Source organism: Stakelama saccharophila, from assembly GCF_032229225.1.
In the GTDB taxonomy this organism is placed as follows: Bacteria; Pseudomonadota; Alphaproteobacteria; order Sphingomonadales; family Sphingomonadaceae; genus Sphingomonas; species Sphingomonas saccharophila.
In genome coordinates this window covers 2,083,697-2,137,632 of record NZ_CP135076.1, presented here as the reverse complement: position 1 = coordinate 2,137,632, position 53,936 = coordinate 2,083,697, and the positions used below count along the sequence as shown (strand labels likewise).

Sequence of the window (53,936 nt, the reverse complement as noted above, 5' to 3'; positions counted from 1 at the left end):
CAACGGTGGCGCGCGGCCGCTTACGCGAACAGCTTCGCCCAGCGCCGCTTCTCGCGGTCCTTCCAATAGCCGCGGTGATAGGCGTCGGAGGCGAGCAGCGGCATGACCGAGCCGGCCTCGGCAAAGACCATCTGTTCCTCGGTCGTCTGCACCTTGCCCCAGCTCGCCGCCTCCTGCAGCGTCGAGGAGGAGCACGCCCCGTCGCGAGTGTCGGCGACGGTGATCTGCACGGCGTATTTGTGCATTTCGACATCGTCATGGCCCAGGATTTCCGCGCAGACGACGGTGTCCTGGATGAAGTTCTTGGGCACGCCGCCGCCGATCATGAGGAGGCCCGACGCGCCCGCCTTGATCTTGACGTCGGTCAGTTCGCGGAAATCCGCGACCGCGTCGATCGACAGATACGGCTTGCCCGCCTTCATCCGCTCGACCTGATGCTTCACCAGCCCGAAACCGGCGGACGAGTCGACGAATGCCGGGCAGAAGATCGGCACGTCATGCTCGTATGCGAGCTTGACGAGGCTGTTCTCCTTCTTGCCATGCTCGACCAGATACTTGCCCATCGCGCGAATGAACTCGCGGCTGGAATAGCCGCGCGGCTCCAGCCCGTCGGCGATGGCGCCGATCGTGTGGTCGCAGTCCTGGAGCTGTTCCTCGTCGATATAGGTGTCGTAGATGCGATCGATATAGAGCGAGCGCAGCGTGTTATCGTCGGGAATTTCAAGCGCTTGATAGTGTTTGTGGCCAAGCCCTTCAAAGAAGTCCATGTCGACGATGGTGGCGCCGGTGGCGACGACGCAGTCGACCATGTTGTTGCGCACCAGCTCGGCATAGAGGTCCATACAGCCGGCGGCCGAGGTCGATCCCGCCACCACCAGAAAGATGGTGCAGTCCTTGTCCTTCAGCATCTGGTTGTAGATGCCGGTCGCGCGCGAAAGGTCGCGGCTGGTGAAGCTCATCTTGCCCATCGAATCGATAATCGGGCGCGCGTCGAAGCTCTTGATGTCGATATGTTCGACCTGGCGAGAAAGGAGTTCCTTCTTGCGCGTGTCGTTGATCTGCGTGTCGGTCATAATGTCCTTCCTGACAAAGGATCGTCACCCCGGACTTGATCCGGGGTCCAGGGCCGCAAACGCGGCGCGTACGGCTCTGGATTCCGGCGTTCGCCGGAATGACGAGAGAGTAGAACGCTTTGTTACAGCGTTACGACGTTCGATGGAATGCGCCGATCCTCGCCGACGAGATACAGGCTCGCCATCGGCTCGTCGTCGACGATCACCGTCTCATCCGACCCGAAGCCGTTGAAGGCGGTGCGCATCGCCGCGCCATATGCGCCGAGCATGCCGATCTCGATATAATCGCCGGCCCGCACGTCGCCGGGCAGTTCGAACGGGCCGGTCATATGGTCGAGATCGTCGCAGGTCGGACCATAGAAGCTGAATTCCATGTCCCGCACCTCCGACCGCGTCTCGCGCAGCAGGCGGACGGGAAAGCGCCAGCCGATATGCGCTGCGTCGAACAATGCGCCATATGCGCCGTCGTTGATATAGAGCTCGTCGCCGCGGCGTTTTTCCACGCGCACGATCAGCGAGCTGTATTCGGCGCACAGCGCGCGGCCGGGCTCTGCCCACAATTCGGCCGAATAGGAAATCGGCAGGCTTTCGAACCCGCGATAGATGGCGTCGAAATACCGCTCCAGCTCGGGCGGCTCCATGCCCGGATAGCTGGAGGGAAAGCCGCCGCCGACATCGACCACGTCGACCGTGACGGATGCCTCCACGATCGCCTGGCGCACCAGCTCCATGGCGTTGGAATACGCATCCGGGCTCATGGCCTGGCTGCCGACGTGAAAGCAGATGCCGAGCGCGTCGGCCGCCTGGCGCGCCGCGAACAGAAGCTGTTTGCTTTCATGCGGATGCGCGCCGAACTTGGACGCGAGGCTGAGGCGCGACAGGTCCGACGATACGCGCAGGCGCACGCACAGCGTCAGGTCCTCGGCATGGTCCGTCGCGCGCAGGATCTTGTCCAGCTCCTCCATCGTGTCGAGCGAAAAGGTGCGCACGCCGTGCGTGTGATACGCCTCGGCGATCGCCTCTTCGGCCTTGACCGGATGCATGAAGCACAGCGTCGCGTCGGGCAGCGCGCGCGCGACCATGCGCACCTCGCCGATCGAGGCGACGTCGTAATGGGTGATGCCGGCGTCCCACAGGGTCTGGATCAGTTCGGGCGACGGATTCGCCTTCACCGCATACATCGACCGGCCGGGAAAATTCCGGACGAAATATCGGGCCGCCCGCTGTGCGGCGTGCGGACGGATAAGCGTGACCGGCTGAACCGGTGCGCTCTTTGCGATGTCCAAGCCACGGGTGACATGGAAGGGGGCGGTTGCTAGCCCCAGCGCGCTATGATGCTCGGCCAATTCAAGGGACCTCCACGGCGGTAGTTCGACACGAATTGCTGCCTTGCGGTTTGGAAGTCCCTTGGGGCAGCGGAAGCGCCACATAGGGACGACCTATCGTCATGTAAAGCGTTTCGGTATCACCGCGTTCCAGCGCAGGGAGGACATGTGACCATCGTACGACAGCCGACCCGGGCCGGAATACGCGATGCCGCCGGAAAATTGGCGGAAATCCTGCCCCGTTCGCCGCTCTACACCCATGACATGGACGGGGTGGCCGTCGCGTTCAAGGCGGAGTGCCTGCAGCCGATCGGTGCGTTCAAGCTGCGCGGCGCCTGGCACCGACTCACCGCGATCGACCCGAAAGAGCGGACTCGCGGCGTCGTCGCCTTTTCCTCCGGCAACCATGCGCAAGGGGTGGCCTGGGCGGCGAAGCGGCTGGGCATGCCCGCAGTCATCGTCATGCCGTCCGACGCGCCGAAGGCGAAGCGCGACGCCACCATGGCGCTGGGCGCGGAGGTCGTCAGCTATGACCGGGCGACCGAAAGCCGGGAAAAGATCGCGGCGCATCTCGCCCATGCGCGCGGCGCCGCGCTGGTGCCCAGCTTCGACGATCCCTGGGTGATCGAAGGGCAGGGGACGGTCGGGCTGGAGGTGATGAGCCAGATGGTCGAGCGCGACCTGCCCGACCCTGCGCATTTCGTCGTGCCGTGCGGCGGCGGAGGGCTGAGCGCCGGGATCGCGCTCGCGGTTCCCGAAGCCCGCGTCACCGTCGTCGAACCCGCCGGATGGGACGACATGCGCCGCAGCCTGGAGGCGGGCTGGATCGAACCCGTAGGCGACGATCCGCCGCCCACCGCCTGCGACGCGCTCCAGACGAAGCAGGTCAGCGAGCGCACCTTCAACGTGCTCGCCAAGCACGATGCCAGGGGCGTTGCCGTCACCGAATCGGAAATCCGCGCGGCGCAGCGCTGGGCCGCGGGCAGGCTGCGCCTGGTCGTGGAGCCGGGCGGAGCGGTCGCGCTCGCCGCACTGCTTTCCGGCCGGGTGGCGCCCGAACCGGGGCTGGTGGTCGTGCTGTCGGGCGGCAATGTCGATATCGACGCCTATGCCCGCGCGCTGGCGACCGAGTGACGATCCATATTCCCGCGCGGGCGAATCTTCTGCGAAGAGCGCGAAACAGAGGCCTTTTTCGTCATGCTGAACTTGTTTCAGCATCCACTTGGCCGTAATATCAAACGCTTAGGCTAAGCGGCTCGGTGGACCCCCGCCTTCGCCGGGGCGAGAATGGGTGTTTGGACGCCGGTTTCCCTCCCGCCGGTGGCGTATTATAGCGTCGCCGTGCCCGAGACCATGACCGGAATAGCCCGCGCCGCCCCCGCCATCGCGATGATCGCCGTCTTCGCGCTCGTCCTCGGCGGCGTGACGCTGCTCAGGCGCGGCGGACCCGATCGAAGCAAGGGCGTGCTCATGCTCGTCTGCGCCGGTGTCGTGTTCGCCAATGTGCTGATCTGGACGCTTTGACGCCGACATCGGACGGGCGCCCGGTCCGCGCCGGGTGGCTCGGGAAAATGCGACCGAAAATCGGGCAGGGATGAACCTCGCGCCGGGCTCGCCCGTTGGGGCCGTCCAGGCAATGATGACGAGAACGTAATGATGCGCATTCTGTCCCTTTCCGCTTCCGTGAGCGCGATCGCCCTCACGCTCGCCGCCTGTGGCGGCTCCCCGGCCGCGGGTGGCGGCAACACGCCCGCGACCGTGGATGCAGGCGGTGGTGCCGCGCCCGCCGCCACCGGCGATGGCGCCGCGATATCGGCGAACGCGGAAGCGACGCCCACGCCCGTGGATACCGCCGATCCCGCGACGGATGCGGACGCCGATCCCGGAACGGCGGAAGCGGCGGTCGCCGTCGTCCGACACTATTACGACGCCATCGACCGGGGCGATTTCCGTACCGCCTACGAACTGTGGGGCAATGACGGCGAAGCGAGCGGCCAGAGCTTCGTGCAGTTCCGCGACGGTTTCGCGAGCACGGCGCGCAGCGACGTGACCGTCGGCACCCCCGGCCGCGCGGAGGGTGCGGCAGGGTCGATCTATATCGAGATCCCGGTGACGGTCGATGCCGAACTGAAGGACGGCACGAACCAGCATTTCAGCGGCAGCTATACGCTGCGCCGCGTCAACGACGTTCCCGGCTCCACGGCGGAACAGCGCCGCTGGCACTTGTCCGACGCCGACCTGAAGAAGGAATAAAGCGGCAACCCGAACCGCTTCCCCCCTTCGTCATGCTGAACTTGATTCAGCATCCATTCCCGCTCCGCAAACAATTCCGGCGGCGCCGGGAATGGATCTTCGACGTTCGCCGGAATGGCGAAGTCGGCGGCACGGTAACGGGGCCGGTCGGGACGACCGGAGCGGCCGTCACTTGATCGGCGAATTCGGGTCCAGCCGCATGTCGAGATAGTCGTTCACGACCCTCATGAGCTGATCCATCTCGTTTTGGAAGAAGTGGTTGGCGCCGGGGATCGTCTCGTGATGGATGGTGATGTGCTTCTGCGTCCTCAGCTTGTCGACCAGCCGCTGCACGCCCGAGGGCGTCACCACTTCGTCCGCCTCGCCGTTGATGATGATGCCCGACGACGGGCAGGGCGCGAGGAAGCTGAAATCGTACAGGTTCGCCGGCGGCGCGACCGAAATGAAGCCGCGGATCTCGGGCCGCCGCATCAATAGCTGCATGCCGATCCACGCACCGAAGCTGGGTGCCGCCACCCAGGTCGTCGATGCTTCCGGGTGGAAGCTCTGCACCCAGTCGAGCGCGCTCGCCGCGTCGGACAGTTCGCCGATGCCGTTGTCGAACGTTCCCTGGCTGCGCCCGACGCCGCGGAAATTGAAGCGGAGCGTCGCAAACCCGCGCTGCTGGAACGTCTTATAGAGCGCCAGCGAGATGTGATTGTTCATCGTGCCGCCCGACGCCGGGTGCGGATGCAGGATCAGCGCGACCGGCGCGCGCGGCTTGGGAGCGGGGGAGAACCGGCCTTCGAGGCGACCTTCGGGACCGGGAAAAATGACTTCGGGCATCAGTACCTGCTGGCAAGGATAGGATAGGCGCGGTGGTACGCGAAAACACAGGCGCTATATAGGCCCGGTGACGATCCGCGCAATCATCGGAACCCATGGTGGCTGAGCGCACCCATCTCGACCATGCCGCCACCACGCCCGTCCGGCCCGAAGCGCAGGCGGCGGTGGCCGAAGGGCTGCGGGACTGGGCCAATCCGTCCTCGCCGCACGCCGCCGGCCGCGCCGCGCGCGCCGCGCTGGAGGATGCGCGGGCACGGATCCGGTCCGTCCTTGATTGGGACGGCGAACTGATCTTCACCAGCGGCGCGACCGAGTCCATCGCCATCGCGCTTGCACACGCCGATTGCACCGGCCGCGCCGTGAGCGCCATCGAACACGATTCGGTCCTGCGCGCGGCGGGCGACGCCACCCGCCTGCCGGTAAGGCCGAACGGCGCCCTCGACATGGATGTTCTCGCCGCCGTCGTCGGGCGCGGCGAACGGCCGCTGGTGGCGGTCCAGGCGGTCAATTCCGAACTCGGCACCGCGCAGGATCTGGCGGGCATCGCGGCGATCGTCCGCGACGCCGGCGGTCTGCTCTTCGCCGATTGCGCCCAGTCTGCCGGAAAGGTGCCGCTGCCCGATGCGGATCTCATGGCTGTTTCCGCGCATAAATTCGGCGGCCCGCCCGGCATCGGCGCGCTGCTGGTGCGCGACTTCGCCATGCTGCGGGCCACGGGCGGGCAGGAATTCGGCTATCGCGGCGGCACCGAGAACCTGCCCGGCGCGCTCGCCATGGCCGCGGCGCTGGAGGCGGCGGATCGCCTGGACGACGGCACGGCGGCATGGCTCGCCGAGCTGCAGCCGGCGCTGCTCGACCTCAGGATGAAGGTCGCCGACCAGGGCGGCACGGTGCTCGCCGATCCCGGCCGGCCGGCGGCTATTCTTTCCATCGCCATGCCCGGCATGAAGGCCGCGGCGCAGCTCATCCGGTTCGACCTCGCCGGCATCGCGGTCTCCGCCGGCAGCGCCTGTTCCTCGGGCTCGCTCAAGACCAGCCATGTGCTCGATGCGATCCGCGCGCCGGCCGATCTGGCCGACAGCGCGATCCGGGTGAGCGTCGGCTGGACCACCACGCCCGGCGACATCGCCCGTTTCGCCGAAGCGTGGACCGGGATCGCACAGGACGCGCGGAGCCGGGCGGCATGATCTATTGCGACTATCAGGCGACGACGCCGCTGGCACCGCGAGCGCTCGCCGCGATGCTGCCCTGGCTGGAGCGCCAGCACGCCAATCCGCATTCGGCCCACGCCGCCGGCCGCAGCGCGCGCGCGGCGATCGAGGTCGCGCGCGATCAGGTCGCGGCGCTGCTTCCGACCGGCGGCACGCTCGCCTTCACCAGCGGCGCGACCGAGGCGCTCAACTGGGCGCTGAAGGGGGCGGGGCAGGGGCGTATCGTCACCATCGCCAGCGAACATGCCGCGGTGCTCGACACGGTTGGGGCGTTGCGCGCTCAGGGCCGCGAGATCGTCATTCTGCCCGTCGACCGCGACGGTCTGGTCGATATGGACGCCGCGCGCGATGCGATCGTCCCCGGCACCGCACTGGTCGAGGCGATGCTGGTCAACAACGAGATCGGCACGATTCAGCCCGTCGCCGATCTCGCCGAACTGGCGCACGCGGCCGGCGCACGGATGCTGTGCGATGCGGTGCAGGGCTATGGCCGCGTCGATATTCCGCAAGGCTGCGACCTGATCGCGCTGTCGGCGCACAAGATCCACGGGCCGAAAGGCATCGGCGCGCTGTGGATCCGGGACGGCGTCACGCTCGCGCCGCTGCTCCACGGCGGCGGACAGGAGGCGGGCGGCCGCTCCGGCACGCTGTCGCCCGCGCTCTGTGCCGGCTTCGGCGCTGCCGCGGTACTGGCGGCGGAGCGCCGCGATGCCGATGCCGCCCATGTCGCCCGTCTGTTCGAGGCCGCCACGGCGCGGCTCGATCCGGCCTGGGTCATCAACGGTTCAGTCGATCGGCGCTACTGCGGCAACCTCAATATCCGCCGCGAGGGGCTCGACGTGAACCGGCTGATGAGCGAACTGCGCGACATCGCCTTTTCGGCCGGATCGGCCTGCGCCAGCGGATCGGGACGGTCGAGCCATGTGCTGCGCGCGATCGGCTTGACCGACGCCGAGGCGCGGTCGAGCATCCGCCTCGGCTTCGGCCGCTATACGGAAAGGGAAGACTTGGTGAACGCACTCGACCGGATCGAACGGGCCGCCGCAATGCAGGTGCAGAACGCATGATCCGCGTGCGCTTCATCGAACGCGACGGCGAGCAGGTGCGCGAGACGACGGCCGCGCCCGGCGACACGCTGCTCCGCGTGGCACAGGGCGAGGGGCAGCCGCTGGAGGGCACGTGCGAGGGGCAGATGGCCTGCTCCACCTGCCATGTGATCGTCGCGGCCGAGGATTTCGGAAAGCTGCCGCCCGCCAGCGAAGAGGAAGAGGATATGCTCGATCTCGCCGCCGGGGCCGCGCGCACCAGCCGGCTTGCCTGTCAGATCGAACTCACCGACCATCTCGACGGCCTCACCGTGCGCATCCCGGCCGAGGCCCACGACATGCAGGGACGATGACCATGATCAACCGCAGACACTGGATCGCCGGCGCCGGCGCGCTCGGCTTCACCGCCGCCACGCCCCTATTCGGCCAGGCCCGCAAGTCGATCTTCGACGTGCTGGAGCGCAGCTCGGGCGGCCGGCTCGGCATCGCCGCGATCGACACCGGCAACGGCCACCGCCTGCTGTGGAATGCGCAGGAACGCTTCGCGCTGTGCTCCACCTTCAAGATCCTGCTCGCCGCCGCGGTGCTGGTGAAGGCGCAGCGCGGCGACCTGCCGCTGGATCGCCAGGTGAAGTTCGGCCAGGCCGATCTTCTGGACTATGCGCCCGTGGTGAAGGCCAATCTCGCCCAGGGCGGCATGACAGTCGAACAGCTCGCCCAGGCCGCTGTCGAACTGAGCGACAACAGCGCCGCCAACCTCCTGTTGCCGCAGGTCGGCGGACCGGGCGGCCTGACCCGCTTCATCCGCGAACAGGGCGATCAGATCACCCGCCTCGACCGGCCGGAGCCCGACCTCAACGATGTGAAGCCCGACGACCCGCGCGACACCACGACGCCCGGCGCCATGGTCACGCTGATGCAGGACCTGCTGGTCGGCAATGTCCTGACGCCGCAATCGCGTGAAAAGCTGATCGGCTGGATGGTCGCGAGCAGGACCGGCGACCAGCGCCTGCGCGCCCGCCTTCCCGACGATTGGCGCGTGGGCGACAAGACGGGCACGGGGGCGCACAATTTCAACGATGTGGCGATCGCCTATCCGCCGGGCCGCAAGCCGATCCTGATCGCCTGCTATCTCGACGCGCCGGGGCTGGACGCGGAGGCCGCGAACAAGGCCCACCAGCGCGTCGGCTCGCTCGTCGGCCGCCTCTTCGCCCAGCGCTGAACGGCCTTCATCGCGTCTCCGCAGGGAAGGCGGAGTCGACGTGCCTGCCGCCATCCTCGTGCTCCTGCGCAGGCAGCAGCCCAGAGCTTCGGGCACAGCGCTTGCAGCTCTGGGTTCCCGCATCCGCAGGAACGCGGGCTCTGCTCGACACAGGGGCGACACAGCGTCATCCGCGCCGCCACGACAATCGCGCGCATGTGCACCCTTGCCCCTCCCACACCCCATCGGCCAAAAGCGACCCGATGACGATTCTTGTGGACATGGGCACCGACCGGACGGGCCAGTCGGTGCCGATCGACCTCGAGGAACTGCTGGCGACGCGGCTGCTGGTGCAGGGCAATTCCGGCTCCGGCAAGTCGCACCTGTTGCGCCGCCTGCTCGAAAAGAGCGCCGGCCAGGTGCAGCAGGTCGTCATCGACCCCGAGGGCGATTTCGTCACGCTTGCCGAACCCTATGGCCATGTCGTCATCGACGGGCTGGACCATAGCGAGCGCGAGGTCGCGGCCCTGGCCGAGCGCATCCGCGAACACCGAGCCTCCGTCATCCTCAACCTGGAGGGGCTGGAGGCGGAAGGACAGATGCGCTGCGCCGCCGCCTTCCTTTCCGGCATGTTCGAAGCGCCGCGCGAGCATTGGTATCCGGTGCTCGTCGTCGTGGACGAGGCGCAGCTTTTCGCGCCCACCGGCGGCGGCGAGGTGTCGGAAGAGGTGCGCCGCGCCTCGCTGGGCGCCATGACCAACCTGATGTGCCGTGGGCGCAAGCGCGGCCTCGCCGGCATCATCGCCACCCAGCGCCTCGCCAAGCTCGCCAAGAATGTCGCGGCCGAGGCGTCGAACTTCCTGATGGGGCGCACCTTCCTCGACATCGACATGGCCCGCGCCGCCGATCTGCTCGGCATGGAGCGGCGCCAGGCCGAGCAGATCCGCGATTTGCAGCGCGGCACCTTCCTCGCGCTCGGCCCGGCGGTGTCGCGCCGGGCCGTCTCGGTCACCATCGGCGCGGTGGAAACCTCCGCGCGCGGCGGCAGTCCCAAGCTCACGCCGCTGCCCGACGCGCCGCCCGAGGACATGAAGGAACTGCTCTTCTCTTTCGCCGAAGAGGCACCACCGCCACCGCCACCGCCGCCGGCGCCGCCGAAACAGCCGGCTTCCGAAGCGCTCATGGAAAGGCTCGCCGCCTCGCGCCCGGCGGCGCAGCCGTCGCTGCCCGACAAGGAACCGGAAGAGGTGGCGGCGATCACCGCGTCGGTGCTGCGCGCGATCGTCGCCGATGCCGATTCCGCCTATCGCGCGCCCGCCGTGCTGTTCCAGGATTTCCAGGTCCGTTGCCGGATGGAGGGGCTCAGCCCGCCGCCGCTCGACCTCGCCGGCTTCACCCGCCGGCTCGCCTGCGCCCGCGCCGGCATCTTCGATGCGCCGGGCGAGGATTGGGCGCCTGCGCTCGATCTGGCCGAAAGCCTGCCCGACGACATGCTCGGCGCGTTCCTCCTCGTCGCCCGCGCCGCGCGAGAGGGCGCGCCGTGTCCCAGCGACGCCGAGATCGCTGAAACCTACGGCACCAGCTCGCTCGGTCGCGTCCGCCGCCTGCTCGGCTATATCGAGAGCCGCGACCTGTTCGTCAGCCGGGTCGATCTCGCCGGCAAGCGCTCGATCAGCCTGCCGCATCTCGGCTGGACCACCCGGCCGGCCGAGGTCTGACGCGCCAGCCCGCCTGCGCCGGTGCGAAATGGTTGAACTCCCGCCGGGTCGTGACGTTGGTCGCGCATTGGCAAAGGAAAGGGCAGAGAGGATGCGCAAGCAGACCCGATGGACGTTGCTCGGCGCGGGGCTCACCGCCGCGGCGGGCCTTGCCGGCTATTTCAAGCTCAGGGGATGCGCAGTCGAGCGGCCGGACTACCGCGTGCGCGAAAAGGACGGCGCGGCCGAAGTCCGCGACTATCCCGAATTGCTGGTCGTCGAAACCACGGAGACCGGCGCGCGCGAACCGTCGCTGCGGACGGGCTTTCGCCGGCTGGCCGACTATATCTTCGCGAAGGACCGCGACGGGCGGAAGATCCCGATGACGGTGCCGGTGCTGTCGGACAATGCGATCGACAGCCGGCGCTGGCGCACCCGCTTCGTCATGCCCGCGCGCTTTCGCCGCGAAACCCTGCCCGATCCGACGCCGGAGGTGGAAATTGCGGTCGTCCCTGCGCGGCGGGTCGGCGTCATCCGGTTCAAGGGAAAGGCCACCGACGCCGTTCTGCGCGACAAGGAACGCGAACTGCGCGACTGGCTCGCCATGCACGGCCACGATCCGATGGGGACGGCGGAACATGCCTATTACGACCCGCCGATGAAGCCCGCGCGCCTGCGCCGTACCGAGGTGATCCTGCCGCTGAGGCGCTGAGCGCAGCCGGGACGCCCGCGATCCGGGCCTTGCGCCGGGGGAGCGGATCGACCATATGGCCGCGCGGGAGTCGGGCGGACGCAGTCGTCGCCAACCCGGTCAGGTCCGGAAGGAAGCAGCCGTAACGATTTCGCTGCGGGTCGTTCCGGCTCCCACCCCCCGCCGCCTTCTCCCCTCCCTTTCAAGGGAGGGGTCGGGGGCGGGTGCGAGCGCAGCGAGCTTCAACGCCAGCCAAAGCAAAGCAAAGCCGAGGCATCGAGCCTCGCCTTCGCTGAACCCATCCCTTGATCCCCTCCCTCGAAAGGAGGGCAGGTGGATGGCAGCACCCCAACCCGTCGTTCCTGCGAAGGCAGGAACCCATGTCTCTCGCCGCACCCACACCGCCCGAAGCACCACAGACCAGCCCCACCTGTGCAAGAGCGGCACCGCTGCGCCCGCTCGCCGTCCGGCAGGACCGGCGCCGACCGACCGCCTGCCTTCCGGAACCCGCCCGGCCGCAGAAACCATTTTCCTACACCCACCGGTCTGTGCCACCACCGGCACTGCTCTTTGATATCGGTTATACTCTCCCGCGCGCGCACCCGCGCACCCGCGCACCTGCACGCGCCCGCGTTGAGGTGCGACTCTGTGCGACCTTTGGCGGTTTGGTGCGGGCTGCGGCGATACCCTTCGACTTCGCGGGGCCGAGCGCCTAGATTGGCCGTGATGACCGATTCCGCCCTCGATCTCGGCGAGCCGCAGCAGCCGCAAAAGGCCGATGCCTATCAGGTGCTCGCCCGCAAATATCGCCCGAAGACCTTCTCGCAACTGATCGGCCAGGACGCGATGGTGACGACGCTCGCCAACGCGATCCGCCGCGATCGGCTGGCGCATGCCTTCCTTCTCACCGGCGTGCGCGGCGTCGGCAAGACGTCGACCGCGCGCCTGATCGCCAAGGCGCTCAATTGCGTCGGGCCGGATGGCGAGGGCGGGCCGACCATCGATCCGTGCGGCGTCTGCGAGCCTTGCCGCGCCATTTCCGAAGGCCGGCATATCGACGTGATCGAAATGGACGCGGCCAGCCATACCGGCATCGACGATGTGCGCGAGATCATCGAAGGGTCGCGCTATGCCGCCGTATCGGCGCGCTACAAGATCTACATCATCGACGAAGTCCACATGCTGTCGAAACAGGCGTTCAACGGCCTCTTGAAGACGCTGGAGGAGCCGCCGGCGCATGTGAAGTTCCTGTTCGCCACGACGGAGGTGAACAAGGTGCCGGTGACGGTGCTGTCGCGCTGTCAGCGTTTCGACCTGCGGCGCATTCCGGCCGATCGTCTGACCGAACATTTCGCCCATGTCGCGCAATCCGAAGGCGTGGAGGCGGAGCCGGAGGCGCTGGCGCTGGTGGCGCGCGCGGCCGAAGGGTCGGCGCGCGATGGGCTGTCGATCCTCGATCAGGCGATCGCCCATGCCGGGATGGAAGGCGGCGGCGTGCGTGCCGATGCGGTGCGGCAGATGCTCGGCCTGTCCGATCGCGGGGCCATCCGCGACCTGTTCGGCCTGCTGCTCGCCGGCGATGCCCCGGCGGTGCTGGACGCGCTGCGCCGGCAATATGAATATGGCGTCGATCCGCAGGCGGTGCTGAAGACCCTGCTCGAAACCGTGCATGGCGCGACGCTGGCGAAGGTGGGCAGCCGCCCCGATCCGGCGCTGTCGGGTGAGGAGCGCGAGGCGCTGGCCCATTGGGGCACGCGGCTTTCCTATCCGATGCTGCACCGGCTCTGGCAATTGCTGTTGAAGGGGCATGAAGAGGTGTCGAGCGCCGCGCTGCCGATCGAGGCGTGCGAGATGGCGCTCTTGCGCATCGTGCACGCCGCGACGCTGCCGGATCCGGGCGAACTCGCCCGCAAGCTGGCCGATGGGAGCGGGCAGACGGCGGCTCCGGCCGCACCGGCTGTCGCCCCGGCGGGGGCGCCGGCGGGGGCGTCCGCCGCCTCGGCCGCACCGCGCGGCGATATGGCGGCTTCCCCGGCTCCCGCGCTCGGCCTCGAACCGGTGGCGCTGCCGTCCGATCCGGACGCATTATGGGCGCTGCTGGGGGAACATGGCCGGCACGAGATGCAGGCCCAGGTGCGCAATCACCTGCGGCCCATCCGGTTCGCCCCGCCCGAACTCGAAATCAGCGCGGCTCGGCCCCTTCCAGCCGATTTCGCCCGTGATCTCGCGAACGAATTGCGCCAGATTACGGGCACGAGCTGGAAGATCGCGACCGCCAATGCGCCGGGCGGGGCGACGCTGCGCGAGCGCGAGCAGCAGGACGAGGAGGATTTCCGGGCGCAGGTACGCGCCGATCCGGTCGTCGCCGCTGCGCTGGAGGCCTTTCCGGACGCCCGGATCGACTGGGACAAGACCAAACGGAGTGCATGACGATGCAGAATCTCGAAGACATCATGGCAATGGCGCAAAACGTCCAGAACCAGCTTGAGGAAGCGCAGTCGAAGCTCGACGATATCGAGGTGGAGGGCGCGGCCGGCGGCGGCATGGTCAAGGTCCGCGCGTCCGCCAAGGGCCGCGTCATCGGCCTGGACATCGACGAATCGCTGCTGCAGCCGTCGGAAAAAGGCATGCTGGAGGATCTGGTCATCGCCGCCTTCAACGACGCCCGCGCCAAGGCCGATGCCGCTTCGCAGGAGGAGATGTCCAAGATGACCAGCGGCATGCAGCTTCCCCCTGGTTTCAAGCTCCCCTTCTAAAGTCTCTGCCGCTCTGCAGGCGCGGCAAGTGTCCGGAATGGCCGGAGCGCGTCGGGCCGGGTCGCCTCGCTGTGCTCTTGCGAAAGCAGGAACCAGGGCTTCGGGCGCGGCGCTTGCGGCCCTGGTTCCCGCCCTTGCGGGAATGCGCTCCTTCCGGGGCGACGGCGCAGCAGGACCGATCGCCTCTGCACGCATCGCCGCAGCGTCGCGTGACCATTCCGCTCCGGGAACAATATTCGCGCCCCCGCCGTTGACCGCGCACTTTGAACGGAGGGATGGCCATGAGTGACGAACGCGTAACCGAAACCGAAACCACGACGACGGGCGAGGGGCCGCACACCACCGTCGTCGAGCGTCGTAGTGGCGGCGGCGGGCTGCTGATCGGCATTGCGGTGCTGATCCTGGTGATCGTCGGCGCTTATTTCCTGCTCAACCAGAGCCGGAACGACGATGTCCAGACGCAGGCGATCGACGGCGCGGCACAAAGCGTCAGCGATGCCGCCGACAAGGTGGGCGATACCGCGCAACAGGCCGGCGACACGGTAGGCGATACGGCGCAGCAGGCCGGCGATGCCGTCGACGAGAATTGATGGCGGCGTGATTGCGACGGCTGCCTGCGCCGGCGATCGCGCTCAGCGCAGGCAGCTATCCAGTCCGCCGCGGCGGATGACGCCCATGCGGCGCTGGATCGTGTTGCCGTAACGCCGGGTGAAACCGGTCGGCGCCGTTCCCGCCCGCCGCTTTGGCAGCGGCAGGACCGCCGCGATCTGCGCGGCTTCACGCCTGCTGAGCGTGCCCGCGCCGTGGCCGAAATATCGCTGCGCCCCGGCTTCGACGCCATAGGTGCCGATCCCGGTTTCGGCGACGTTCAGATAAACCGTCATGATCCGCTGCTTGGTCCACAGCGTTTCGATCAGAAAGGTGAACCAGGCCTCCAGGCCTTTTCGGAAATAGCCGCCGCCTTGCCACAGAAAGGCGTTCTTCGCCGTCTGCTGGCTGATGGTCGAGCCGCCGCGAACGACGCGGCCGGCTTTCTCGTTGCGCTCGAACGCCTTGCGGATCGCTTCATAGTCGAAGCCGTCATGCTGGCAGAAGCGCGTATCCTCGCCGGCCATCGCCGCGCGCGGCATATCGGGATCGATATGCGACAGCGCCGTCCAGTCCTTCGTGACGCCGCGGCCCGAGATCATGTCGCCGACCATCGTTGCGGTAATCGGCGGCGGTACGAAGCGATAGACGCCGACCCAGACGACCGACACCAGGACGAAGGCCAGCACCAGCTTGGCGAGAAAAAACAGAGCGCGCCGAACCGGCCCGTGCCGGCGGCGCGCTTTCGATCGACGCTTTGCGCGATTGCCCATCAAGGGCGGCATAAGCGGATCAGGCGGCGCTGAGCAACCGCTTCTCGCCGGCAAGGCGCATCATCGCCTTTTGCAGCTTCTCGAACGCGCGCACCTCGATCTGGCGCACCCGTTCCCGGCTTACGCCGTAAACCTGGCTCAGTTCCTCCAGCGTCTGCGGATTGTCGGTCAGCCGCCTTTCGGTCAGGATATGGCGTTCGCGATCGTTCAGATCCTCCATCGCCTCGACCAGCATGTCGTGGCGGACATCGGCCTCTTGCGCATCGGCGACCCGTTCGTCCTGCAACGGTTCCTCGTCGGTCAGCCAGTCCTGCCACTGGCTTTCGCCCTCTTCGCGCATCGGTACGTTGAGCGAGGTGTCGCCGCCCATCGCCATGCGGCGATTCATGCTGGTGACTTCGTCGGTGGTGACGCCCAGATCGCTGGCGATCTTCTGCACGTCCTCGGGCTTCAGGTCGCCGTCCTCGAACGCGTCCAGCTTCGCCTTCATCCGCCGCAGGTTGAAGAACAATTTCTTCTGCGCGGCGGTCGTGCCCATCTTCACCAGGCTCCAGGAACGCAGGATGAACTCCTGGATCGAGGCGCGGATCCACCACATGGCATAGGTGGCGAGGCGGAAACCGCGGTCCGGCTCGAACTTCTTCACGCCCTGCATCAGGCCGATATTGCCTTCGGAAATCAACTCGGACACCGGCAGGCCGTATCCGCGATATCCCATCGCGATCTTGGCCACCAGTCGCAGGTGCGAGGTGACGAGCTGGGCGGCCGCCTCGGTATCGCCATGCTGCTGAAAGCGCTTGGCGAGCATATATTCCTGCTCTGGCGTCAGGATCGGGAATTTCTTGATCTCGGACAGATAGCGGTTGAGGCTCGCCTCTCCGCCGAGCGCGGGAATCGTCGCGGGGACGTTGCTGCCGCTGGCCATTGCCGTTTCTCCCTTTCGCCGCCCCGATGCCCGTCATCGGAAAGCCGCATTGACTATACGTGAAGTTGGTTGAACAGTTCCTGCATGTCCGCAGGCATTTCACTATCGAACGCCAAAGCGTTGCTATCGACGGGATGAATGAACCCAAGATGCGCCGCGTGCAAGGCCTGGCGCCGGAAACCCAGCGTTGCCAACAACGCCCGGTGCGCCGGTCTGCTCCGTCCATATACGGGATCGCCCAGCAGGGGATGACCGATCGACGCCATATGGACCCGAACCTGGTGCGTTCGGCCGGTTTCAAGCCGGCATTCGACCAGCGCCGCCTCCCGCAATGGTTCGACCAGGCGATAATGCGTCCGTGCATTCTTGCCGCCCGGCACGATCGCCATCTTCTTGCGGTTGGCGGGTGATCGTCCGAGCGGCGCCTCGATCGTTCCTTCGCCTGTCGCCAGCCGGCCGCCGACGATGGCGAGATAGCGGCGATCGATGGAATGCGCCTTGAACTGCCGGGCCAGCCCTTCATGCGCGCGGTCGTGCTTCGCAGCGACGATCAGGCCCGACGTATCCTTGTCGATACGGTGCACGATTCCCGGCCGTGCGACGCCGCCGATGCCGGAAAGCTGTCCCGCGCACTGGTGCAGCAAGGCATTCACCAGCGTTCCGTCGGCATTGCCCGCGGCGGGGTGGACGACCATGCCCGCCGGCTTGTCGATCACGATCAGGTGCTCGTCCTCATAGACGACGTTCAGGGCGATCGCCTGCGGCGTATTATGCGCCGGCTCCGGTTCGGGCAGGGTGACGCTGTAAATGGCGCCGGCGGAAGCCTTGGACGAAGGGTTGCGCTGCGGCACGCCCTTCGGATCGAACACCATGCCGCTGGCGATCAGCGTCTTCAGCCGCTCGCGGGACAGGGTGGGGATCGCCTCTGCCAGGGCGCGGTCGAGCCGCCAGCCGTGCGCCTGCTCCGCGATCTGCGCTTCGATTGTGGAAACCCCCCGGCCCATGCGCTAGCGAAGATGGGAATGGCGCCCCTGATTACAAGTGCGACCCTGCGAAATTTGCTGCTCGCGGCCCGTGCGCGTCCCGCCGAGGAGATCTGCGGCATTCTGCGCGGCACGAACGACGTCGTCCGGCATGCGATGGCCACCGCGAACGTCGCTTCGCGCCCGGCCGACAGCTTCGAGATCGACGCCGGCGCGTTGCTGCGCGTCCACCGCCTTTCGCGCGCGCCGGGCGGCTTCGACATTCTGGGCTGTTATCATTCCCATCCCGGCGGCCGTCCCGCGCCGTCGCCGCGCGATGCGGCGGCTGCGGCGGCGGACGGGCGCCTGTGGCTGATCCTCGGCGGGGATACGGCCCGACTCTGGCGCGCCGTGTCGCAAGGCGCCGTTCACGGCCGGTTCGATCCGGTTGCTTTCGATATCATGACTGGTAAGCGAGTCGTGCGATCGGTGAGCGCGGTCGCGTGGGACGATGACGAGCCTGGGAGCCTGGCGATTGAATATTTCCTCGACTGAATTCGCAAGCCTGCTGTGCTCTCGTCTCTGTCATGATCTGCTCAGCCCCGTCGGGGCGCTCAACAACGGTCTCGAGCTTCTGGCCGACGAACACGACCCGGAAATGCGCGCGCGCTGCCTGGAACTGCTCGCCGACAGTGCGAGGGCGTCGGCGAACAAGCTGAAATTCTTCCGCCTGGCATTCGGCGCCGCCGGCGGCTTCGGGGAAACGGTGGACACGCGGGAGGCGCAGACCGCCATCGAAGGGTTGTTCGGCGACAATCAGCGCGTGAAGATCGGCTGGATGGTGGGTGAAAGCGTGTTGCCCAAACACGCGATCAAGATCCTGCTCAACCTCGCCCTGATCGGGGGCGATGCGCTGGTGCGCGGCGGACGGCTCGATATCGGTGCAGAGGCGCAGGACGGCGCCCTCGAAATCGGTGTGCGCGCCGAAGGCCCGAAGATCGTGCTCGATACCGAGCTTCGCGGCGCCCTGTCGGGTGGCGCGAACGACACCGCGCCTACGCCGCGGGCGGCGGCGGCGCACCTGGTGCGGGATCTGGTGGCGGACGTCGGCGGCCGCCTGCAGATTTCGCCGCCCGAAGACGACATTCTCGTCTTCGGCGCCTCCTTTCGCACGGAGTAAACCGGGCCTTAACCCTCCCTCGGCAAAGGTCTCCCGGCCAAGGCGCGGGGAACCATGGACGACCTACTGCAAGAATTCATCGCCGAAACGCGTGAAACGCTCGAAACGCTGTCGGGCGAAATCATCGCGTGGGAAGCCGCGCCGCAGGATTGTGCGCGGCTCGACGCGATCTTTCGCTTCGTCCACACCGTCAAGGGAAGCTGCGGCTTTCTCGATCTTCCCCGCCTGCAGCGGCTCAGCCACGCGGCCGAGGACGTGCTGGCCCAGGTTCGCGAAGGCGAACGCATTCCCGACCCGCCGCTGGTGAATGCGGTGCTCGCCGTCGTTGACCGGATCGGCGACATCGTCGAGGCGATCGACGCCGGCAATGCGCTGGACGATTCGGGCGAGGACATGCTGATCGCAGCACTCGAAAAGGGTGCGGAATCGAGCGCCGCCGCCGCGACCCCGACGCCGCGGGCCGCATCGCGCAGCGTGCGGCTCAACGTCGATCTGCTCGACCGGATGATGAGCGGCATGTCCGACATGGTGCTTGCCCGCAACGAACTTGCCCGTCGCCTGCGCGCCGATGATGTCGATCCGACCGTAGAGGCGGCGCTGGAACGGATGTCGGCGAGCGTTGCCGATATGCGCGAGGCGGTGACGCGGACGCGCATGCAAAAGCTCGACACGTTGTTCTCCGTCATTCCGCGCGTCGTGCGCGATACGGCGGCGACCCTCGGCAAATCGGTGGTGCTCAATATCGAGGGCGCCGATGTCGAACTCGACCGCGAAATGATCGAGGCGATGCGCGACCCGCTCGTCCACATGATCCGCAACGCCATCGACCACGGACTGGAAACGCCGGAGGAACGGCGTGCCGCGGGCAAGCGCGAAAACGGCCGGCTGACGGTCGCGGCGCGCCAGTCCGGCAATCAGATCGTGATCGAGATCGTCGACGACGGGCGCGGCATCGACACGGCGAAGGTGATCGCCAAGCTCGCATCCGCCGGCGCGCGCGATGAACAGGAGATGCGCGCGCTTCCCGACCGGGCCAAGCTGGCGCTCATTTTCGAACCCGGCCTCACGACGAAAGAGGAGGTGTCCGACATCTCCGGCCGCGGCGTCGGCATGGACGTCGTGCGTGCGGCGATCAACCATATCGGCGGACGGATCGATCTCGACAATGCGCCGGGCAAGGGGCTGCGCATCGCGATCCATGTGCCGCTGACGCTTTCGATCATCTCCGCCGTGGTCGTGCGGCTCGGCGATCAGCGTTTCGCCGTGCCGCGTCAGGCGATAGAGGAAATCGTGAGCGCGCAGGCGGACAATATCCGCATCGACAGGCTGGGTAGCGGCGCCGTGGTGATGGTGCGCGACCGCAAGCTGCCGCTGGTCGATCTCGCCGAACTGATGCGGCTGCCGGACCGGGCCGATCGTGCCGACGCAATGCTCCTGATCGTCAGCATCGGCACGGGCAGCTTCGCCATCGGGGTCGACGGCGTGCTCGACAACGAGGAACTGGTGATCAAGCCCGCGGCTCCGGACGTGATGGCGACCGGCGTCTATGGCGGACAGACATTGCCCGACAACGGCATGCCCATGCTGGTGCTCGATTGCGCCGGGATCGCCGCCACCAGCGGCATGCGCTTCGGCCTCGCCGCCGAGGCGCTCGAAGAGGACGCCGACAAGGAAGAGCAGGCGCCGGGGATGCCGGCACTGCTGTTCGTCGACCTCGACGGCAGCACCCGCGCCATTCCGCTGGCCGTAGTCGACCGTATCGAGCACGTCGCGGGCGACGCCGTCCGCTATTCGGCGGGCCGGCTGCGTATCGCGATCGATGGCCGGATCGTGCCGGTCCGCGCGATCGGCGATCCGGCGGGCAGGGACCGGATAGCGGTTCTTCGGCTCCGGGACGGCGCGGACGAGGTCGCCTATGCGGTATCGGAGGCGCTCGACATCGTCGCGATCGACGGCGACATCGTGCCGGCGGACGAGGACGGCCCCGTGGCCGGCGCCGTGCTGCACGACGGGCGGCAGGTCGAGATCGTGGACGCCAACTGGATCCTGGCGGGCGACGAGGAAGCCGTCCACCGCGCTGACGGCGATCCGATCTGTCTGCTTGCCGGCAGGGATGACGGCTGGATGCACGGCTTCGTCCGTCCGTTGCTCGAACAGGCGGGCTACCGCGTCGTCCGTCGCCTGCCGGAAGGAGCGCGTGCGGCGGTGATCCTGACCGGCGATGACGAGGACGACGAGCGCTATGCGTCGCTGGGCGCGGCGGTCCTGCGCCTTTCCTCCCACCGCACGTCCGGCGGACGGAGCGGAGATCATATATTCCGCTACGACCGAAAGGCGCTGCTCTCTGCCGTCGCTGCACGTATCGAGGGGGCCGTCTGATGTCGTCGCTGTTTCTCCTCGCCACTGTCGCCGGGCGCACCGTCGCCATTCCCTCCGACCAGGTCGAATCGGTCGTCGATATCGACGCGGTGACGCCCATTCCGCTCGCGGCGGACCATATTCGCGGCCTCGCGGCGCTGCGCAGCAGGGTCGTCACCGTGATCGACAGCCGCCGCGCGCTCGGCGCACCCGGCGATGCGCCGGATGGCCGCGCGGTCGTCACCCGGGTCGACGGGCATCATTATGCGGTGCTGGTGGAAGCGCTCGACGACGTGGTGGCGTTCGAGGAGCAGCCTTTGCCCAACGGCGTGGCGCTCGACGGCGATTGGGGAGCGGTCGCCAGGGGGATGATCGAACGCGACCGTGAAGCGGTGCTGATCATCGACATCGCGGCGCTCGTTCCCGGCCCGAAAATCGCCGCGTGACACGGTCTGCGATTAACACCGTGCTTACGACCCGTGTGGCACTATCAGCCGGTATCAAGTCAACAGGATGTGATTCACTATGAAATCTTGTCTCGTCGTCGATGATTCGAAGGTCATCCGCAAGGTTGCCCGGCACATCCTCGAAACGCTCGATTTCGAAGTCCGCGAGGCGGGTGACGGCCGCGAAGCGCTGGACGCCTGCATGGCCACGCCGCCCGATGTCGTCCTTCTGGACTGGAACATGCCGATCATGAGCGGGATGGATTTCCTGCGCGCGCTCGGCGACAGCGGAATGACGGCGCGCCCCAAGGTCGTGTTCTGCACCACGGAAAACGGCATGGCCCATATCCGCGCCGCCATCGAAGCGGGCGCCGACGAATATGTCATGAAGCCGTTCGATCGCGAAACGCTGGAGAGCAAGCTTCAGATCGTCGGCCTCGGCTGACGGCCCGGCGCCATGAATGTTCCCGCCGGCATCGCGGTAGCGGCGATCGACGCATCGCCTGCGCAGCGCAGCGTATTGATCGTCGACGATTCCGCCGTCGCGCGCGCGGTCCTCAGCCGCATGGTCGAGGCGATGCCGGGGTTCGGGGTCGCCGGCGCCGTCGGTGATTGCGACGCCGCGTTCGACATCCTGCGCGAACGGCGGGTCGATGCCATCCTGCTCGATCTGGAAATGCCGGTCACCAATGGCCTTACGGCGTTGCCGGACCTGTTGCGTGCCGGCGATGGCGCCCGCATCCTGGTGGTATCCTCCAATTGCGACGAGGGCGGCGCGACCGCGGTGCAGGCGCTGGCGCTCGGCGCGGCCGACACGCTGGTAAAGCCCGGCATCGGCGCGCCGGCCGGCCGCTTTCACGATGTTCTTCGTGCCCGTCTGCTTCGGTTGCTCGACGAACCCGAGGGGTGCCCGCCGCTGCCCGCGAAGGTCGGGCCGGACGAGATTCTGGACTTCGATATCGTCGCGATCGGCGCCTCGACCGGCGGGATCCACGCGCTGACGAAGCTGATGCGGGCCATTCCGGACAGGCTCGACCTGCCGATTCTCGTAACCCAGCACCTGCCGGCGTCCTTTATGCCCTATTTCGCCGCGCAACTGGCGATGCTCGCCAACCGGCCCTGCGAGGTCGCGCACGATCTGAGCCGGATCAAGTCGGGGCGAATTCTGGTTGCACCGGGCAACGCGCATCTACGATGCGTGCGCCTTTCCGACGGCGCGGCGGTGCGTCTGATCGAGACGGCCGCGCCGAGCGGCTGCATGCCGTCGGTCGATCCGATGTTGCGCTCGGTCGCCGACGTATATGGCGCCCGCGCGCTGGCCGTCATCCTCAGCGGGATGGGACGCGACGGCTGCCTGGGTGCGAAGGCGGTCCATCGTGCCGGCGGAATCGTCGCGGTCCAGGATCAGGCGAGTTCGGTGGTGTGGGGAATGCCGGGCTCTATCGTCGCGGATGGTCACGCCCATGTCGTGCTGCGGCCCGAAGAGATCGGTGCGATGATCGCCCGGCGACGTCGGCCCGCATGCTGAGCACACCCGTTCCCAGGGCGCCGACCCGCGGAATGGCGGTTATTTCCGCCTTGCTGGAAAGGAAGACCGGCCAGCAGCTCGCATCCGGCCGGAGCTGGCGGGTAGAGATGGCGTTGAAGCCGATCCTGCGCGACAACGGTCTGGCCAGTCTGGAAGAATTGGTGTCGGTCCTGCTTGCCGGCGAACGGGGCAATCTTGCCGATAAGGTGGTGGAGGCGATCTTGAATCAGGAAACATCCTTTTTCCGGGATGGCACGGTGCTGCAACAGATCGTCGGCGCCGCGGCCGCGATGCAGCAGCAAGCGGGCGATCGCCGGCTGCGGATCTGGTGTGCCGGCTGTTCCACCGGTCAGGAACCCTATTCGCTGGCGATGTTGTTCGCCGAATGGCCGGAAGGCCGGCCGATGCCGGAAATCGTTGCCACGGACATCTCCGCCGCTGCGATCGATCGCGCGCGCACGGGGAGCTATTCCCAGTTCGAAATCCAGCGCGGCCTGCCGGTGCGACAGATGATCCGGTGGTTCGTTGAGGGCGGCGAACAATGGTCGGCGAGGCCGGAGCTGAAGCGCCTGGTGCAGTTCCGCCGCAACAACCTGGTCGAGGACCCTCCGCCTGCCGGGCGGTTCGACATCATCCTGTGCCGCAATGTTCTCATGTATTTCCCGAGCGCGCTGCGCCGGAGCACGCTGGACAGCCTGGCCTCGGTGCTGCGGCCGCAGGGCCTGCTGATCATGGGGGCGGGCGAGACGGTCATCGGCCAGACCGAGGCCCTGGTGCCGAGCGAGCGGCACCGCGGAATGTATCGTCCGGACGCGGCCGGCGCCGCCGCTTCGCAGGTGGCCTTAACCCGATTGCCTTGATCGCGCGGGCGCGGCATCAGGGGGATATGGTCGCTTGCCGGTTCCGCCCTTCATGCGCATGATCGATGCGCCGTCGCCCAATTTCGACGATCGGGCGCTGCCCGTATCCATGGTCGTCCTGCACTATACCGGCATGCAGGATGCCGGCTCGGCCATCGCTCGCCTGCGCGATCCGGCGGCGAAGGTTTCCGCCCATTATGTCGTCGACGAAGACGGCAGCATCCTGAAGCTGGTCGACGAAAGCCGGCGGGCATGGCACGCCGGGCGATCCTGGTGGCGCGGCATTGCCGACGTGAACAGCGCGTCGGTCGGCATCGAGATCGTCAATCCCGGCCATGAATGGGGATATCGCGATTTTCCCGAGGCCCAGATCGCGGCGTTGATACCGCTGCTCGCCGATATCAAGCGTCGCCACGGTGTCGGGCGTGGCGACATCGTCGGGCATTCCGACGTCGCACCGGCGCGCAAGCAGGATCCCGGCGAACGCTTTCCCTGGTCGCGGCTGGCGCATCACCGGCTGGCACTGCCGCGGCCCGCTTTCGGCCTGGCCGATCCGCACTGGAGCGACGCCGGCTTTCTGCGCGCCCTGGAATGCTTCGGATACGACATCGCAGCGCCGGAGGCGGCGGTCATCGCGTTCCAGCGCCGCTTTCGACCCGAACGGGTCGACGGCGTCATCGACCGCGAATGCCGGATGCTTCTGCTGTCGCTGCTCTTGCCCAAACCGCGCGGGGCGGAGTAACGGGGACGTGTCAGAGGGCCGGGCGGCCGCGTGGGAACTCCCACGAGGAAAGTCCGGGCTCCACGGAAGCGACGGTGCCGGGTAACGCCCGGCGGGGGCGACCCCAGGGAAAGTGCCACAGAGAGCAGACGGCGTGCGGCTTCGGCCCAATGCTTCGGCAGCGTCATGGTGAAAGGGTGCGGTAAGAGCGCACCGCGTGGCCGGCAACGGTCGCGGCACGGCAAACCCCACCGGGAGCAAGACCGAATAGGGGCGGCATATGGGCTTTGTTCCGGCCCGCCGCCCGGGTTGGTTGCTGGAGGCGTTGCGCAAGCATCGTCCTAGAGGAATGGTCGCCCATCCGCCCGCAGGGGCGGGGGACAGAACCCGGCTTACAGGCCCTCTGGCGCTTTACATCGCGTGGTGGACCCGCCAAGCTCCCCGTACAAAGGGGGGAAGGGATCTCATGGCATTACGCGTTCTTGCCTGCGGCATGGCGTTGGCGGGCATCGTGACAGTGGGCGCCGATGCGGCGCCGGTGCAGGACACGGGTTCCGGCATGACGGTGCAGCAGGCGTTCGAACATGCGACGAAGCTCACCGACAGCGGAAAGGACGCCGAAGCCCTCGCCGCGTGGGAACGCCTCGAACAGCGCGTGGGAAACAATCCGCGCAGCGTTGCCGTCGTCCGTTTGCGCAAGAGCGATTCGCTCGTCGCCCTGCATCGCTCGGACGAAGCGCTCGCCGATCTTCGGGCCGCGCTCGATGCGCTTCCGGACGACGACCCGTCGCTTGCGGAGGATCGCCGGCGCGGCTTCGTGATGATGGGCGTCATCGAGGAAGGGCGGCTGGATTATGCCGGCGCGCTGGATGCCTATCGCGCGGCGCTGGATCTCTCGTCGACATCGGCGGAGCGGATGGCTGCCCTGCGCGGCATGATCGCCACCGGCACCTATATCGCGCCCAACGAAATGGCGCCCCGGGCGAAGGAGGCGGAGGCACTTCTCAAGGCGGACGATGCGTTCGACGGAAAGGCGCGGGCGACCGTCGAAATGGCGATCTCCGAACTGTACCTCAATCTCGGGCAGTTCGAACGCGCCGGCGATCATGCCAAAGAAGCGGTCTCCGAACTGGGCGGACTGACGCCCAGGACCGACATCGACGACGTTGCCGCGCGCTCCGACTTCGCCATCGCCGCGCTGAAGGAGGGGAAGGACCAGCTTGCCCGCAAATATCTCGCTTATACCGTCCAGTCGAACGAGTTGGGCCTGGACAGTGCAAGCCAGATCGTGCCGCCTGATTGCGGCGGGCCGGAGGGCTTCCGGCCCGATGATGTCGCGGTGGTCGAATTCTTCGTGGGCGCGGACGGTTCGGTGCCCTATGCCCGTCCGGTGTACGCCAACAGGCAGGGTGTCGGTCTGCCCTTTGCCCGCGCCGTGCGCCAATGGTCTTGGTCGGCGGAACAGGTCGCGGAAATGCCGGCATTCTTCCGTGCACGCGCGCGGGTCGAACTTCGCTGCGCCACCGTGGCCGAGCGGCCTGACGTGTGGAACTTCCTCGACGGCGCACTGACCGATTGGATCGCCGATCAGGGGGTGGCGACCGTACCTGCCGATGATCCCTCGGATGCGCGGCGCCTGGCGGCCGATCGTCGGCGGCTCGCCGCGACCGACCCGCAGAATGCGCTGGCGCGGCTGCCGATCCTGTTCGACATGATGACGAACCGCGTGACGCCCTATGGGGAACGCGCCGCGCTCGCCGAAGAAGCGCTGGAAACCGCGAAGGCCCATGATGCGCCGCCGCTTCCCCGGCTCGCGATCGCGCTCCAGTTGTGGCAACGCGGCGAGGATTATCGCCAGGCGCTCGAGCAAGCGTTGCAAGATCCGTTCTACAGCGCGGACGGACAGGCGCGCGCCGCGCTCGATCTGATCGCTGCAGAGGAAGCCGGCAGGAAGGATCAGGAGGCCGCTTTGGCCTATCTCTCCGATGCCGCGTCCGGCTCCGGCCTCGCGGACAAGGACCCGCTGCGGATCGGGGCGCTGGTCCGTACGGCCTCGATACGGGCGGATCGCGGTGATACCGCCGCTGCCCGGGCGGCGTTCGAAAAGACGGGCCTGGCCGCCGATCAATGCGCGATGCTCGACGCGCCTCCGACGTCGGATAGTAGCGTCGGCAGCAACGCATTCCCGCGAGAAGCGCGGCGCTGGGGGTTCGAGGGATGGGTCCGGTTGCAATATGACGTGACCGCCGACGGCCATACCGACCGGGTGCGGGCGGTCGCCTCTTACCCGCCCTTCGTCTTCACCGAAGCGAGCGAAGATGTCTTCCGCGGCCTTCATTATACCAAGACCTACCGACCCGATGGCGGTGCGGGGTGCGGCGGGATGATGAAGGGCATCCACTATCGGATCGACTGATCGCTTGCGCGGCGGCGGCAAGCGCTTATGTCGTGAGCCATGCCTCGATCTTCGCGATCCATCGACTGGGGATTTCCCCGCTGGCGCAGTTACGGCAGCGAGCGCGAGGCCGTTCGCGTGCGTCTGTGCGACCGGGAAGGGTGCAGCGAACCGGGCGACCGGCCTGCACCCAAATCGCCCAACAGCAACGAACGCTGGTATTTCTGCGAAACGCATGCGGCCGAATACAACCGCAACTGGAATTACTTCGAAGGGTTGAGCGAAGAGGAAGCGAAGCAGCGCGAGGCGAAGGAACGGCGCGAAGCCGCCGGCTTCAGCGAATCGAGCCATCATGGCTGGGCAGGGCCGGGCGACGGGTCGCGCTCGCGCGACGAAATGCGCGCGCTCGAGGTGCTGGAGCTGGAGGTCGACGCCGATTTCGCCGACGCCCGCGCGGCCTGGCGCCGGCTGGCCAAGGAAAACCACCCCGACGTGCGCCCGGACGATCCGGAGGCGGCGCGGCGGTTCCATGCCGTTCAGGCTGCCTTCGAAGTGTTGAAGGCGGCGGAGGACCGGCGGCAGTGGCGGCCTGATTGATGGGATAAGCGGCCAGGGCCAGCGGTCGGCTGGCCGGTCGCCGCCGCTTTTCGGTGCACCGCGTGACCTTGAAATCGGGCTTGCGCGGAAATCGGCAGAGGCCGGCATCAGGTCGCGTATGCCCCTCCCGCCCATTCCATTCCGCCTTCCTGTATCTCCGCCGGTTTCGTACCCCCGCGCAGGCGGTGGTCCAGAGCACCTTACGCGGCGATTGAGGCCCTGGATTCCCGCCTGCGCGGCGGATTATCGCACCGCTCGTCCCAGGCCTTCCGCGCCCTTCCTAAGCGTAGCGTTCGGCGGTCTGCCGGATCAGCGCGATCATGTTGGGAATGCCCTGCGTCCGGTTGGAGCTGAGCTGATTGCGCAGGTCGAACGGAGCGAGCTTTCCTTCGATGTCGGTGTCGCGGATGGCGTCGGCCGGGCAATCCTGCACCGTCGTCAGGACGAGGGCGATGATGCCCTTGGTGATCGCGGCGTTGCTGTCGGCGAGGAAATGCAGCGTGCCGTCGCCGGCCGCGGTGGGATAGACCCATACGGCGGCGGAACAGCCGCGCACCAGCGTCGCATCGGTCTTGAGCGCGTCGGGCATGGGCTCCAACTCGCGGCCCAAGTCGATCAGCAGGCGGTAGCGGTCGTCGCCGTCGAGAAATTCATATTCGTCGCGGATGTCTTCGAGCGTTCGCATATCCGCGGATATAGCGAGGCGCCGCGCGATTGAAACCGCCGGCGGCGCGGGCGCCGACCCTATAGGTCGACGCCGGCGGCGATGGCTTCCAGCTTGCGGATGCGTTCCTTCAGGTCGGCGATCTCGATGCGGGCGCTGGCCGATGACGGCGGCGTCAGTTTCTGCTCGTGGCCGGCATTCGCCAGTTCCTGCGTCTTCAGCGTCAGCCACCCGCGCCATCCGATCAGCGCCCCGGCGGTGATCATGGCCAGGCCGGCCAGGCCGGCAATCGCCATGGTCATGTAGAAATCGGCATTCTGCATGGCGGTTCTCCCTCGTGTCAGATGCGGTCGCTGTCGCGCAGCCGCTCGATTTCGCGATCGAGATTGATGCTGTTGTGGTTGTCGGTGATGACCCGCTCCAGAACGGCGATTCGTTCCTTCAGCGACCGGATCTCGTCGCGCATCCGCATCGCTTCGGCCGTATCCTCGGTCCGCGCGCCGCGCTCTCCGTCCACCTTCATCCGGGTCTGAATGATGCGGCCGATCGTCACGATGACGATGATCGCCACGACCATTTCAAACGGGTTCATGTCGGTCTCCCTTTTATTCTCGTTGTTGCCTTGTCTTGTTCTCAGTTGAGCGGGCGATCGCGCAGCCGCTCGATCTCGTCGGCGACGTCGATGCCCTTTTCGGTCACGATGCGCTCCAGAACCCGGACGCGCTGTTCCAGCCGTTCGGTCTGCGCTGCATATTGCGCCGCCTTTTCGGCCGCCTGCGCGTTCAGCGATCCGGCCATGTTCTCGCGGTGCTTCAGCATCCGCTCATACGCCGCGAAGATCAGGCCGCCGCCCACGGGAAGGCCGATGACGACCAGCGCGAGCATGAATACCGTGAAACCGTTCATTCCATCCTCCCTCAGTTCGCCTTGCCGCGCAGTTCCTCGATCTCGCGATCGAGCAGGGTGCCGCGGTCGGTGACGATGCGCTCGACGGTGGCCAGGCGGTCCTTGACCGATCCCAGCTCAGCGCGAAGCTGCGCATTCTCCTGGCTGAGAAGACGGACGCGCTCGACCATCTCCTCATTCTTCTTCGGATACATCGCCTGGCCCCAGGCGCCGTCGAGCGGATATCCGTTCTTGATGCGCATCCAGGTGGTCAGCACCCAGCCGCCGACCGCGACGATGGCGATGATGGCGAACAGGGGCGTGGATTCGGCTAGCGGGAACATGGCGTTGTCTCCTCGGATAGCGGCCGGGCCTCAGCGCAGGCTGTCGATCTCGTTGGCGAGCCGGGTGTTGCGGCTCGTATAATACATCTCGATGTCGGCGAGCCGGCGGTCGATGTCGCGGAAGGTCGAGCGGACCTCGCTGGTGGTGCGCTTCGGATTGGAGCGCACGCCCTGCCAGAATTTCTGGCTCTCCGGCGATTCGTACAGGTCGACCGGCTTGGTCGGCGCCATCCAGGCGGCCATGAAATAGGCGATCAGCGTCCAGGGAAAGCCGCCGGCGAGCGTCAGGATCACCGCGGCGATGCGGATCCACAGAACGTCGAGCCCGGTATAGTCGGCGATGCCGGCGCACACGCCCGACCATTTGCCGTTCTGCTTGTCGAGATAGAATTTGGTGCGGCTTGCGGACATGGTTCAGTTCCTCCGGGAATAGTCGATTTCGGACATCGGCGGAGTGCTGGGCACCTGCGGACGGAAATCGGGGTTGTCGGCGGCGATGATGCGCTCGATCGTCTGCAGGCGGTCTTCCAGCCTGCGGGCGGTGTAGTGCAGTTCGTCGAGGAGTTTTTCGTCCTCGCCGGTCAGCGTCGCCGACTGCTTCCATTTGGTGACATAGTGCATGACCACCCAGGGAAGGCCGATGAACAGCATCCCGACGATGATGATGGGAAGGAAGACGTCTTCCATCGGATCAGCCCTCCTTGTTCATCCGCGCCTTCAGCTCGGCGAGGTCGGCCTCGACCTTGTCCGAAGACTTCAACTCGGCGATTTCCTCTTCCAGGCTCTTGGGGCTTTCGCCGATGCCGGCGGCTTCGGCGCGGCCCTCGGCCATGTCGACCCGGCGCTCCATCACGTCGAAGCGGGAAAAGGCGTCCTGCATCTTCGAGCCCGAATACATTTCGCGCATGCGGGTACGGTTGTTGGCCGATTCCAGTCGCGTCATGATCGAGTTCTGGCGGGTGCGCGCCTCGCGCAGCTTGTTCTGCAGCTTGGCGATGTCCTCTTCCGAGCTTCTCAGCGCGTCGTCGAGAACCGAAATCTCGCCGCGTAGCTGATCGCTCATGTCGGCGGCCTTCTGCCGCTCGACCAGCGCCTGCTTGGCCAGATCCTCGCGCCCCTTGGACAGCGCCAGCTCGGCCTTTTCGGTCCAGCTTTCCTGAAGCTTTTCCAGCTTGGCGATATGGCGGCGCATCTCCTTCTGATCGGCGATGGTGCGCGCGGCGGAGGCGCGAACCTCGACCAGCGTTTCCTCCATCTCGAGAATGATCATGCGGATCATCTTCGCCGGGTCCTCCGCCTTGTCGAGCAGGTCGGTGACGTTGGCCGCGATGATGTCGCGCGTTCGTGAAAAGATACCCATTGCGTTCACTCCTTCGTGCAATCGAAAGGCCGGGGCGGTTGGGGCTCGCGCCCCGGCCGGGTTGCCGTCACTCCTGCGTGGCGGCGACCATGATATTCTGATTTTCCGCGCCATGATACTTGGCGAGCATCCGCTGCGAAGCCGTGCGGACCCGTCCGGCCAGACGGTGGTCTATCGGGTCGGCGAAAAACACCTCCATCGCCACCACCCGGGTCGTGCCCCGCTTTTCCAGCGGCAGGCGCGGATAGCGGATCGCCTTTACCGCGCGGACGGCTTCGCGGTCGAGCAGCCGGTTGCCGGTGCCCTGTTCCAGCGACGCGTCGACGAAATTGCCTTCGGCATCGAACCGGGCCGCGACGACCGCGCCCTTTTCGGCGCGGATGCTGTCGGGGACCGCACGAACCAGACGGATCGAACGATCGAGCCTGGCATCCACCATCCTGGCCCATGTCGCGGCGTCGACCTCGCGCTCGGCGGCGATCGCCGGCGAAACCGAGCCCATCAACAGGGCCGATCCGAAAACCGCCGCCAGCGCGGCACTGGAAAGACACCGAACGATCTGCACCTTGCTAGTCATGGCTGAACTCCCTGAACCTTGGCGTATCTGTCCACCACTTGCGGGTGGTGTCCCATGCTTTGCATCCCGCGTGCCAATTCCAGGAAGTGTAGCAGAATCAGTCTCTTGAAAGGGGGTGCGGCCATAGAGCGCATTTCGTTCTTGCCAAGATTTGGTAAAATACGCCAAGGTGTCGCACATGGATCGCGTAACCCAGGTTATCGGCCAGTCGAGCGCGTTTCTCGACGCGCTGGAGCGTGCGAGCCGGGCCGCCGCGCTGGACCGGCCGGTGCTCGTCATCGGCGAGCGCGGCACCGGCAAGGAATTGGTCGCCGAGCGCCTGCACCGCCTCAGTCCGCGCTGGGATCAGCCGCTCGTCATCATGAACTGCGCGGCGCTTCCGGAAACGCTGATCGAGGCGGAACTGTTCGGCCATGAAGCCGGCGCCTTCACCGGCGCGACCAAGGCGCGCGCCGGCCGGTTCGAGGAGGCGGATGGCGGAACCCTGTTCCTCGACGAACTGGGCACGCTGTCCATGGCGGCGCAGGACAGGTTGCTGCGCGCGATCGAATATGGCGAGGTGACCCGGATCGGGTCGTCGCGGCCGTTGACCGTGGACACGCGCATCGTCGCCGCGACGAACGTGCATCTGCCCGATCAGGTGGAGCGCGGCACGTTTCGCGCCGATCTGCTCGACCGGCTGTCCTTCGAGGTGGTGACCCTGCCGCCGCTGCGCGCGCGGACCGAGGACATCATGGTGCTGGCGGATCATTTCGGCCGGCGGATGGCGGCGGAAATCGGGTTGGAGGAATGGCCGGGCTTCGGCCCGAACGCGATCGACGCCCTCCAGTCCCATAGCTGGCCGGGCAATGTGCGCGAAGTCCGCAACGTCGTCGAACGCGCCGTATATCGCTGGGATCGCGCGGGGCCGGTCGATGCCATCCAGATCGATCCCTTCGCCTCGCCCTATCGCCCGGCTTCGGCGACCGTCCCCGCGGCATCGGCGGCTGCGCCCGCCCTGCCGGACGCACCGGCGGAGCCGATCGAGGAACCCGCGCCGGAAACGGATCTCGACTTCAAGACGCGCGTGGCCCGGTTCGAGCGGCGGCTGCTCTATCAGGCGCTGTCGGAACAACGGTTCAACCAGCGCGCGACGGCCGACGCGCTCGGGCTCAGCTACGACCAGTTGCGCCACGCTTTGCGCAAGCACGATCTTCTGTCCGCGGCGGGCTGAATTTCCGAGTTTTGAACTGAATCGATTGCGAAACGATATCGGCGGACCCATTAGCGATGTGCGGCGTTCCTTGGACGTATTTCCGCTCACTCTTACGCCAAAGGAGGATTTCATGGCTTTCGAACTTCCCGCCCTCCCATATGATTACAACGCGCTGGAGCCGACCATCAATGAAGAGACGATGAAGCTCCACCACGACAAGCACCACAACGCCTATACGACCAAGTTCAACGAGGCTGCGAAGGACGAGGGTTTCGACGGGCAATCGGCCGAGGACGTCCTGGCGCAGATCTCGAAATATTCGACCAAGGCGCGCAACAATGGCGGCGGCTTCTGGAACCACGACTTCTTCTGGAAGATCATGACGCCGGGCGGCAGCCAGCCCTCCGGCAGGCTTGCCGACGCGGTTGCCGATTTCGGTGGTCTCGACAAGCTGAAGGAAGAGTTCAACAACAAGGGCGCGGGCCAGTTCGGCTCCGGCTGGGCCTGGCTTCTCACCGACAAGAGCGGCAAGCTCTCGATCGCCAGCACGCCCAACCAGGACAATCCGCTGATGGACGCGTGCGACGTCTCGGGGACGCCCGTGCTCGGCAACGACGTGTGGGAGCACGCATATTACCTGACCTATCGCAACGACCGCGGCGCCTATCTCAAGGCGTGGTGGGACGTCGTGAACTGGGATCAGGCCAACAAGAATTACGAAGCCGCGCTCGGCTGAGCCACGGCGCTGTTCGCAAGGAAAGGGGCGTCGATCCGGCGCCCCTTTTTCGTTTCGCCCGGCGGCGCGCACGATGGTGCTCATCCATCCGCCAAGCCGCTTCTCCTTTCGTCATCCCCGCGCAGGCGGGGATCTAGAGTTACATTCGACCGGCTTTAACCGTCATGCTGAACTTGTTTCAGCATCCACTCTTCTTCATGCTTCACCAGTGCCTGTTGATCGGCGATCCTGAAACAAGTTCAGGGCGACGAGCGGCGTTTAGAATTCGACGCTTGAGCCAATCCTGTCTGCCTGAAATCGTCATTCTGACAAAATTCGGAAGCCGGAGTCCGAAACGATGGTGGCTCTGGATGCTGAATCAAGTTCAGCATGACGAAAGGGGCGAGCCAGCCGAAACATACCCCCGAACGGCGCGCGTGGAGCCCATGTTCTTGCGAAAGCATCGAATCCAGGGCCGCAAATGCGCTGCGGCGGCAGCCTTTCCTTACCCTTCCGGCGGCAGCGGCGGTTCGTCGCGCGCCGAGCCGGTGTCGAGGCCGTGTTTCAACAGCATCGGAATATTGGCGAGGGCGAAAAGCACGGTGAGCGGCATCGCGCCCCACAATTTGAACCCGACCCAGAAATCCCAGCTCGTATTGCGCCAGACGAGTTCGTTCAGCACGGCCATGAAGGCGAAGAATATGGCCCAGTTGACCGTCAGCTTGCGCCACCCTTTGGCGGACAGGCCCGGATAGGCGGTTTCCAGCAGCGATTGCAGCAGCGGCTTTCCGGTGATCAGGCCATAGGTCAGCACGGCGGCGAACATCGTATAGACGATGGTGGGCTTCACCTTGATGAAGGTTTCGTCGTGGAAATACAGCGTCAGCCCCCCGAAGACGAGCACCAGCACCCCCGAAATCCACAACATGGGCGAGATGTGGCGCGCCTTCACCCAGGACGCCGCCATCGCGACGACGATCGCCACCATGAACGCCGCCGTCGCCGCGAGAACGCGCTCGATCTGCGGCCCTTTCATCAGCGTGTTGACGGCAAAGAACACGGCCAGCGGACCGAAATCGATCAGCATGCGCAGGCCGGGGGAATTGGCGGTTTCGGGAGTGGAGGCAGATTTGGTCAACACATTCTCCGTTCGCCCTGAGCCTGTCGAAGGGCTGTTCTTCCTTGACCCGTCAGGAATGGTGCCTCGACAAGCTCAGCACGAACGAGTCTTGTCATCAGCGGGTTATTTTATCGCGCTGTCCACGCCGGCGATGATCCGCGACACTTCGTGCGCGTCGAACGGGCGCAGGTCGTCGATCGTCTCGCCGACGCCGATGGCATGGATCGGCAGGCCGTATGTCTCGGCCGCATTCACCAGCACGCCGCCGCGCGCGGTGCCGTCCAGCTTGGTCATGACGAGGCCGGTGACGCCGGCGACTTCCCGGAACACCTCGATCTGGTTGAGCGCGTTCTGCCCCGTCGTCGCGTCGAGCACGAGCACCACGTCATGCGGCGCTTCCGGGTTCAGGCGGCCCAGCACGCGCCGGATCTTCGCCAATTCGTCCATCAGCTCGCGCTTGTTTTGAAGCCGCCCGGCGGTGTCGACGATCAGCACGTCGGTGCCTTCGGCGGTCGCCTTCTTCACCGCGTCATAGACGATGCCGGCCGCGTCGCCGCCTTCCGGCCCGGATACGATCGGCACCCCGATCCGCTCCGCCCAGGTCCGCAACTGGCCGATGGCGGCGGCGCGAAACGTGTCGCCGGCGGCCAGCAGGACACTGTAATCCTGTTCCAGGAACAGGTTCGCGATCTTGGCGATGGTCGTGGTCTTGCCCGATCCGTTGACGCCGACGACGAGGATCACCTGCGGCCGCGGAAAGGCGTCGACCTCCAGCGGTTCGGCAACGGGTTCGAGGCTTTTTTCGACCTCCTCGGCCACGACCAGGCGGATGCCGAGGTCTTCCATGTTGCGCTCGAACTGACCCTCGGCGAGCCGCTTGCGCACCCGAGCGGCGGTTTCCGGGCCGAGATCGGACGCGATCAGCGCCTCTTCGATCTCGTCGAGCGTTTCGGTATCGAGACGCCCCGCCGATAGGCCGGCGAGATTGCCCATCAGCCGGTCGGACGTGCGCTTGAATCCGCCCAGCAGGCGGTCGTGCCAGCCGCCGTTGCTCATGCCGGCCGTCCGATCAGCCGCCCGTCGCTTGCACCCGTGATGATCACCTCGACGATACTCCCGATTTCCTGTTTCGGTCCGGTAAGCCGGACTTCGGCGAAATTCTCGACATGGCCCCGGTCCCCCGGTCTTTCCACCAGCAGCTTTCCGGCCGCGCCCCGCTGGGTGGCGAGCCAGGCGTCGCGGCGCTTCTTTCCTTCGGCGCGCAACGCCGCCGCTCGCGCTTTCACCACGTCGCCGGGCACCTGCGGCATCCGCGCCGCCAGCGTACCGGCGCGCGGCGAGAAGGGAAAGATGTGCGCCTGCACGATGTCGCAATCGCGGATCAGCGCCAGCGTGTTCGCCGCCATGGCCTCGCTTTCGGTGGGAAAGCCCGCGATCAGGTCCGCGCCGATGGCGATCTCGGGGCGCGCGCGCTTCAGCCGATCGACGATCGCGACCGCTTGCGCGCGGCTGTGGCGCCGCTTCATCCGCTTCAGGATCATGTCGTCGCCCGCCTGCAGCGACAGATGGACATGCGGCATCACGCGCGGCTCCTGGGTCAGCAGCGCGAACAGCCGGTCGTCGATTTCGATCGAATCGAGCGATGACAGGCGCAGTCGCTCCAGCTTCGGAACCTCGGCCAGGATACGCTCCACCAGCCCGCCCAGTGTCGGCGCGCCCGGCAGGTCGGGGCCGTAGCTCGTCAGGTCGACGCCCGTCAGCACGATCTCGCGGTGGCCGGCGTCGACCAGCCCCGCGATCCGCTCCACCACCGCACCGGCGGGAACCGATCGGCTGTTCCCCCGTCCATAGGGGATGGCGCAGAAGGTACAGCGATGATCACAGCCATTCTGGATTTCGACGAAGGCCCGCGCATGGCCGCCGAAGCTTGCCGCCAGATGCCGCGCGGTGCGCTCGATCGCCATGATGTCGCGCACCGTCACCGCGTCCGCCGCCCGCCATGCTTCGGGGCGCAGCTTGTCGGAATTGCCGATGACGCGGTCCACCTCGGCCATGCCGGCGAAGGTGCCCGGTTCGATCTGCGCGGCGCAGCCGGTGACGACGATCTGGCTGTCCGGCCGCTCGCGCCGGGCGCGTCGGATCGTCTGGCGGGTCCGGCGCACGGCCTCGTTGGTCACGGCGCAACTGTTCACCACGACCATGTCGCGGTCGCCGAGCATGGCGCGGATCGATTCGCTTTCCGCGATATTCAGCCGGCATCCCAGGCTGATGACGTCAGCCATGGTGGCGCAATTGCAAGGGCAGGGGAGATGCACTCATGGCACGCGATCTAGGCGCGACGACGGTCGAAGTCCACGCAGCAGCCCGCGCGGTGCTGGACTTCTGGTTCGACGAGCTTTCACCCGAGCAATGGTTCGCAAAGGACGCGGCGCTCGATTCGCGCGTCGCCGCACGTTTCGCCACGCTGCGAGACACGCTGATCGCCAACGGCGCGGCCGGCTGGCGCGAGGAACCGCGCACCCTGCTTGCGGCAGTCATCGCGATCGACCAGTTCTCGCGCAACATCCACCGCGGAACCGCCGCCGCCTTCGCCGGCGACGCCCTGGCGCGCGAGCTGACGCTGACGGCGCTGAAGCGGGGCTGGGACGGCGCGATGACGGATCACGAGCGCCAATTCCTCTACATGCCTCTGATGCATGCCGAAGATCTCGCGCTGCAGGACCGCGGGCTCGCTTTGTTCGAGCGGCTTTCGGTGCCCGAAGCCGTGGCGGCCGCGCGCGAGCACCGCGACGCCATCGCTCGTTACGGTCGCTTTCCCAGCCGCAACGCCGCGCTCGGCCGGCCCTCGACCCCGGCGGAACGGGACTATCTCAGCCGGCCCGGCGCGGGTTGGTGAGGGCGGCGCCATCGGCCTGCGCTTCCCGCCGGCCGTGGGAAACGAGGCGCTTTTCGGCGAGGAGGCGGCGCACGCCCGTCGTCGGCAGCGGCCTGCCGTAATGCCATCCCTGGCCGACCGCGCATCCGATCGCGCGCAGCCGCTCCTGGGTACGCGCGTCCTCGATTCCCTCGGCGGTGATCGGCAGGTTCAGGCTGCTGCCCAGTCCCACGATGGCGGTCACGATCGCCGCGCTGTCCGGGCTGTCGTTGAGCGACGCGACGAAGCTGCGGTCGATCTTGACGCGGTCGAAGGGCAGGGCGCGAAGATGGGCGAGCGAACTGTAGCCCGTGCCGAAATCGTCGAGCGCCAGCCGCACGCCCTGGTTCTTCAGGCTCCCCACGATCGACTGGGCCAGCGCCATATTCTCGAACAGCGCGCTTTCGGTGATCTCGACCTCCAGCCGGTTGGCCGGAAAGCCGGTTTCGGTCAGCAGCTTGATGATCTTTTGCGCCAGCCACGCATCGCGGAGCTGCCAAGGCGAAATGTTCACCGCGATCGTGAGCGAGGAATCCCAGTGCCGCGCGGCGGTGAGCGCCTGGCGCATGACGGAGAGGGAAAGCTCCGCGATCATCCCGGTTTCCTCGGCGATCGGGATGAACGTATCGGGTGCCACGGCGCCATGATCGGGGTGGCTCCAGCGCGCCAGCACTTCCAGGCCCGTCAGCCTGCCGGTCGCCAGGTCGATCTGCTGCTCGAAATACGGGATCACCTCGTCCCTCGGGATGGCGATCCGCAGCCCGTTTTCCAGTTCGTTGCGCGTGCGCAGTTCGTGCTCCATGGAGTGATCGAACCAGGCGAAGCGGTTGCGCCCGGCCTTCTTGGCCGCATACATCGCGATATCGGCACAGCGCAGCAGCGCATCCATCGTGCCGCGGTGGAAATCGGACCGGGCGAGCCCCAGCGAGCAGGAGATGTGGCAGCATATGCCGTCCGCCTCGAACGGTTGCGCCATGCGGCTGACCAGGCGGTTGGCCACGCGGTCGACTGTTTCCGGATGCGCCGGATCGAACAGGAAGACGCAGGCGAACTCGTCGCCGCCGAACCGCGCGATCAGGGCGCTGTTGGGGACGATTTCGCGAATGCAGGCCGCCACCGTGCGCAACAGCGTGTCCCCCACCGTATGGCCGTGCATGTCGTTGATCGTCTTGAAATGGTCGAGGTCCAGCAGCAGCGCGACCGTCGCCTTGCCGCGCCGTTCGGCCTGGACGAACATGGCGGCGCCTTCCTCGGACAGGCTGCGCCGGTTTAAGAAGCCCGTCAGCGGGTCGCGCGCCGCCAATTGCCGGGCGCGTTCCTCCGCCGCCGTGCGCATCCGGATCTGGTCGGACAGGCGGCGGTGCCGGCGCCAGCCGATCAGGATCAGCGCCACGTTGAGCAACAGCGCGATGACGATGCCGCGATCGACCGGCGGCGCGTCGTTGACAATGTGGTCCAGCGCGGCGGAAAGGACCTGGCTGCCCGTGCCGACGAACAGCAGGATCGCGGCGATGCTGACCGCGCCCGTCCAGATGTCGTTGCCGCCGTCCGGCGCTGTGCCGGCATCGGCCGAGGCGCCGGGGCGCAGCATGTCTCCTTCCCTCATATATGCGGTTATCTGCCGCCCACGGTGTAGATAGCGTTAAAGGGCCTGCGCCCTTGCGCTTTATCGCGACCGGCGCTATGGCCTGCCGACCGCAAATTCGCGGAAACGCAGATATGCCGCTCCACGGGGCGACGCCGGCCGACGAGGTTTCGTCCGCCGGCGTGTTTTGCGTTACGCGGATCGTGCAGATTTTGGAGCGCGCATGTTCGACAGTTTGAGCGACAGGCTTGGTGGTGTCTTCGATCGGCTTCGGGGGCGCGGTGCGCTGACCGAGGCCGATGTCCGCACCGCCATGCGCGAAGTGCGCGTGGCGCTGCTCGAAGCGGACGTGGCGCTGCCGGTCGCGCGCGCCTTCGTCGAACGCGCCACCGAAAAGGCGATCGGCCAGGACGTGCTGCGCTCGGTCACGCCGGGCCAGCAGGTCGTCAAGATCGTCCATGACGAACTGGTCGAGATGCTGGGGCCGGACACGGCCGAGCTTGACCTCAACAAGACGCCGCCCGCCGTCGTCATGCTCGTCGGGTTGCAGGGGTCGGGCAAGACGACGACCACGGCCAAGCTGGCGAAGATGCTGCGCGGCAAGGAGAACAAGAAGGTTCTCATGGCGTCGCTCGACGTCAACCGCCCGGCCGCGCAGGAACAGCTCGCCACGCTCGGCACCCAGACCGAGGTCGCGACGCTGCCGATCGTCGAGGGGCAGCAGCCCGTCGACATCGCGAAGCGCGCGCTGCAGTCGGCGAAGCTGCAGGGCCATGACGTGCTGATGCTCGACACCGCCGGCCGCCTGCACGTCGATCAGGCGCTGATGGACGAGATGAAGGCCGTCGCCGACGTCGCCAACCCGGCCGAGATCCTGCTCGTCGTCGATTCGCTGACCGGGCAGGACGCGGTGAATGTTGCGGAGCGCTTTTCCGAACAGGTGCCGCTCACCGGCGTCATCCTCACCCGCATGGACGGCGATGCGCGCGGCGGCGCGGCGCTGTCGATGCGCGAAGTCACCGGCAAGCCGATCAAATTCGCCGGCATGGGCGAAAAGCTCGACGCGATCGAGCCCTTTCACCCGAAACGCGTCGCCGGCCGCATCCTCGGCATGGGCGATGTCGTCAGCCTTGTCGAAAAGGCCGCCGCCTCGATCGAGCAGGAAGATGCCGAGCGGATGGCCGAGCGGCTGGCCAAGGGCAAGTTCGACATGAACGACCTGCGTGCCCAGCTCGCGCAGATGCGCAAGATGGGCGGCCTCGGTGCGCTCGCCGGCATGATCCCCGGCCTGAAGAAGGCGCAGGCGGCGATGGCCTCGGGCGCGGTGGACGAAAAACTGCTTTTGCGCATGGACGCGATGATTTCCTCCATGACGCCGGAGGAGCGCGCCAAGCCGGCGCTGATGAACGCAAAGCGCAAGCGGCGCGTCGCCAACGGTTCCGGCACAACGGTGCAGGAACTCAACCGCCTGATGAAGATGCATCAGGAAATGGCCACCGCCATGAAGAAGATGAAGAAGATGGGCGGCATCAAGGGCATGATGGCCATGCTCGGAAAGGGCGGACCCGGCGGCGGCATGGGCGGCATCGGCAAGGCGCTTGGCGGTGCCGATCTGGGCGACGCCATGGGCAGGATGGGCGGCGGTCTGCCCGGCCTGCCGGGCGGAGAGGGCGGTGCGCCGCAGCTTCCGCCCGGTTTCGAGGACATGGTGAAGAACCGCAAGAAATAGGCCCGTCCTGCCGGGACGGACAGGGATTTTGAAGCAATTCCGGCCCGTGCCGGAATGACGATTGAAGAAGGAAGATTGTAGAAAATGGCACTCAGCATGCGTTTGTCGCGGGGCGGCTCCAAGAAGCGTCCCTATTACCGGATCGTCGTGGCCGATGCGCGTTCCCCGCGCGACGGCCGCTTCATCGAGCGGATCGGCAGCTATAACCCGCTGCTCCCCAAGGACAGCGAAGAGCGGGTGAAGCTCGACGGCGACCGTGCGAAGCACTGGCTCGAACACGGCGCGCAGCCGACCGACCGCGTCGCCCGCTTCCTCGATGCCGCCGGCATCCGTGAGCGTGCCGCGCGCAGCAACCCGAAAAAGGGCGAGCCGGGCGAAAAGGCGAAGGAGCGCGAGGAAGAACGCGCCGAGAAGCTGAAGGCGCAGCAGGACGCCGAGGCCGAGGCAACCGCCGCGGCCGCCGTCGAGGCGGCCACCGAGACGCCGACCGAGGAGGCCGAGCAGGTCGCCGAGGCGACTGCCGAGGAAACCCCCGCCGCTGACGCCGGCGAGGAAAAGGCCGAGGGTTGATCCAGTTCCCCTCCCGCTGGCGGGAGGGGGCAGGGGAGGGCATGACCGTTGCCGGCTGATGACATCCCTCCCCAGGCGTCTTCCTCCGGGCCACGGGCCAACCGGCCGATCACCCTCGCGGTCGTGATCGGCGCCCACGGCGTCAAGGGCGAGGTGCGGCTCAAGGTCTTCGCCGAGGATCTGGCCGCACATCGCCATTTCAACGGCGGCGCGCTGACGCTGAGATCCCTGCGCGACGGCACCAACGCCGCCATCGCCCGCTTTGCCGAGATCGCCGACCGCACCGCCGCCGAGGCGCTGCGCGGCACCGAACTCACCGTCCCGCGCTCCGCTTTGCCGCCGCTGGAGCCGGACGAATATTATCATGTCGACCTGATCGGCCTGCCCGCGATCTCGGACGAGGGCGAGCCGATCGGCCGCGTCGTCGCGGTCGACGATTTCGGCGCCGGCGATGTCGTCGAGATCGAGCGCCCCACGGGCAAACGCTTCATGGTCCCCATGCGCCCCGAGGCGGTCCCCGAATGGAGCGAAGAATGCCTGGTGGTTACCGCCGCCTTCGCCGAGGCATAGCCAACCAATTCCTCCCCAAGCTCGCTTGGGGAGGGGGACCGCCGAAGGCGGTGGAGGGGCGCCGCGAAGCGGCGAGCGGACGAGGATTTCCCGTTCCGACCATGAGTCGACATGCGCGCGAAGGGGCTCCGGTCGATGTTGCGTCGTGGACCCCGGATCGAGTCTGAAACGACGGCGCGGGAGTGTTCGATTGGCGTTCTGCCTCAGCGCAGCAGTCCGCTTGAACGGCAGGTTCGGTAGTCCACAGTCCACGCGTCTGTTGCGCTCACGCTTGCGCGAGCCTATCGCCGGATCGGCTGCCGCTTGTCGAGGTCGTTGCGAATCGTCGTCGACGCCACGCCCGCTTCGCCCATTGCGTGGCTGATCTGGTCCAGCCCCAGCACCACGTCGCCCGCGGCATAGAGGCCGGGAATGGACGTCCGCTGGTGCGCGTCCACCTCCAGACAGCCTTCGTCCGATGCCTTCGCCCCGGCATGGACCGCAAGCTGCGATCGGATGGTCGAACCCAGCGCGGGATAGACGCTGTCGAACGCCATGCGCCCGTCCGCCGTATCGAATCCCAGCCGCTCCCCTTCGATCCGCCACCCGCCGCACGGGCCGTCGACGCGCCCGATGCCGGCATCGTCGAGCGCCTGTCGGCAGGGCGCATCCAGGTCATGCTCCGCGCCCGGCGCCACCAGCGTCACGTCGCGGGTGAAGCCGCGCACGAACAGCGCCTCACGCATGCCGTGTTCGCCGGTGCCGATCACCGCCACGCGCAGGTCGGTGACCTCATAGCCGTCGCAAACCGGGCAATAGCGCAGCATCCCGCGCGCCAGCGCTTCGTCATGGACGGCCATGTCCATTTCCGGCCGGTGGTTGACGACGCCGGTTGCCAGGAGGACGCTGCGCGCCTGATAGCCCTCGGCGCCGACCGCCACCAGGAAGTTCCCGTCGTCTTCGGGAACGATCTGCGTAACCTCCGCCGCGACGCGGACCGCCCCGAAATGCCCGGCCTGGTCCCGCATCCGGCGCAACAGCTCGCGCCCCGCGATGCCGTCGGGAAACCCGGCGTGATTGCGTGTCCTGGGGATCAGTGCCGCACGGCTCGTTCCGCAATCGAACAGGCGGATCGAAAGGTGATAGCGCGCCAGATAGATCGCGGCCGTCAGCCCCGCCGGACCGGCGCCGATGATGATGCAATCGTCTGCTTCGGGCATGTCCTGCGGCCTTGCCATTGCCGGGATGAACGCACATGGGAGCGCGCATGTCCTTCGCCGCGACGATATTGACGCTGTATCCCGAAATGTTTCCAGGGCCGTTGGGGCTGTCGCTCGCCGGTCGCGCGCTGGAACAGGGGCGCTGGTCGCTCGATGCGGTGCAGATCCGCGACTTCGCCACCGACCGGCACCGCACCGTGGACGATACGCCGGCGGGCGGCGGTGCGGGCATGGTGATGCGCGCCGACGTGCTCGCGCGGGCGGTCGACAGCGCGCCGGCGGGCCTGCCCCGGATCGCCATGACGCCGCGGGGCAGCCCGCTCACCCAGACGCGTGTGCGCGACCTCGCGGCGGGGCCGGGCGTCGCCATCCTGTGCGGCCGGTTCGAAGGGTTCGACGAACGGATTTTCGAGGCGCGCGACATCGAACCCGTCTCGATCGGCGACTATGTGCTGTCGGGTGGTGAAACCGCGGCACTCGTGCTACTCGACGCTTGCATTCGGCTCCTTCCCGGCGTAATGGGCGCGGCTTCAAGCGGAGATGACGAGAGCTTCGAGGCGGGGCTGCTCGAATATCCGCAATATACCCGACCTGTCGAATGGGAAGGGCGCACGATCCCTGAAGTGCTGCGATCGGGGGATCATGCGAGGATCGCCGCTTGGCGTCATGCCAGGGCGGCGGCGGACACACGGTTACGGCGGCCGGACTTGTGGGAGCGCTATGGTGGCGATCCGGTCCAGTCGCCCTCTGGCGCGCGGCGGGACAGTAAGGAATAGGCAGATGAACCTGATCCAGACGCTCGAGGCGGAACAGATCGCCAAGCTGAACGAGCAGAAGAAGATTCCGGAATTCCGCGCCGGCGACACGGTGCGCGTCGGCGTGAAGGTGGTCGAGGGCGAGCGCACGCGCGTCCAGAATTTCGAAGGCGTGTGCATCGCGCGGTCGAACCGCGGCATGGGATCGTCCTTCACCGTCCGCAAGATCTCCTTCGGCGAGGGGGTCGAGCGCGTCTTCCCGCTTTATTCGCCGAACATCGATTCGATCACGGTCGTCCGCAAGGGCGTCGTGCGCCGCGCGAAACTCTATTATCTGCGCGGCCGCACCGGCAAGGCCGCCCGCATTGCCGAGCGCCGCGATCCGCGCCCGGCGAGCAAGGACAAGCAGGCGGAAAACGCGCAGTAAGCGCTTGCTGCCGAGCATGAACAAGGCCGCGGAAGCTCCGGTTTCCGCGGCCTTCTTGTTTCGCCCGCTTTTGCAGGGCCTTTGCACAAGTATAGCCCGTGTTCCTGCGGAAGCAGGAACCCGGAGCCGCAAGCGCAGTGCCCGAAGCTCTGCGCTCCTGCGTTCGCAGGAGCACAAGAAGGGTGATCCAACCCGACCGGGAAATGCCTAGGAAGCGCAATCGCGCGAACTGTGGATTCCTGCCAGGCGATCAACGGGCCTCCAACCGATCGCAACCCGACATCACGCCGCCATCAGCACGCCCTTGAAACCGGGTTCCTCCATGGCGTGCCCGGCGCCCAGCGCGACGCAGATCAGCGCGTTGTCGGCCACGATCACCGGCAATCCGGTGGCCGTACTCAAAACCTCGTCGATTCTTTGCAGCAATGCGCCGCCGCCCGTCATGACGATGCCCTGATCGCAAATGTCGGCCGCCAGTTCCGGCTCGGTATTTTCCAGGGCGACGCGCACCGCCTGCATGATCTGGCCGATGGGTTCGGAGATCGCCTCGGCGACCTCGGCCTGGGTGACGCCGATCTCCTTCGGCACGCCCGCGACCAGGTCGCGTCCCTTCACCCGCATTTCCGGGCCGGCGCCGTCGCTGGGCAGGCGCGCCATGCCGATTTCGTGCTTGATGCGCTCCGCGGTGGATTCCCCGATCATCAGATTGTGCTTGCGCCGGATATAGGAGGTGATGGCATCGTCCAGCTTGTCGCCGCCCACGCGCACGGAATTGGAATAGGCCAGCCCCTGCAGCGACAGCACCGCGACCTCGGTCGTGCCGCCGCCGATATCGACGACCATCGCGCCGATCGGCTCGGTGACGGGAAGGCCGGCGCCGATCGCGGCCGCCATCGGTTCCTCGATCAGGAACACCTTGGCCGCGCCGGCCTTGTTCGCGGCCTGGCGGATGGCGCGGCGCTCGACCATGGTCGATCCCGACGGCACGCAGATGGCGACGTCGGGATGGCGGGTTATCCATCCCTTGCCGCCATGCGACTTGTCGATGAAATGCTTGATCATCTGCTCCGCCACTTCGATGTCGGCGATCACGCCGTCGCGCAGCGGCCGGACGGTGCGGATATTGTCCGGGGTCTTGCCCATCATCAGCTTGGCGTCGGCGCCCACCGCCTGCACCTTGGTCACGCCCCCGGTGACGTCGAGCGCCACCACCGACGGTTCGTTCAGTACGATGCCGCGCCCGCGTACATAGACGACCGTGTTCACGGTGCCGAGGTCGATCGCCATATCGTGCGAGGACAGCTTGAAAGGATTGGGAAAACGCATCGGCGGTTCGGTACTTTACGCTGGAGCCCGGCGGAGTCGGCGCGGCGATCCGGCCGGCGGGCGAGGGTGAAACATGAACTCCCGCCGCTGGGATGGCAGTCGCGACGGGTCAAGCGGAAAAGCGCCCAAATGGCACTGGGGAACGATGATCGGCATCGGTTCCGCGGGCGGCCGCGTCCCGGCAACCCTTTACCTTGCCTAGCCCTATCGCGATAACGCGTGCAAGGCCGGCGTCCGCCGCGCCACGATTTCGGAATCGGAGTGATGGTATGCGCAAATGGTTGCTGGCGATGGCGGTGGGTTTGACGAGCAGTACGGCCATGGCCGCCGACCCCGCGCCGGACCAGAGCCCGCCGCAGCTTTCGCTCGAGCGCCTGTTCGCCAGTCCCGACCTTTCCGGCGCGGAACCCAGGGGCCTGAAGCTGTCGCCCGACGGCAAATATGTCACGGTGCTGCGCAACCGGGCGGAGGATCGCGATCGCTACGACCTCTGGGCGATGGACACGTCGAGCGGCGAATGGCGGATGCTGGTCGATTCGAAGAAGATCGGTACCGGCGCCGAGCTGTCCGAAGCGGCGAAGATGCAGCGCGAGCGTGAGCGGATCGGCAGCCTCAAAGGCATCGTCGCCTATGACTGGTCGCCCGACGCCCGGTCGATCCTCGTTCCGCTGGACGGCGATCTCTATCTCGCCTCGATCGGCGGCGACGTGCAGCGGCTGACCGCGACCGAGGCCGGGGAACTGAACCCCGCGATCAGCCCGAAGGGGCAATATGTCAGCTTCGTGCGCGACCAGGATCTGTTCGTGCAGCCGATCGGCGCGCGTTCGGCCAGCGCCATCACCGATACGGGCGAAGGCACGGTCCACTGGGGCGAGGCCGAATTCGTCGCGCAGGAGGAAATGGACCGGCATACCGGCTATTGGTGGTCGCCCGACGATGAACGCATCGCTGTCGAGCGTTTCGACGAAGCGCCGGTCGGCGTCGTCACCCGCGCTGCGATCGGCGCCAGCGGCACCAGGGTGTTCGAACAACGCTATCCCGCCGCCGGCACGCCGAATGTCGCGGTTTCGCTCTATGTGATGAAGCCCGACGGCTCCGGCCGGGTAAAGGTGAATCTGGGCGACGATCCCGACATCTATCTGGCCCGCGTGGACTGGACGCCGGACGGCAACACCCTGCTGGTGCAGCGCGAAAACCGCGCCCAGACGCAGCTCGATATGCTCGCGGTCAATCCGATTTCCGGCGCGTCGGAGGTGCTGTTCAGCGAAAAGGCGAAGGAGGATAGCTGGATCAATCTCAGCCACGCCTATCACGTCTTGTCCGACGGTAGCCTGATCTGGTGGTCGGAACGCGACGGCCACGGCCATCTCTACCGCTTCCGCAACGGCGACTGGCAGCAACTGACCAGCGGCGACTGGGAAGTATCCGGCATCGCCGGCGTCGACGAGGCGGCGGGCAAGCTGTACTTCGTCGGCAATCGCGACGGCGTGCTGGAACGGCATCTCTACGTCGTCGATCTTTCGGCGCTGACGCCGTCCGATCCCACCCGGCTGACCCAGGCGGGCTGGTGGAACTCCGCGCAGATGGACGACGAAGCCACCCGCGCGATCATCAGCCGGTCCAATCCGCGCCAGCCGCAGCAGGTCTATCTCGCCGACGCATCCGGGCAGCGCATCGCCTGGATCAGCGAAAACGATGTCGACGATCCCGATCATCCCTACCATCCGTATCTGCCGAGCCACCGCGAAACGAAATTCGGCACCATCACGACGCAGGACGGCACGGAACTGCACTGGAAGATGATCACCCCGCCGCTGGAGCAGGGGAAGCAATATCCGGTATTCTTCCAGCATTATGGCGGCCCGCACGCGCAGGAGGTGAACCGCGCCTGGGCCAGCCCGATGGAGCAGTATATCGTCGACAGGGGCTATATCTTCTTCGAGCTGGACAATCGCGGCTCGGCCAATCGCGGCAAGGCGTTCGAGGATGCGATCTATCATGCGATGGGCTCGGTCGAGGTGCAGGATCAGCTCGCCGGCGCGAAGTTCCTGAAGGCGCAACCCTATGTCGATCCGAAGCGCATCGGCATCTATGGCTGGTCCTATGGCGGCTATATGACGCTGAAGATGCTGGAGGCCGATCCGGGCGTCTATGCCGCGGGTATCGCCGGCGCGCCGGTGACGAAGTGGGAACTCTACGACACCCATTATACCGAACGCTATATGGGCGATCCGAACAAGGTGCCGGGCGCTTATGCCAGGGCCGACGCCTTGCAGGACGCCGACAAGATCGCGGATCCGCTGTTGCTGATCCACGGCATGTCGGACGACAATGTCGTGTTCGAGAACTCGACCCTGCTCGCGGCGAAGATGCAGGCCGAAAACGTGCCGTTCGAAATGATGTTCTATCCGGGCAAGACCCATTCGGCCGTGGGCAGCGCCCATGTCTGGACGACCATCTTCGACTTCTTCGATCGGGAGGTGAAAAAGGCGGATTGAGCGGTGGCGGCGCCGGTCAGGCGACCGGCGCCGCGCCGTCGCGCTCCACCACGCGGGTATAAAGGTGCCAGGTTGCATAGCCCAGCACGGGCAACGCCACGGCCAGCCCGATCAAGACGGGAATCGCGCCCAGGATCAGCACCACCGCCACTGTCAGGCCCCAGCGCAGCATGACGCCGCTATTCGCGCGGAACGCCGCGACAGAGGTCAAAACCGCCTCCGCCGCCGTCGCTTCGCGGTCGACCAGCATGGGTAGTGCCACGGTGCTGACCGCCAGCACCACGACCGCGAAGCCCAGCCCGACCAGATTGCCGACGACCATCATCTGCCAGCCCGCCGGGGTGCCGAACACCTGGGCCATCAGCCCGCCCGGCGTGTCGGGCACGTCCGGCCCCAGAAAGGCGACCCAGATGCCCGCGGCCGCAAGCAACCACAGCCCGAACAGCAGGAACAGCCCGCCGCCGATGCCCATCATGGCGGGGAAGGAGGGGCTTTTCGTCACATCGAAGAAGTGGCTCCATCCGGCCGGATCGCCCGCTTCGCGTCGCCGCGCGATCTCGTAGAATCCGGTGGCGACCAGCGGGCCGAGCAGGGTCAGCCCGGCGAAGACCGGAAACAGCAGTTCGAGGTGGAAGCTGCCGAGACTCGCGAGCACCGCGAGGAAGCCGACGAGCGGATAGAGCAGCCCGAGCAGGATGATGTCGCCGCGCTTGTCCCTGAAATCCGCCCATCCGTCGCGCAGGCTCGCCCGAAGGTCGTCCGTACCGATTCTGCGGATGCGCGCGCGCCGGGGCGCCGCGGCCGCCATTGCCATTTCGCGGGTGATCGCCATTGCATGCTCTCCCGACCGCTATTGTCGTGCTGCGGCGGCGGCGCGTCACGATATCCCGCCGTATCCGCAGCGCGGAGCATAGCACAAATCATGCGCCTTTTCGCGTATAAACGTATTTTTGTTGGACTTGGTGACCGTGTACGATAGGCGCGACGAATTCATTCGCGACGAAGGGCTTGGAAAGCAGCAAATGGGATATCGGGTGGTGGTCGCCGGCGCGACCGGCAATGTCGGGCGTGAAATGCTGAACATTCTGGCCGAGCGGGAATTTCCGGCGGACGAGATCGCCGTGCTCGCCTCGTCGCGTTCGACCGGCGAAGAGGTCGAATATGGCGAGACGGGTCGCAAGCTGAAGATCAGGAACATCGAGCATTTCGATCCCGCCGGCTGGGATATGGCGCTGTTCGCGATCGGCTCGGACGCCACGAAGGTTTATGCGCCCAAATTCGCCGCCGCCGGCTGCACCGTGATCGACAATTCCTCGCTCTACCGGATGGACCCGGACGTGCCGCTGATCGTGCCGGAGGTGAACCCGGAGGCGATCGACGGCTACCGCGCGAAGAACATCATCGCCAATCCGAACTGCTCGACCGCGCAGATGGTGGTCGCGCTGAAGCCGCTGCATGACGCCGCGACGATCAGGCGCGTGGTGGTGTCGACCTATCAGTCGGTGTCGGGCGCGGGGAAGTCGGGCATGGACGAGCTGTTCGAGCAGAGCCGCAACATCTTCGTCGGCGACCAGCCCGAAGCGGTGAAATTCACCAAGCAGATCGCCTTCAACGTCATTCCGCACATCGACGTCTTCCTGGAGGATGGCTCGACCAAGGAAGAGTGGAAGATGGTCGTCGAGACGAAGAAGATCATGGACCCGAAGATAAAGGTGTCCGCCACCTGCGTGCGCGTGCCGGTCTTCGTCGGGCATTCGGAATCGATCAACATCGAGTTCGAAAACGAATTGTCGGCCGAGGATGCGCAGAAGATCCTGCGCGAGGCGCCGGGCTGCATGCTCGTCGACAAGCGTGAGGATGGCGGCTACGTCACCCCGGTCGAATGCGTCGGCGAATATGCCACCTATATCAGCCGCGTGCGCGACGATTCCACTGTCGACAACGGCATTACGCTGTGGTGCGTGTCCGACAATCTGAGAAAGGGTGCGGCCCTGAACGCGGTGCAGATCGCCGAGCTGCTCGGCCGGCGGCATCTGAAGAAGGCCGCCTGAGCCGCTACCACCGTCAACGGGCCGCGCGATCGCTGTTCGACCTGAGCGGGCGTGGGACCGGCAGAAGCGAAAGATGACGGAGCCGATGACCGGCGGATGCCAGTGCGGCCGTATCACGAAGCTTGGCTCGACACGCGCGGCCTGCCCCGATATCGCACCGACGAGCACAAGCCCCTTGTCGAGCGATGGATGAAGACCGTTGGCAAACTCCCCGACTGAGACACGTTATTTCGACAGCTTCGACGGCACGCGGCTGGCGTGGCGCGAACTGGGGGAGGGGCGGCCGGTCGTCCTCATCCACGGCTATTTCTCGAACGCGCAGGTGAACTGGCTGCGCTACGGCCATGCCCAGGCGGTGGCGAACAAGGGCTTCCGGGTAATCATGCCCGATCTGCGCGCGCACGGTGAAAGCGCCCGGCCGCACGATGCGGACCGCTATCCCCGCGACGTATTGATGCAGGACGGCCTCGCCCTGATCGCCCATCTCGGGCTCACCGACTATGATCTTGGCGGCTATTCGCTCGGCGCGCGGACGACGGTGCGGATGCTCGCCAGCGGCGGCGTGTCGCCGCGGCGGGTGGTGATCTCCGGCATGGGGCTTGCCGGCCTCGTCAATACGGCGGGCAGGGGGGAATATTTCCGCCATGTCCTGACGCATCTCGGCAGCTTCGACCGGGGAAGCCCCGAATTCATGACCGAGGCTTTCCTGAAGACCACGAACGGCGACCCGAAGGCGCTGCTGCGTATCCTCGACACGTTCGTCGACACGTCGGAACCGGCGTTGGCGGCGATCGAACAGCCGACGCTCGTCGTGTCGGGCGCTCAGGACCACGATAACGGTTCCGCCGCCGCGCTTACCGACCTCCTGCCGCACGGCCGCTACCGGGAAGTACCGGGCAACCATATGAGCGCCGTCACCAAGCCCGAACTGGGCCGGGCGATCGCCGATTTTCTCGCCGGCTGACGGCGGCCAGGCGTCGCGGTGGGGGCGCGGCCGAATAGGACCGCGCGCCGTTCCTCAGGCGGTGCCGGCGGGTTCCGGAATGGTGCCCTCGTCGGCGATCCCGGCATCGAACGACTTGCTCGAATCGCGGCCGTCCGCCTGGTGCGCATGGTCCGGCATGTCCTTCGCGGCGCGCTTCTTGCGCTTCGCCGCTCGCGCAACGAACAAGGCGCCGACCGCGCCCAGCCCGGCCAGCACCAGCGTCTTACTCCGCCGCTTGCCCTGGTCCAGCTTGTCGGCGGGATTGTAGAGTTTCTTGTCCGATTGTTTCGCGCTCATGTCAGTTCCTGATCGTGGTGCTACGTTCAAACGCCGGTGCGTCGTCTTTGCTCCGGCGGATCAGCGGAAAGGCGGTTCGTTGAACGCGCGCAGTTTGCGGCTGTGCAGTTTCTGCCCCTCACGCCGCAATTCCTCGCACGTCTCGATGCCGATCCGCATATGCTCGTTGATCGCCCGTTCGTAGAAGCGATTGGCCTGCCCCGGCAGCTTCAGCTCGCCGTGGAGCGGCTTGTCCGACACGCATAGCAGCGTGCCGTAGGGGACGCGGAAGCGATAGCCCTGACCGGCGATCGTCGCCGATTCCATGTCGATCCCGACCGCCCGGCTCAGCGAGAATCGCAGCGCGGAGTGGGAAAAACGCAGTTCCCAATTGCGGTCGTCGGTGGTGACGATCGTGCCGGTGCGCAGGCGTTGCTTCAGCTTGTCGCCCGACTGGCCCGACACCGTCTCGGCCGCCCGCGCCAGCGCCTGCTGCACCTCGGCGATGGCCGGCACCGGAATTTCCGGCGGCAGCATCTCGTCCAGCACATGATCGTCGCGCAGATAGGCATGGGCAAGGACATAGTCGCCGATGCGCTGGCTGGGGCGCAGTCCACCGCAATGGCCGATCATCAGCCATGCCTCGGGCCGGAGCACCGCCAGATGGTCGGTGATCGTCTTCGCGTTGGACGGGCCGACGCCGATATTGACGAGCGTGATGCCCGTCCGGTCCGGCGCCATCAGATGATAAGCCGGCATCTGGTGCCGCCGCCATGCGCTGTCGCTGACCAGCTTTTCCGGATCGTCACCGGCTTCGATGGTGATGCCGCCGGCGCCGGACAGGGCGGTGAAGCGGCTGTCCTCGCCCAGTTGCGAACACGCCCAGCGGACGAATTCGTCGACATAGCGGTGATAGTTGGTGAACAGGACGAAACGCTGCGTATGTTCCGGCGGCGTGCCGGTATAATGCCGCAGCCGCGCCAGCGAGAAATCGGTACGCAGCCCGTCGAACAGCGCCAGCGGCCGCATCTCGCCATCCGGTTCCCACAGGCCGTCGGCGATCTCGTCGCCGATATGGGCCAGTTCGGTGGCGGGAAAAAAGCGGGCCAGCTCGGCCGCAGACACCTCGTCCAGGCTCAATGCGTGACCGGGGTCCAGCACATAGGGGAAGGGTATTTCCTGCCGCCCGGCGATCGCTTCGACCTCGACATCGTAATCTTCCATCAGAAGATTGATCTGCTCGGTCAGATAATCGGCGAACATCGCCGGCTTGGTCACGCTCGCGCGATAGAATCCGGGTTCGACCAATCGGCCGAAGGAGCGCGGCGGCGTCGGGCTGTCCTTGCCACCGCGATAGCGGATCTGAACCTCGGGATAGGCGAAGGACCCGTCGCGGCGCGTGTCCGGCGTCGGCGGCTTGCCGGTGGTCAGATAGGTGTCCAGTGCGCTCTTCAGGCGGTCGACCGACGCGCTATAGAGCCTGTCGAGTTCGTTGACGATATCGGAACCTTGCGTCATCCGTCGCGGCTACCGCCTGTCGGCTCCGCTGACAAGACGTGCCTTGCCCGAGCGCCTCCCGTTGCGGCCGTATCGCATCGGACCATCAGGTTGCGGACGGCGTGACGTGCGGCGGCTTCGCCTTCCGCCGGCTCCGCTTTCCCCATCTCGTGGCGCCGTAGATGGCGCCGCCGATGGCCGCTAGTGTGCCGGTCACGATCGCGGTGGAGGTCACCGGGCTGTGGCGGATGGTGTCGCGTGTCTTCTTATAGGCGTCGCCCGCCCGGTTCTGGGCGTTGCCGAACGTCTCCTCGACCTGCTGCACCAGGGTGGGTTCCGTTTCGTCATTGCGTGCAGGCGTCTTGCTGTTGCTCGTCATGAAATCACTCCCCTTTCATCGGTGCCGGACCAACCCGCGGCGGCAGGCACGGTTCCGCAAGGACCCTCGGCCCCGGCGGAACCCGTGCCCCGAACCGGCCTCAGAGCTGATCGAGCATATATTCGGCGGAGCTGACCTTGAACTCGCCCGGCGCCTCGACGTGGATCTGCTCCACCACGCCGTCATTGACGAGCATGGAATAACGCTGCGCCCGCTTGCCCAGGCCGAAGGCGCTGCCGTCCATTTCCAGGCCCAGCGCCCTGGCGAGGTCGCCATTGCCGTCGGCGAGCATCGTGACCGTGCCTTCGGCACCGCTGCTCTTGGCCCAGGCGTCCATGACGAAGGCGTCGTTCACCGCGGTGCAGGCGATCTCGTCGATGCCGCGCTCCTTCAACGCCCCGGCCTTTTCGACATAGCCGGGCAGGTGCTTGGCGGAACAGGTCGGGGTGAAGGCGCCGGGAACGCAGAACAGCGCGACCTTCTTGCCCTTGAAATATTCCTGCGCTGAAACCTTGTCGGGGCCGTTCTCGCTCGCCTTCACGAGCGTGGTATCGGGCAGGCGATCGCCGGCTTTGATGGTCATGTCTGAAAATCTCCCGTGGCCCGGCCCGCAACTTGCGGGCCGATCCCGCGATAGCTTGGGGGCGCGGCAATAATTTTCAACCATGGCGGATCGCCCGGCCGTTGCTATAGTTTCGATCAGGCATGGAGAACACGAAATATCTGACGGGCCAGTTCCTGCTTGCGCTTCCCGGCATCGGCGATCCGCGTTTCGACCGCGCAGTCATCGCCGTTTGTTCGCATGACGAGGACGGGGCGCTCGGCATCGGCGTCGGCGACACGATCGACGGGCTGGGCCTGCACGACGTTTTGGACCAGTTCGAGATCGATCCCGGCGTCGCGC

60 protein-coding genes and 2 other RNA genes (1 of these 62 cut by a window edge) are annotated in these 53,936 nt (G+C 66.6%); 36 read left to right on the top strand and 26 right to left on the bottom strand.

Annotation, left to right across the window (positions count from 1 at the left end; translation table 11 throughout):
• Positions 1-20: 20 nt before the first annotated feature.
• The gene (locus RPR59_RS10000; protein WP_313913606.1) at positions 21-1,073 is read right to left on the bottom strand and encodes a 1,9-bis(guanidino)-5-aza-nonane synthase; all 1,053 of its coding nucleotides are present in this window, start codon (positions 1,071-1,073) and stop codon (positions 21-23) included.
• A 122-nt stretch (positions 1,074-1,195) separates the two neighbouring features.
• Positions 1,196-2,419 (bottom strand): type III PLP-dependent enzyme, encoded by a 1,224-nt coding sequence (locus RPR59_RS09995; protein ID WP_313913605.1) that lies wholly within the window; start codon positions 2,417-2,419, stop codon positions 1,196-1,198.
• 147 nt (positions 2,420-2,566) lie between these two features.
• Here RPR59_RS09995 and RPR59_RS09990 point away from each other — a divergent pair, with 147 nt between their 5' ends.
• The 3 genes from RPR59_RS09990 to RPR59_RS09980 all read left to right on the top strand — a co-directional run bounded on the left by RPR59_RS09990 (position 2,567) and on the right by RPR59_RS09980 (position 4,651).
• A complete protein-coding gene (locus tag RPR59_RS09990; protein ID WP_313913603.1) occupies positions 2,567-3,532 on the top strand; it encodes a threonine ammonia-lyase in 966 nt (321 codons plus the stop codon).
• A 219-nt stretch (positions 3,533-3,751) separates the two neighbouring features.
• Entirely contained in the window at positions 3,752-3,922 is a 171-nt protein-coding gene (locus tag RPR59_RS09985; RefSeq protein ID WP_313913601.1) for a hypothetical protein, read from the top strand.
• A 129-nt stretch (positions 3,923-4,051) separates the two neighbouring features.
• Positions 4,052-4,651, top strand: a complete 600-nt coding sequence (locus RPR59_RS09980; protein WP_313913599.1) for a hypothetical protein — start codon at positions 4,052-4,054, stop codon at positions 4,649-4,651.
• A 168-nt stretch (positions 4,652-4,819) separates the two neighbouring features.
• Here RPR59_RS09980 and RPR59_RS09975 read toward each other — a convergent pair whose 3' ends face one another.
• Positions 4,820-5,476 (bottom strand): alpha/beta hydrolase, encoded by a 657-nt coding sequence (locus tag RPR59_RS09975; protein WP_313913597.1) that lies wholly within the window; start codon positions 5,474-5,476, stop codon positions 4,820-4,822.
• A 95-nt stretch (positions 5,477-5,571) separates the two neighbouring features.
• Between RPR59_RS09975 and RPR59_RS09970 the strand changes: the two genes are divergently transcribed.
• The 10 genes from RPR59_RS09970 (at position 5,572) to RPR59_RS09925 (ending at position 14,668) form a co-directional block, all read left to right on the top strand.
• Positions 5,572-6,663, top strand: a complete 1,092-nt coding sequence (locus RPR59_RS09970) for a cysteine desulfurase family protein (RefSeq protein WP_313913595.1) — start codon at positions 5,572-5,574, stop codon at positions 6,661-6,663.
• A complete protein-coding gene (locus RPR59_RS09965) occupies positions 6,660-7,754 on the top strand; it encodes a cysteine desulfurase family protein (protein ID WP_313913593.1) in 1,095 nt (364 codons plus the stop codon). The genes RPR59_RS09970 and RPR59_RS09965 overlap by 4 nt, the downstream gene beginning before the upstream one ends.
• The gene (locus RPR59_RS09960; protein ID WP_313913591.1) at positions 7,751-8,086 is read left to right on the top strand and encodes a 2Fe-2S iron-sulfur cluster-binding protein; all 336 of its coding nucleotides are present in this window, start codon (positions 7,751-7,753) and stop codon (positions 8,084-8,086) included. The genes RPR59_RS09965 and RPR59_RS09960 overlap by 4 nt, the downstream gene beginning before the upstream one ends.
• The gene (gene bla / locus RPR59_RS09955; protein ID WP_313913588.1) at positions 8,083-8,955 is read left to right on the top strand and encodes a class A beta-lactamase; all 873 of its coding nucleotides are present in this window, start codon (positions 8,083-8,085) and stop codon (positions 8,953-8,955) included. The genes RPR59_RS09960 and bla overlap by 4 nt, the downstream gene beginning before the upstream one ends.
• 242 nt (positions 8,956-9,197) lie before the next feature.
• The gene (locus RPR59_RS09950) at positions 9,198-10,652 is read left to right on the top strand and encodes an ATP-binding protein (RefSeq protein ID WP_313913587.1); all 1,455 of its coding nucleotides are present in this window, start codon (positions 9,198-9,200) and stop codon (positions 10,650-10,652) included.
• Between the two features lie 91 nt (positions 10,653-10,743).
• Positions 10,744-11,343: an SOUL family heme-binding protein gene (locus RPR59_RS09945; protein ID WP_313913585.1), complete on the top strand. Its 600-nt coding sequence runs from the start codon at positions 10,744-10,746 to the stop codon at positions 11,341-11,343.
• Between the two features lie 62 nt (positions 11,344-11,405).
• An RNA gene (gene ffs / locus RPR59_RS09940) (signal recognition particle sRNA small type) lies at positions 11,406-11,503 on the top strand.
• A 545-nt stretch (positions 11,504-12,048) separates the two neighbouring features.
• Positions 12,049-13,752, top strand: a complete 1,704-nt coding sequence (locus RPR59_RS09935; protein WP_313913582.1) for a DNA polymerase III subunit gamma/tau — start codon at positions 12,049-12,051, stop codon at positions 13,750-13,752.
• A 2-nt stretch (positions 13,753-13,754) separates the two neighbouring features.
• Positions 13,755-14,078: a YbaB/EbfC family nucleoid-associated protein gene (locus tag RPR59_RS09930; protein WP_313918454.1), complete on the top strand. Its 324-nt coding sequence runs from the start codon at positions 13,755-13,757 to the stop codon at positions 14,076-14,078.
• 281 nt (positions 14,079-14,359) lie between these two features.
• Entirely contained in the window at positions 14,360-14,668 is a 309-nt protein-coding gene (locus RPR59_RS09925; RefSeq protein WP_313913580.1) for a hypothetical protein, read from the top strand.
• 42 nt (positions 14,669-14,710) lie between these two features.
• On the opposite strand, the gene mtgA is transcribed toward RPR59_RS09925, so the two are convergent.
• The 3 genes from mtgA to RPR59_RS09910 are packed head-to-tail and all read right to left on the bottom strand — an operon-like array spanning position 14,711 to position 17,368.
• Positions 14,711-15,439, bottom strand: coding sequence for a monofunctional biosynthetic peptidoglycan transglycosylase (gene mtgA / locus RPR59_RS09920; RefSeq protein WP_313913578.1), 729 nt, complete (start codon positions 15,437-15,439; stop codon positions 14,711-14,713).
• Between the two features lie 19 nt (positions 15,440-15,458).
• Positions 15,459-16,364: an RNA polymerase sigma factor RpoH gene (rpoH, locus tag RPR59_RS09915; protein WP_313913576.1), complete on the bottom strand. Its 906-nt coding sequence runs from the start codon at positions 16,362-16,364 to the stop codon at positions 15,459-15,461.
• 53 nt (positions 16,365-16,417) lie between these two features.
• Positions 16,418-17,368, bottom strand: coding sequence for an RluA family pseudouridine synthase (locus tag RPR59_RS09910; RefSeq protein WP_313913574.1), 951 nt, complete (start codon positions 17,366-17,368; stop codon positions 16,418-16,420).
• An 18-nt stretch (positions 17,369-17,386) separates the two neighbouring features.
• Between RPR59_RS09910 and RPR59_RS09905 the strand changes: the two genes are divergently transcribed.
• The 11 genes from RPR59_RS09905 (at position 17,387) to RPR59_RS09855 (ending at position 27,411) form a co-directional block, all read left to right on the top strand.
• Complete coding sequence (locus RPR59_RS09905) at positions 17,387-17,881, top strand: M67 family metallopeptidase (protein WP_313913573.1); 495 nt, start codon at positions 17,387-17,389, stop codon at positions 17,879-17,881.
• Positions 17,862-18,506: a histidine phosphotransferase family protein gene (locus RPR59_RS09900; protein WP_313913571.1), complete on the top strand. Its 645-nt coding sequence runs from the start codon at positions 17,862-17,864 to the stop codon at positions 18,504-18,506. Before RPR59_RS09905 ends, RPR59_RS09900 begins: the two co-directional genes overlap by 20 nt.
• A gap of 54 nt (positions 18,507-18,560) precedes the next feature.
• On the top strand, positions 18,561-20,885 hold the full coding sequence (locus RPR59_RS09895) for a chemotaxis protein CheA (RefSeq protein WP_313913569.1): 2,325 nt from the start codon (positions 18,561-18,563) through the stop codon (positions 20,883-20,885).
• Complete coding sequence (locus RPR59_RS09890) at positions 20,885-21,310, top strand: chemotaxis protein CheW (protein ID WP_313913566.1); 426 nt, start codon at positions 20,885-20,887, stop codon at positions 21,308-21,310. Before RPR59_RS09895 ends, RPR59_RS09890 begins: the two co-directional genes overlap by 1 nt.
• Before the next feature lie 79 nt (positions 21,311-21,389).
• A complete protein-coding gene (locus RPR59_RS09885) occupies positions 21,390-21,755 on the top strand; it encodes a response regulator (protein ID WP_313913563.1) in 366 nt (121 codons plus the stop codon).
• Positions 21,756-21,767: 12 nt separating this feature from the next.
• The gene (locus RPR59_RS09880) at positions 21,768-22,838 is read left to right on the top strand and encodes a chemotaxis protein CheB (RefSeq protein WP_313913561.1); all 1,071 of its coding nucleotides are present in this window, start codon (positions 21,768-21,770) and stop codon (positions 22,836-22,838) included.
• 107 nt (positions 22,839-22,945) lie between these two features.
• Positions 22,946-23,698 (top strand): CheR family methyltransferase, encoded by a 753-nt coding sequence (locus RPR59_RS09875; RefSeq protein WP_313913560.1) that lies wholly within the window; start codon positions 22,946-22,948, stop codon positions 23,696-23,698.
• A gap of 52 nt (positions 23,699-23,750) precedes the next feature.
• Positions 23,751-24,440: an N-acetylmuramoyl-L-alanine amidase gene (locus RPR59_RS09870; protein ID WP_313918452.1), complete on the top strand. Its 690-nt coding sequence runs from the start codon at positions 23,751-23,753 to the stop codon at positions 24,438-24,440.
• A 10-nt stretch (positions 24,441-24,450) separates the two neighbouring features.
• Positions 24,451-24,830, top strand: an RNA gene (rnpB, locus tag RPR59_RS09865) — RNase P RNA component class A.
• A 55-nt stretch (positions 24,831-24,885) separates the two neighbouring features.
• On the top strand, positions 24,886-26,835 hold the full coding sequence (locus tag RPR59_RS09860) for an energy transducer TonB (RefSeq protein ID WP_313913558.1): 1,950 nt from the start codon (positions 24,886-24,888) through the stop codon (positions 26,833-26,835).
• 39 nt (positions 26,836-26,874) lie between these two features.
• On the top strand, positions 26,875-27,411 hold the full coding sequence (locus tag RPR59_RS09855; RefSeq protein WP_313913556.1) for a DnaJ domain-containing protein: 537 nt from the start codon (positions 26,875-26,877) through the stop codon (positions 27,409-27,411).
• A gap of 280 nt (positions 27,412-27,691) precedes the next feature.
• Here the strand turns inward: RPR59_RS09855 and RPR59_RS09850 are convergent, their stop codons facing one another.
• From RPR59_RS09850 to RPR59_RS09810, 9 genes are all read right to left on the bottom strand, one after another.
• Positions 27,692-28,096: a SufE family protein gene (locus RPR59_RS09850; RefSeq protein ID WP_313913553.1), complete on the bottom strand. Its 405-nt coding sequence runs from the start codon at positions 28,094-28,096 to the stop codon at positions 27,692-27,694.
• A 59-nt stretch (positions 28,097-28,155) separates the two neighbouring features.
• On the bottom strand, positions 28,156-28,398 hold the full coding sequence (locus tag RPR59_RS09845) for a hypothetical protein (RefSeq protein WP_313913551.1): 243 nt from the start codon (positions 28,396-28,398) through the stop codon (positions 28,156-28,158).
• Positions 28,399-28,415: 17 nt separating this feature from the next.
• Positions 28,416-28,667 (bottom strand): hypothetical protein, encoded by a 252-nt coding sequence (locus tag RPR59_RS09840; RefSeq protein ID WP_313913548.1) that lies wholly within the window; start codon positions 28,665-28,667, stop codon positions 28,416-28,418.
• Positions 28,668-28,708: 41 nt separating this feature from the next.
• The gene (locus tag RPR59_RS09835) at positions 28,709-28,981 is read right to left on the bottom strand and encodes a hypothetical protein (protein WP_313913546.1); all 273 of its coding nucleotides are present in this window, start codon (positions 28,979-28,981) and stop codon (positions 28,709-28,711) included.
• Between the two features lie 11 nt (positions 28,982-28,992).
• Positions 28,993-29,304: a hypothetical protein gene (locus tag RPR59_RS09830; protein WP_313913544.1), complete on the bottom strand. Its 312-nt coding sequence runs from the start codon at positions 29,302-29,304 to the stop codon at positions 28,993-28,995.
• 30 nt (positions 29,305-29,334) lie between these two features.
• Entirely contained in the window at positions 29,335-29,715 is a 381-nt protein-coding gene (gene pspC / locus RPR59_RS09825; RefSeq protein ID WP_313913542.1) for an envelope stress response membrane protein PspC, read from the bottom strand.
• Between the two features lie 3 nt (positions 29,716-29,718).
• Positions 29,719-29,991, bottom strand: coding sequence for an envelope stress response membrane protein PspB (gene pspB, locus RPR59_RS09820; protein ID WP_313913540.1), 273 nt, complete (start codon positions 29,989-29,991; stop codon positions 29,719-29,721).
• 4 nt (positions 29,992-29,995) lie between these two features.
• Positions 29,996-30,664: a phage shock protein PspA gene (gene pspA / locus RPR59_RS09815; RefSeq protein ID WP_313913538.1), complete on the bottom strand. Its 669-nt coding sequence runs from the start codon at positions 30,662-30,664 to the stop codon at positions 29,996-29,998.
• A 67-nt stretch (positions 30,665-30,731) separates the two neighbouring features.
• Positions 30,732-31,241, bottom strand: coding sequence for an energy transducer TonB (locus RPR59_RS09810; RefSeq protein WP_313913534.1), 510 nt, complete (start codon positions 31,239-31,241; stop codon positions 30,732-30,734).
• Positions 31,242-31,419: 178 nt separating this feature from the next.
• On the opposite strand from RPR59_RS09810, the gene pspF reads away from it, so the two are divergent.
• Together pspF and RPR59_RS09800 are read left to right on the top strand one after the other, a co-directional pair.
• Complete coding sequence (pspF, locus tag RPR59_RS09805) at positions 31,420-32,454, top strand: phage shock protein operon transcriptional activator (protein ID WP_313913532.1); 1,035 nt, start codon at positions 31,420-31,422, stop codon at positions 32,452-32,454.
• 112 nt (positions 32,455-32,566) lie between these two features.
• Complete coding sequence (locus RPR59_RS09800) at positions 32,567-33,172, top strand: superoxide dismutase (RefSeq protein WP_313913530.1); 606 nt, start codon at positions 32,567-32,569, stop codon at positions 33,170-33,172.
• Positions 33,173-33,656: 484 nt separating this feature from the next.
• On the opposite strand, the gene RPR59_RS09795 is transcribed toward RPR59_RS09800, so the two are convergent.
• The 3 genes from RPR59_RS09795 to mtaB form a co-directional block, all read right to left on the bottom strand.
• On the bottom strand, positions 33,657-34,238 hold the full coding sequence (locus tag RPR59_RS09795) for a septation protein A (protein WP_313918450.1): 582 nt from the start codon (positions 34,236-34,238) through the stop codon (positions 33,657-33,659).
• Between the two features lie 156 nt (positions 34,239-34,394).
• Positions 34,395-35,327, bottom strand: coding sequence for a signal recognition particle-docking protein FtsY (gene ftsY, locus RPR59_RS09790; RefSeq protein WP_313913528.1), 933 nt, complete (start codon positions 35,325-35,327; stop codon positions 34,395-34,397).
• Positions 35,324-36,553 (bottom strand): tRNA (N(6)-L-threonylcarbamoyladenosine(37)-C(2))-methylthiotransferase MtaB, encoded by a 1,230-nt coding sequence (gene mtaB / locus RPR59_RS09785; protein WP_313913526.1) that lies wholly within the window; start codon positions 36,551-36,553, stop codon positions 35,324-35,326. The genes ftsY and mtaB overlap by 4 nt, the downstream gene beginning before the upstream one ends.
• Before the next feature lie 35 nt (positions 36,554-36,588).
• On the opposite strand from mtaB, the gene RPR59_RS09780 reads away from it, so the two are divergent.
• Complete coding sequence (locus tag RPR59_RS09780; protein WP_313913524.1) at positions 36,589-37,167, top strand: DUF924 family protein; 579 nt, start codon at positions 36,589-36,591, stop codon at positions 37,165-37,167.
• Here the strand turns inward: RPR59_RS09780 and RPR59_RS09775 are convergent.
• Positions 37,142-38,776 carry a putative bifunctional diguanylate cyclase/phosphodiesterase gene (locus tag RPR59_RS09775; RefSeq protein ID WP_313913522.1) on the bottom strand — a complete coding sequence of 545 codons (1,635 nt, stop codon included), beginning with the start codon at positions 38,774-38,776 and terminating at the stop codon, positions 37,142-37,144. The two genes, RPR59_RS09780 and RPR59_RS09775, sit on opposite strands and share 26 nt — an antisense overlap.
• Positions 38,777-38,993: 217 nt before the next feature.
• Here RPR59_RS09775 and ffh point away from each other — a divergent pair, with 217 nt between their 5' ends.
• The 3 genes from ffh to rimM all read left to right on the top strand — a co-directional run bounded on the left by ffh (position 38,994) and on the right by rimM (position 41,639).
• Positions 38,994-40,499 (top strand): signal recognition particle protein, encoded by a 1,506-nt coding sequence (ffh, locus tag RPR59_RS09770; RefSeq protein ID WP_313913520.1) that lies wholly within the window; start codon positions 38,994-38,996, stop codon positions 40,497-40,499.
• An 84-nt stretch (positions 40,500-40,583) separates the two neighbouring features.
• Positions 40,584-41,069 carry a 30S ribosomal protein S16 gene (gene rpsP, locus RPR59_RS09765; RefSeq protein WP_313913518.1) on the top strand — a complete coding sequence of 162 codons (486 nt, stop codon included), beginning with the start codon at positions 40,584-40,586 and terminating at the stop codon, positions 41,067-41,069.
• A gap of 48 nt (positions 41,070-41,117) precedes the next feature.
• Positions 41,118-41,639 (top strand): ribosome maturation factor RimM, encoded by a 522-nt coding sequence (rimM, locus tag RPR59_RS09760; RefSeq protein ID WP_313913517.1) that lies wholly within the window; start codon positions 41,118-41,120, stop codon positions 41,637-41,639.
• A 281-nt stretch (positions 41,640-41,920) separates the two neighbouring features.
• On the opposite strand, the gene RPR59_RS09755 is transcribed toward rimM, so the two are convergent.
• Entirely contained in the window at positions 41,921-42,838 is a 918-nt protein-coding gene (locus RPR59_RS09755) for an NAD(P)/FAD-dependent oxidoreductase (RefSeq protein ID WP_313913515.1), read from the bottom strand.
• 47 nt (positions 42,839-42,885) lie between these two features.
• Here RPR59_RS09755 and trmD point away from each other — a divergent pair, with 47 nt between their 5' ends.
• Together trmD and rplS are read left to right on the top strand one after the other, a co-directional pair.
• Positions 42,886-43,614, top strand: a complete 729-nt coding sequence (gene trmD / locus RPR59_RS09750; protein ID WP_313913513.1) for a tRNA (guanosine(37)-N1)-methyltransferase TrmD — start codon at positions 42,886-42,888, stop codon at positions 43,612-43,614.
• 4 nt (positions 43,615-43,618) lie between these two features.
• Positions 43,619-44,020 carry a 50S ribosomal protein L19 gene (rplS, locus tag RPR59_RS09745; RefSeq protein WP_313913511.1) on the top strand — a complete coding sequence of 134 codons (402 nt, stop codon included), beginning with the start codon at positions 43,619-43,621 and terminating at the stop codon, positions 44,018-44,020.
• Between the two features lie 282 nt (positions 44,021-44,302).
• Here rplS and RPR59_RS09740 read toward each other — a convergent pair whose 3' ends face one another.
• Complete coding sequence (locus tag RPR59_RS09740) at positions 44,303-45,346, bottom strand: rod shape-determining protein (RefSeq protein WP_313913509.1); 1,044 nt, start codon at positions 45,344-45,346, stop codon at positions 44,303-44,305.
• Between the two features lie 269 nt (positions 45,347-45,615).
• Between RPR59_RS09740 and RPR59_RS09735 the strand changes: the two genes are divergently transcribed.
• Complete coding sequence (locus tag RPR59_RS09735) at positions 45,616-47,844, top strand: S9 family peptidase (RefSeq protein ID WP_432280256.1); 2,229 nt, start codon at positions 45,616-45,618, stop codon at positions 47,842-47,844.
• A gap of 16 nt (positions 47,845-47,860) precedes the next feature.
• On the opposite strand, the gene RPR59_RS09730 is transcribed toward RPR59_RS09735, so the two are convergent.
• Positions 47,861-48,676 (bottom strand): DUF2189 domain-containing protein, encoded by an 816-nt coding sequence (locus RPR59_RS09730; RefSeq protein WP_313913505.1) that lies wholly within the window; start codon positions 48,674-48,676, stop codon positions 47,861-47,863.
• 190 nt (positions 48,677-48,866) lie between these two features.
• Here RPR59_RS09730 and RPR59_RS09725 point away from each other — a divergent pair, with 190 nt between their 5' ends.
• Positions 48,867-49,895 carry an aspartate-semialdehyde dehydrogenase gene (locus RPR59_RS09725; RefSeq protein WP_313918448.1) on the top strand — a complete coding sequence of 343 codons (1,029 nt, stop codon included), beginning with the start codon at positions 48,867-48,869 and terminating at the stop codon, positions 49,893-49,895.
• 199 nt (positions 49,896-50,094) lie between these two features.
• Entirely contained in the window at positions 50,095-50,859 is a 765-nt protein-coding gene (locus RPR59_RS09720) for an alpha/beta fold hydrolase (protein ID WP_313913503.1), read from the top strand.
• 54 nt (positions 50,860-50,913) lie between these two features.
• Here RPR59_RS09720 and RPR59_RS09715 read toward each other — a convergent pair whose 3' ends face one another.
• From RPR59_RS09715 to RPR59_RS09700, 4 genes are all read right to left on the bottom strand, one after another.
• Positions 50,914-51,177 carry a hypothetical protein gene (locus RPR59_RS09715; protein ID WP_313913501.1) on the bottom strand — a complete coding sequence of 88 codons (264 nt, stop codon included), beginning with the start codon at positions 51,175-51,177 and terminating at the stop codon, positions 50,914-50,916.
• A gap of 60 nt (positions 51,178-51,237) precedes the next feature.
• On the bottom strand, positions 51,238-52,674 hold the full coding sequence (locus RPR59_RS09710; protein ID WP_313913499.1) for an AMP nucleosidase: 1,437 nt from the start codon (positions 52,672-52,674) through the stop codon (positions 51,238-51,240).
• Between the two features lie 85 nt (positions 52,675-52,759).
• Positions 52,760-53,032, bottom strand: coding sequence for a hypothetical protein (locus RPR59_RS09705; RefSeq protein ID WP_313913497.1), 273 nt, complete (start codon positions 53,030-53,032; stop codon positions 52,760-52,762).
• 100 nt (positions 53,033-53,132) lie between these two features.
• Positions 53,133-53,615: a peroxiredoxin gene (locus RPR59_RS09700; protein ID WP_313913495.1), complete on the bottom strand. Its 483-nt coding sequence runs from the start codon at positions 53,613-53,615 to the stop codon at positions 53,133-53,135.
• 122 nt (positions 53,616-53,737) lie between these two features.
• Here RPR59_RS09700 and RPR59_RS09695 point away from each other — a divergent pair, with 122 nt between their 5' ends.
• Positions 53,738-53,936, top strand: the 5' portion of a protein-coding gene (locus tag RPR59_RS09695) for a YqgE/AlgH family protein (protein ID WP_313913493.1). The gene runs 362 nt beyond the window's last position; only the first 199 of its 561 coding nucleotides appear in the window; the start codon lies at positions 53,738-53,740; its stop codon lies off the right edge, out of view.

What these genes read in the sequence shown, in the direction of transcription:
- RPR59_RS09965 (WP_313913593.1), top strand. Translation starts at nt 6,660, where the DNA reads ATGATCTATTGCGACTATCAGGCGACGACGCCGCTGGCACCGCGAGCG.
- RPR59_RS09845 (WP_313913551.1), bottom strand. Translation starts at nt 28,398, where the DNA reads ATGCAGAATGCCGATTTCTACATGACCATGGCGATTGCCGGCCTGGCC.
- RPR59_RS10000 (WP_313913606.1), bottom strand. Translation starts at nt 1,073, where the DNA reads ATGACCGACACGCAGATCAACGACACGCGCAAGAAGGAACTCCTTTCT.
- RPR59_RS09740 (WP_313913509.1), bottom strand. Translation starts at nt 45,346, where the DNA reads ATGCGTTTTCCCAATCCTTTCAAGCTGTCCTCGCACGATATGGCGATC.
- RPR59_RS09885 (WP_313913563.1), top strand. Translation starts at nt 21,390, where the DNA reads ATGAAATCTTGTCTCGTCGTCGATGATTCGAAGGTCATCCGCAAGGTT.
- RPR59_RS09700 (WP_313913495.1), bottom strand. Translation starts at nt 53,615, where the DNA reads ATGACCATCAAAGCCGGCGATCGCCTGCCCGATACCACGCTCGTGAAG.
- pspB (WP_313913540.1), bottom strand. Translation starts at nt 29,991, where the DNA reads ATGGAAGACGTCTTCCTTCCCATCATCATCGTCGGGATGCTGTTCATC.
- RPR59_RS09975 (WP_313913597.1), bottom strand. Translation starts at nt 5,476, where the DNA reads ATGCCCGAAGTCATTTTTCCCGGTCCCGAAGGTCGCCTCGAAGGCCGG.
- RPR59_RS09960 (WP_313913591.1), top strand. Translation starts at nt 7,751, where the DNA reads ATGATCCGCGTGCGCTTCATCGAACGCGACGGCGAGCAGGTGCGCGAG.
- RPR59_RS09895 (WP_313913569.1), top strand. Translation starts at nt 18,561, where the DNA reads ATGGACGACCTACTGCAAGAATTCATCGCCGAAACGCGTGAAACGCTC.
- RPR59_RS09835 (WP_313913546.1), bottom strand. Translation starts at nt 28,981, where the DNA reads ATGAACGGTTTCACGGTATTCATGCTCGCGCTGGTCGTCATCGGCCTT.
- RPR59_RS09970 (WP_313913595.1), top strand. Translation starts at nt 5,572, where the DNA reads ATGGTGGCTGAGCGCACCCATCTCGACCATGCCGCCACCACGCCCGTC.
- RPR59_RS09780 (WP_313913524.1), top strand. Translation starts at nt 36,589, where the DNA reads ATGGCACGCGATCTAGGCGCGACGACGGTCGAAGTCCACGCAGCAGCC.
- RPR59_RS09755 (WP_313913515.1), bottom strand. Translation starts at nt 42,838, where the DNA reads ATGCCCGAAGCAGACGATTGCATCATCATCGGCGCCGGTCCGGCGGGG.
- RPR59_RS09890 (WP_313913566.1), top strand. Translation starts at nt 20,885, where the DNA reads ATGTCGTCGCTGTTTCTCCTCGCCACTGTCGCCGGGCGCACCGTCGCC.
- RPR59_RS09880 (WP_313913561.1), top strand. Translation starts at nt 21,768, where the DNA reads ATGAATGTTCCCGCCGGCATCGCGGTAGCGGCGATCGACGCATCGCCT.
- rplS (WP_313913511.1), top strand. Translation starts at nt 43,619, where the DNA reads ATGAACCTGATCCAGACGCTCGAGGCGGAACAGATCGCCAAGCTGAAC.
- pspF (WP_313913532.1), top strand. Translation starts at nt 31,420, where the DNA reads ATGGATCGCGTAACCCAGGTTATCGGCCAGTCGAGCGCGTTTCTCGAC.
- ftsY (WP_313913528.1), bottom strand. Translation starts at nt 35,327, where the DNA reads ATGAGCAACGGCGGCTGGCACGACCGCCTGCTGGGCGGATTCAAGCGC.
- RPR59_RS09910 (WP_313913574.1), bottom strand. Translation starts at nt 17,368, where the DNA reads ATGGGCCGGGGGGTTTCCACAATCGAAGCGCAGATCGCGGAGCAGGCG.
- RPR59_RS09715 (WP_313913501.1), bottom strand. Translation starts at nt 51,177, where the DNA reads ATGAGCGCGAAACAATCGGACAAGAAACTCTACAATCCCGCCGACAAG.
- RPR59_RS09855 (WP_313913556.1), top strand. Translation starts at nt 26,875, where the DNA reads ATGCCTCGATCTTCGCGATCCATCGACTGGGGATTTCCCCGCTGGCGC.
- RPR59_RS09860 (WP_313913558.1), top strand. Translation starts at nt 24,886, where the DNA reads ATGGCATTACGCGTTCTTGCCTGCGGCATGGCGTTGGCGGGCATCGTG.
- RPR59_RS09830 (WP_313913544.1), bottom strand. Translation starts at nt 29,304, where the DNA reads ATGTTCCCGCTAGCCGAATCCACGCCCCTGTTCGCCATCATCGCCATC.
- RPR59_RS09875 (WP_313913560.1), top strand. Translation starts at nt 22,946, where the DNA reads ATGGCGTTGAAGCCGATCCTGCGCGACAACGGTCTGGCCAGTCTGGAA.
- RPR59_RS09870 (WP_313918452.1), top strand. Translation starts at nt 23,751, where the DNA reads ATGCGCATGATCGATGCGCCGTCGCCCAATTTCGACGATCGGGCGCTG.
- RPR59_RS09730 (WP_313913505.1), bottom strand. Translation starts at nt 48,676, where the DNA reads ATGGCGATCACCCGCGAAATGGCAATGGCGGCCGCGGCGCCCCGGCGC.
- RPR59_RS09935 (WP_313913582.1), top strand. Translation starts at nt 12,049, where the DNA reads ATGACCGATTCCGCCCTCGATCTCGGCGAGCCGCAGCAGCCGCAAAAG.
- mtaB (WP_313913526.1), bottom strand. Translation starts at nt 36,553, where the DNA reads ATGGCTGACGTCATCAGCCTGGGATGCCGGCTGAATATCGCGGAAAGC.
- mtgA (WP_313913578.1), bottom strand. Translation starts at nt 15,439, where the DNA reads ATGGGCAATCGCGCAAAGCGTCGATCGAAAGCGCGCCGCCGGCACGGG.
- ffh (WP_313913520.1), top strand. Translation starts at nt 38,994, where the DNA reads ATGTTCGACAGTTTGAGCGACAGGCTTGGTGGTGTCTTCGATCGGCTT.
- RPR59_RS09800 (WP_313913530.1), top strand. Translation starts at nt 32,567, where the DNA reads ATGGCTTTCGAACTTCCCGCCCTCCCATATGATTACAACGCGCTGGAG.
- pspA (WP_313913538.1), bottom strand. Translation starts at nt 30,664, where the DNA reads ATGGGTATCTTTTCACGAACGCGCGACATCATCGCGGCCAACGTCACC.
- RPR59_RS09840 (WP_313913548.1), bottom strand. Translation starts at nt 28,667, where the DNA reads ATGAACCCGTTTGAAATGGTCGTGGCGATCATCGTCATCGTGACGATC.
- RPR59_RS09710 (WP_313913499.1), bottom strand. Translation starts at nt 52,674, where the DNA reads ATGACGCAAGGTTCCGATATCGTCAACGAACTCGACAGGCTCTATAGC.
- rpsP (WP_313913518.1), top strand. Translation starts at nt 40,584, where the DNA reads ATGGCACTCAGCATGCGTTTGTCGCGGGGCGGCTCCAAGAAGCGTCCC.
- RPR59_RS09735 (WP_432280256.1), top strand. Translation starts at nt 45,616, where the DNA reads ATGCGCAAATGGTTGCTGGCGATGGCGGTGGGTTTGACGAGCAGTACG.
- RPR59_RS09945 (WP_313913585.1), top strand. Translation starts at nt 10,744, where the DNA reads ATGCGCAAGCAGACCCGATGGACGTTGCTCGGCGCGGGGCTCACCGCC.
- RPR59_RS09725 (WP_313918448.1), top strand. Translation starts at nt 48,867, where the DNA reads ATGGGATATCGGGTGGTGGTCGCCGGCGCGACCGGCAATGTCGGGCGT.
- RPR59_RS09705 (WP_313913497.1), bottom strand. Translation starts at nt 53,032, where the DNA reads ATGACGAGCAACAGCAAGACGCCTGCACGCAATGACGAAACGGAACCC.
- RPR59_RS09905 (WP_313913573.1), top strand. Translation starts at nt 17,387, where the DNA reads ATGGCGCCCCTGATTACAAGTGCGACCCTGCGAAATTTGCTGCTCGCG.
- RPR59_RS09980 (WP_313913599.1), top strand. Translation starts at nt 4,052, where the DNA reads ATGATGCGCATTCTGTCCCTTTCCGCTTCCGTGAGCGCGATCGCCCTC.
- bla (WP_313913588.1), top strand. Translation starts at nt 8,083, where the DNA reads ATGACCATGATCAACCGCAGACACTGGATCGCCGGCGCCGGCGCGCTC.
- RPR59_RS09985 (WP_313913601.1), top strand. Translation starts at nt 3,752, where the DNA reads ATGACCGGAATAGCCCGCGCCGCCCCCGCCATCGCGATGATCGCCGTC.
- RPR59_RS09775 (WP_313913522.1), bottom strand. Translation starts at nt 38,776, where the DNA reads ATGCTGCGCCCCGGCGCCTCGGCCGATGCCGGCACAGCGCCGGACGGC.
- rpoH (WP_313913576.1), bottom strand. Translation starts at nt 16,364, where the DNA reads ATGGCCAGCGGCAGCAACGTCCCCGCGACGATTCCCGCGCTCGGCGGA.
- RPR59_RS09850 (WP_313913553.1), bottom strand. Translation starts at nt 28,096, where the DNA reads ATGCGAACGCTCGAAGACATCCGCGACGAATATGAATTTCTCGACGGC.
- pspC (WP_313913542.1), bottom strand. Translation starts at nt 29,715, where the DNA reads ATGTCCGCAAGCCGCACCAAATTCTATCTCGACAAGCAGAACGGCAAA.
- RPR59_RS09950 (WP_313913587.1), top strand. Translation starts at nt 9,198, where the DNA reads ATGACGATTCTTGTGGACATGGGCACCGACCGGACGGGCCAGTCGGTG.
- trmD (WP_313913513.1), top strand. Translation starts at nt 42,886, where the DNA reads ATGTCCTTCGCCGCGACGATATTGACGCTGTATCCCGAAATGTTTCCA.
- RPR59_RS09930 (WP_313918454.1), top strand. Translation starts at nt 13,755, where the DNA reads ATGCAGAATCTCGAAGACATCATGGCAATGGCGCAAAACGTCCAGAAC.
- RPR59_RS09810 (WP_313913534.1), bottom strand. Translation starts at nt 31,241, where the DNA reads ATGACTAGCAAGGTGCAGATCGTTCGGTGTCTTTCCAGTGCCGCGCTG.
- RPR59_RS09795 (WP_313918450.1), bottom strand. Translation starts at nt 34,238, where the DNA reads ATGCTGATCGATTTCGGTCCGCTGGCCGTGTTCTTTGCCGTCAACACG.
- RPR59_RS09925 (WP_313913580.1), top strand. Translation starts at nt 14,360, where the DNA reads ATGAGTGACGAACGCGTAACCGAAACCGAAACCACGACGACGGGCGAG.